Raw genomic sequence first — 57,671 nt, forward strand, 5'->3', positions numbered from 1 at the left:
GTCGGACCGTTGTTTGTCGCGGTATTCTGATGCGTCAGGGGTACCTGCCTGCTCGTCAAGCGGGGATTGCTGACACTGACACTAACGATGTGGGGCGGCCCCGGTGGCCCGGGGCCGCCCCTCTTCGCTCAAAGCGGAAAAAACCCGACTACTCGGAGGCCGAGTCCTCGGTGCTCTCGGCAGCCGAATCCTCGGCATCCGCGTCGTCGTTCTTGGTGCCGAACAGCTCGCTCGTGTCGACGGTCGCCCCGGTGGTGTCGGTGACGGTCACGCGATCGACCACCGAACCGAGGGCCTTGCCGCGACGCACGTCGGCGAAGACCGCGCCGAGCTGGTTGGCCTGGCTGATCTGCTGGATGAACTGCTCCGGCGGGATGCCGTAGCGCTGAGCCTGGAAGAAGATCCGCTCGGTGAGCTCCTGCTGCTCGACCGTGGTGCCCTCGGCCTCGGCGATCGCGTCCAGCAGCAGCTGGGTCTTCACGGAACGCTCGGCGGACTCGCGAGCCTCCTTGTCGAACTCCTCACGGCTCGAACCCTGAGCTTCGAGCAGCTTGTCGAGCTGGGCTTCGTCGTGGTCGAGCTCGTGGATCGCGTCGTGAACGGCGCTGTCGACCTCGGCCTGCACGACCGCGTCGGGCAGCGGGATCTCGACGGTGTCGAGGAGAACCTCGAGAACCTTGTCGCGGATCTGACCGGCCTGCTCGACCTTCTTGACGCGCTCGACACGCTCACGCAGGTCGGCGGTCAGCTCGTCGATGGTGTCGAACTCGCTCGCAAGCTGCGCGAAGTCGTCGTCGGCCTCGGGAAGCTCGCGCTCCTTGACCGAGTTGACCTTGACGGTGACGACGGCTTCCTTGCCGGCGAACTCGCCCGCGAGGAGCGTGGAGTTGAAGTCCTTCGACTCGCCGGCCGACGTGCCGATGATGGCGTCGTCGAGGCCGTCGATGAGCTGGCCGGAACCGACCTCGTGCGACAGTCCCTCGGTGGCCGCCTCGGTGACCTCGACGCCGTCGACGGTGGCCGACAGGTCGATGGAGACGAAGTCGCCGTTCTGCACGGGACGCTCGACGCCCGTGAGGGTGCCGAAACGCTGACGCAGCGAGAGCAGCTGCTCGTCGATGTCCTCGTCGGTGATCTCGACCGGATCGACGGTGACGGCGATCTCGGAGAAGTCCGGGAGGGTGATCTCGGGACGCACGTCGACCTCGGCGTTGAAGACGAGCTCCACGTTGTCCTCAAGCTTGGTGACGTCGATCTCGGGCTGGCCCAGGACCTTGACCTCGTTCGTGGTCACAGCCTCGTTGTAACGGGTCTGGATGGCCTCGTTGACGACCTGCTCGAGCACGGCGCCGCGACCGACACGGGCCTCGAGGATCTTGCGGGGTGCCTTGCCCGGACGGAAGCCCGGGATGCGCACCTGTCCTGCGAGGGACTGGAAGGCGCGGTCGAAATCAGGCTGGAGTTCCTCGAAGGGCACCTCAACGTTGATACGGACTCGCGTCGGGCTCAGCTGCTCGACGGTGCTCTTCACGGGACATGCTCCTTCTGTCGTGCTGTCTGGTCGGTCGTTCGTGTTCACTACTGAGCGCGCTGACGCCGTTCGATCTGGTCGGGATGACAGGATTCGAACCTGCGACCCTCCGCTCCCAAAGCGGATGCGCTACCAAGCTGCGCCACATCCCGTCACCGGCTACCCCTAGAGCATCCCTGGGGACCCGCAGCAGAATCCTACGGCCCCCCGATTATGAAATCCAAAGCGAGGTTCGGTACAGTCTCATCCTGCACGGAGCGGACACCGCGAAAACGGTGAAAGTTGCGGCAACGGGGATGTAGCTCAATGGTAGAGCCCCAGTCTTCCAAACTGGCTACGCGGGTTCGATTCCCGTCATCCCCTCCACAGCGGGACGCCCGCCGACCCCCAGGTCGGCGGGCGTTTCTCGTTCCGGCCACCGGCTTTACGGCCACCGGTCCCTGATCACCTTTTCGACTCGAATCCACAAAGTGCCGTCCAAGCCGGTCCCCCAGGTCGTTTCCTGTGAGAACGTCCCCCTTGTGACGGATGTACCCGAGCGCGGCGAAACCACCGGAAACGGAGTGCCGCGTTCTGTCGTGGTGGCGGTCGTCGCGCTCGATGCCGGACCCGACTGGGAGCGGGTGACCGGGATGCTGGCGCCGGGAAATCAGGAGTCGCCGGCCTTTCGCCACCGGAGCGTCGACGTGCCGTTCGGCCTGCAACCTCCCCGGTGGTCCGGAGACCCCGATTCGGATCCGCCGTGGCAACTCGATCGTGTGTCCTTACCCACACCGGCAACCTTCGCCGACGTGCTCGACTACGCGCGTACCGCTCCCCCGGCACCCGGTCTGCGGCACCCGCTGTGGCGGCTGACGCTGCTGACGGGTGGGCAGTCGGCACTGGTGATCCGGTTGCATCACCTCGCGCCTGCCGGCGACGGGCCGGGCGATCTCGTCCCCTCGTGGGCACGATCGACCACCCGCGGACTCACCCGGATCGCCACCTCGCTCGTGAATTCACTGCGCGGAGAACCCGACGGGGACGCAGAACCGGAGCATGCACCCGGGCGCTCCGCGTGCCGCCTCCACGTTCTCGACGTTCCCCTCACGGACTTTCGTGCCGCGGCCGACCGGGCAGGCTGTGGACTCGAGAGCGCGTTCGTCGCCGCGATGCTGCTCGGGGCGCCGACTACCGGCGCCGCCACGGCCGGAAGGTGGACGGACTGCGCGCCGCAATTCCGTCCGGACCGGCCGAGCCGCTCAGGGTTCCGCTGGCCGACGGCGCCGACGATCCGGACGAACTGATGAGACGGATCGAGACACATCGCACGGGCTCGACCGAATCTGCCGGGACACGACCGCCCGATCTACGGGCCCAGCGCGGAGAACCGGTGACCACGCTGGCGAACGACGACGCACTCTTCGGCCCGCAGGACGTGTTCACCACCACGCTCCCCGGATCGAACGCGCCGCTCTACATCGGTGGCGCGAAGGTCGAGCGCTACTACGGTTTCGGGCCCACCCACGGCGCCGCGTTCAACGCCACCCTGATGTCGTATCGGACGGGATGCTGGATCGGGGTCACCGTCGACGCCGATGCCGTGCCGGATCGAGACGTGTTCGACGCATGTCTGCGCAGCGGAATCGCCGCCGTCGTCGGGGTCACCGACGATCCCGGCGCCGACGAGATCGTCGTTCAGTCGGGCTGACAGGTCGGGCACCAGAACAGGTTCCGCGCGCCCATCACCTTGTGCAGCACCGGCGTTCCGCACACACGGCACGCTTCACCGGTGCGGCGGTACACGTAGGTGCGGGGCCGATCCTTTGCGTACGACGGCATCCCGAGGTCGTGTTCGGCACGCACGACGTGCATTCGCCCGCGCTGCGCTCCGATCTCCATGAGTTCGACGAGATCGGCCCACAGCGCGTCGAATTCGGCGCGCGTGAGGTTGCGCCCTGCCCGATTCGGGTGAATGTTGTGGCGGAACAACACTTCCGCGCGATAGACGTTGCCGACCCCGGCGATCACGGATTGGTCCATCAGCAACGACCCGATCGGGCTGCGGGAGCGGCTCATTCGCGCCCACGCGCGTTCGGGGTCCGCGTCGGGGCGCAGCGGATCGGGGCCGAGTCGCGATTCGACGGTCTCGACTTCACCTTCGGTGAACACCTCGCAGGCGGCGGGTCCGCGAAGGTCGCTGCCATGTCGCGCCCCGATCATCCGCATCCGGACCTGCCCGACCGGTTCACCGAGCGGCAGTTCCGTGTCGGTGAAGGCTCCGTAGATGCCGAGATGGACGTGCACGGCGAGACCGCCGTCGTAATGGTGGAACAGATGTTTCCCCAACGCGTCCGCGTGGACGAGAACCCGCCCGTCGACCGCTCGGGCACCGTCCTCGAAGCGCCCCTGGGGGCTGGACACCCGCACCGGCGCACCCGAGTACCGCTCGGTGTGCAACCGGGCGAGCCGGTGCAGGATGTGTCCTTCGGGCATCGGTCAGTTCTGTGCTCCCGGCACGGCAGGAGCCGTACCGGTCTTCTCGTACTCCGCGAGGATGTCGATCCGCCGCTGGTGACGCTCTTCGTTCGACCACTCGGCCGCCAGGAACGCGTCCACGATGGCGAGGGTTTCCTCGAGGCTGTGCATCCGGCCGCCGATGCCGATGAGCTGGGCGTTGTTGTGCTCACGGGCAAGCGTGGCGGTCTCGACGCTCCACGCCAGCGCGCAACGCGCGCCAGGAACCTTGTTCGCGGCGATCTGCTCGCCGTTTCCGCTGCCACCGAGGACGAGGCCGAGGCTTCCCTCGTCGGCGACGGTGCGGCGGGCCGCCTCGATGCAGAACGCCGGGTAGTCGTCCTGGGCGTCGTACTCGAAGGCGCCGCAGTCGATCGCCTCGTGGCCGTTCGCGGTCAGGTGTTCGATGATCTGATTCTTACGTTCGAAACCGGCATGGTCGGCTCCCAGGTACACGCGCATGAGCAGAGTCTAACGAGTGCGCATCGAGCCTCACGACGCCCGGCCCGGCGCCCCGGACTCCGCCGATGTCCGGGGCGCGGCCGTACCGGCGGCGTCAGTCGAAGGACGGGTCCTCGTTGCGGCTGCGCTTGAGTTCGAAGAAGTGCGGGTAGGACGCGAGTGCGACGACACCGTCCCACATCTTGCCGGCCTCTTCGCCGCGCGGAATCTTCGACAGCACAGGCCCGAAGAAGGCGACACCGTTGACGTGGATGGTCGGGGTGCCCACGTCGTCACCCACGGCATCCATGCCCGCGGAGTGGCTTGCGCGCAGCGCCGCGTCGTACTCGGTTGCGGTCGCGGCCTCGGCGAGCGACGGGTCCAGGTCGAGTTCGGCGAGCGCATCGACGATGACGGCGCCGAGGTCCTGGTTGCCCTCGTTGTGGATCCGGGTGCCCATCGCGGTGTAGAGCGGCGGGAGGATGTCGTCGCCGTACTTCTGCGACGCGGCGATGGCGACCCGAACCGGACCCCACGCCTGCTTCATCCGGTCGGCGTACTCCTCGGGGAGATCGCGACCCTCGTTGAGCACTGCCAGGCTCATCACGTGGAACCGCGCGTCGATGTCGCGCACCTTCGTGACCTCGAGGATCCAGCGGGAGGTGATCCAGCACCACGGGCACAGCGGGTCGAACCAGAAGTCTGCGGTGTCCTTGCCGGTGGGGTTGGTCGAGTCGCTCACGAAGCTCTCCTCAAAATGGTCCGAACTCGGCGGTCGCCGGGATACGGCGTGCAACAGTCTGTCGCTCCGGATTCTTCCCGAACCGGCTCACTGCCGGGCCCGAACACCATCGGGGCGGCCGGTCGCAGCGACGGTTCCGACGTCCCGACCGTGGGCATCCGACGATCATGGTGGGATGGATGCCTACCGGCATCCCGTCGTGAAAAGGAGCTTTTCTGTGGCACCACCGAATCTGACCCGCGAGCAGGCCGCCGAACGCGCAGCCGTGCTGTCCGTCGACAACTACAGCATCGAACTCGATCTGACGGACGGCGCCGGAGCGCCCGGCACCACGACGTTCCGCTCCCTCACCACCGTGCGCTTCGACGCCACCGAAGGAGCGTCGACGTTCATCGACCTGATCGCGAAGTCGATCACCTCCGCCACTCTCAACGGCGCTCCCGTGGACGTGTCCGGCTACACGGAGGACACCGGTCTCTCGCTGACCGGCCTGGCCGCGACGAACGAACTCGTCGTCGACGCCGAATGCTTGTACACCAACACCGGCGAGGGCCTGCACCGCTTCGTCGACCCCGCCGACGACTCGGTGTATCTGTACTCGCAGTTCGAAACCGCCGACGCCAAGCGGATGTTCGCGTGCTTCGACCAGCCCGACCTCAAGGCGACGTTCGACGTTTCCGTGACCGCGCCCGAGAGCTGGAAGGTGATTTCCAACGGCGCCGAGGTGCATACGGCCGCAGCGCAACCGGGGCAGCACATCTTCCGCACGACACCCCGCATGAGCACCTATCTCGTCGCACTGATCGCCGGTCCGTACGCACAGTGGACGGACGAGTACAGCGACGCGCACGGCACCATTCCGCTGGGCATCTACTGCCGTTCCTCGCTCGCCGAGCACATGGACGCCGACCGCCTCTTCACCGAGACCAAACAGGGTTTCGCGTTCTACCACGACAACTTCGGCGTGCCGTATGCGTTCGGTAAGTACGACCAGCTGTTCGTACCCGAGTTCAACGCCGGCGCAATGGAGAACGCGGGCGCGGTGACGTTCCTCGAGGACTACGTCTTCCGGTCCAAGGTCACCCGCTACTCGTACGAACGCCGCGCGGAAACGGTGCTGCACGAGATGGCGCACATGTGGTTCGGCGACCTCGTCACCATGCGGTGGTGGGACGACCTGTGGCTCAACGAGTCCTTCGCGACGTTCGCGTCGGTGCTGTGCCAGTCGTCCGCCACCGAGTACACCAACGCGTGGACGACGTTCGCGAACGTCGAGAAGTCGTGGGCGTACCGGCAGGATCAGCTGCCGTCCACGCACCCGATCGCGGCGGACATTCCCGATCTCGCCGCCGTCGAGGTCAACTTCGACGGCATCACGTACGCCAAGGGCGCGTCGGTGCTCAAGCAACTCGTCGCGTACGTGGGACAGGAGCCGTTCCTCGCGGGCCTGCGTGACTACTTCCGCGAGCACGCGTACGGCAATGCCACGTTCGACGACCTGCTCTCGGCGCTCGAGAAGTCCTCCGGACGCGACCTGTCCGACTGGGGAGCCCAGTGGCTCAAGACCACGGGCCTCAACATCCTGCGACCCGATTTCGAGGTGGCCGACGACGGCACCTTCACGCGCTTCGCGGTGGTCCAGGAAGGCGCCGCGCCGGGTGCCGGCGAGTTCCGCGTCCATCGCCTGGCGATCGGTGTGTACGACGACGACGGCTCCGGCAAGCTCGTCCGCACGCACCGCGTCGAAATCGACGTCGAAGCTGCCGAGCGCACCGAGGTCCCGGAGTTGGCCGGGGTGCCTCGCGGCAAGTTCGTGCTCGTCAACGACGACGATCTGACGTACTGCTCGGTGCGCCTCGACGACGAGTCGTTGTCGACGGTCCTCGAGCGCATCGGTGACATCACCGAGTCGCTGCCGCGCACGCTCGTGTGGTCGGCCGCGTGGGAGATGACCCGCCAGGCCGAACTGAAGGCCCGCGACTTCGTGGCGCTCGTGCAGCGCGGGATCGCCGCGGAAACCGAGGTCGGTGTCGTGCAGCGCCTGCTGATGCAGGCGGCCACCGCGCTGAGCAGTTACGCGGAGCCGTCCTGGGCGAACGAGCGGGGATGGCCGGACTTCGCGAACCGGTTGCTCGAGCTCGCCCGTGAGGCGGAGGGTGGATCGGATCACCAGCTCGCGTTCGTCAACGCGCTCGGCGGCGCGCAACTCTCGCCGTGGCACACCGAGGTGCTGGCGGAACTGCTCGACGCCGACCCGGCGTCGGTGGGGCTCGACGGTCTCGTCGTCGACACGGATCTGCGCTGGCGGATCGTCCATGCTCTCGCCGCAGCGGGTGAGGTCGACGCCGACGGCCTCGACTCGCCTTTCATCGACGCGGAGGCGCTCCGCGATCCCACCGCTGCCGGCGCCCGGCAGGCAGCGGCGGCACGTGCCGCGCGGCCTCAGGCTGCGGTGAAGGAGCAGGTCTGGGAGACCGTCGTGCACGACGACACGGTCCCCAACATCACCGCCCGGTCCGTGATCGGCGGCTTCGCGCCGCTGGGTCAGGGCGAGCTGCTCGAACCGTTTGTCGCGCGGTACTTCGCCGACGTTCCGCAGGTGTGGGAGCGCCGCTCGAGCGAGGTCGCCCAGACCGTCGTGATCGGGCTGTACCCGTCGTGGGCCGTCACGGAGGACGCCGTCGCCGCGGCCGACGAATTCCTCACGGGCGATCATCCGCCCGCGTTGCGCCGTCTCATCGTCGAGGGCCGCGCCGGGATCGTGCGGTCGTTGAAGGCACGCGCGTTCGACGCGTCGTGACCGTCTGAGACGCCGGTGGCCCGGTGCCGCGCTCGGTTCGAACCGAACGCGGCACCGGGCCACGGTGGCGGACTGCAGAGGCGGACCGCCGAACTACGAGACTGTCGAACTACGGGACCGCGCGGAAGTTACGGGAGCGCCGGACCTACGGGGCGGCGATCGCGTTGGCCATAACCCGGACGGCACTGGTGATGCCGTCGATCAGGTTGCCCTGGCCGAAGGACGGGATCGCGGCCGTCACGCCGAGCTGCACGACACGATCGGTGGCGCGGTCGGCGGCTTCGCGACCCGAACGGATCTCGATGGCCCGCTGGTTGGGGTACACGGCGAGCAGCACCGAGTTCGCCGCGTCGGGCGTCGTCGGGAACAGCGCATCGGTCTCGGCGGCCGGGTTCGCGGCATCACCGATGTACACCGAGAAGCGCACGTGGGTGGCCCGGATGGCGTCGGTCAGCGTGTCGTCGAGCCGGATGAGCTCGGCTTCCTTGAAGGGCGGACCGGCGAACGGATCGCCGAGCGGGCGGGTGCCCGAAATCCGGCCGCTCGCCGTGAGAGCCGCACCGTACGGAAGGGTCTCCGTCGAACGAACGGGGGTGTGGATCACGTCACCACTTGCCACTTGCGGTACCTCCGATCAGATCCGCCGGGTTACCGGCGACATGTCCGTGATGGGCGCTGTGCCCGGGGCGCGTGACTTCGTCCGTCGCGGTCCACAGCACCGGTCCGTGTTCCCACTTCTGGCCCAGCGTGTACGGGTTGTCGGACGGAACGGGACCCGGGTACCGCTGACCGCGCAGGGACAGACCTGCGAAGACCAAGATGATCAGCAGCGGGATGCCGACGAAGATCAGGGTTGTCTCGAGAATGCTCACACGCAAACGGTAGCCCAGTCACCTGCGAAAGGCCGCACACGCCCCGGATTCGGGCCGGTGCGGTCAGGCGGCGCCCTCTCCCAGGTACGGCAACCAGGTGGGGTGCAACTCCGGGAGCGTCGCGAGCAGGCGCCAGTGCCGGCCCTTCGGCGGGGTGAGCACGGCGCGCAGGGTCCAGCCGAGTTCGGCGAGCATCTTGTCGGCCTTCTTGTGGTTGCACGACGCGCAACATGCGACGCAGTTCTCCCACGTGTGCTCGCCGCCGCGACTGCGGGGCACCACGTGGTCGATCGTCTCGGCCTTCGCCCCGCAGTAGGCACAGCGGTTCCCGTCCCGGTGCATGAGCGCAGCACGGGTCATGGGAACTCGTGCGTGATAGGGCACGCGGACGTAGCTTCGCAGGCGGATCACCGACGGCAATTGCACCGACCATTCGGCCGACCGGACGAAGGGGGCGTGCGGGTCGTCGTGGACGGTGTCGGTCTTACCGCCGGCCATCAGGATGACGGCGCGCCGGGCCGGCAACGCCGTGAGAGGTTCGTAGGTGGCGTTGAGCAGCAGCACCCGTCGCTTGACCCAATCGGGCACGTCCGTGCTGTCGTGCACCACGCGCAGGTTGCCGGCCCCCGGCGCACCCCTCGGGGCGTCCGCGGGCGGAAGTTGTCGATGTGCGCTGCTGCGGTGCTTCATACGACCTCCGGAAGACTGGAAACAGTGCATCACGGATGGTCCCGAATCGCACCCCGAATCGGGCGACAGATCGAGGTCAGACGGGTGAACTTCGGTGCGGGCACGCCGGGTGGGCGGTCCGCTGGGGATGCACCATGGGAACGGGCACAATGGACATCCGAGAGGGATGGTGAGCAGAGACCGATGAGTGACGAGCAGACCTTCTACGACGCAGTCGGCGGCGCCGAGACGTTTCGCAAGATCACGGCGCGCTTCTACGAGGAGGTGGCCGCGGACGAGATCGTCCGGCCGCTGTATCCGGAGGAAGATCTCGGCCCGGCCGAGCGGCGCATGCGGATGTTCCTCGAGCAGTACTGGGGAGGCCCCCACACCTACTCCGACGAGCGCGGCCACCCCCGGTTGCGCATGCGGCACCACCCGTTCCGCATCGGGCCGCTCGAGCGGGACGCGTGGTTGCGCTGCATGCACACCGCGATTGCGTCGATCGATTCGGAGACGCTCGACGACGCTCACCGTCGCCAGTTGCTCGACTACATGAACATGGCGGCCGACTCGATGATGAATTCGGCTGTGTAACTCCTTCCGGCAGCGGGGTTACGGCCTGCGCAGCAGCGAGCGGAGCTTGCCGGTGACGCGGAGCGCGAAGACCAGAGGCGCCGGCATGACCCGGTGCAGGATCGCGTGTTTGCGGACGTACTCGGGCACCTCCCACAAGGCGCTGGTCCCGGCCCGGAACAGCGCCGCGTCCCCGGCACGCAGTATCCGCGGATCGGCGTCGTCCGAGCTGACGATGACCGAGCCTTCGACGATGTGGACGATTTCGTCGACCCCGAAGTACCACGTGAAGCGGCCCGCGGTGCAGTCCCACACGTGCGTGGTCGTCGTCAGATCGCTTCCCGTCGACCACTGACCGCTGCGGGCGACCGGGGTTCCGTCGTGGATCCATTCCGGGTCGATGGGGTCGGCGTGCAGCTCGACCTCGTCGAGCGAGACGGCGACCATCGATGTCCTATTCATGGGGATTGTCCTATCACGTGTGCCCGGTCACAGGAATTTCCTCGTGCGGTTCGGCCTGTCCCCCACACCGGCATCTGTCACGATGTGACCCGTGGCCCGCCCCAGCGATGCGCCGACCCCCGGCCCCGTCCCTGCGCGGGCGTGGTGGCGTGATGCGGTGTTCTACCAGGTGTATCCGCGGTCGTTCGCCGACTCGGACGGAGACGGGGTCGGCGATCTCGCCGGAATCCGCAGCCACCTCTGGTACCTCGAACTCCTCGGAGTCGACGCGCTCTGGCTCAATCCCGTGATGCGGTCGCCGATGGCGGATCACGGGTACGACGTGTCCGACCCCCGCGACATCGACCCTCTCTTCGGTGACGTCGCCGCCTTCGACGCGTTGGTCGGCGAAGCGCACGCGCGGGGCATTCGTGTCGTGATGGACCTCGTGCCGAACCATGTCAGCAGCGAACATCCCTGGTTCCACGAAGCACTCGCCTCGCCACCGGGAAGCGCGGAACGCAACCGTTTCCATTTCCGGGACGGCCGTGGCCCGGGCGGCGACGAGCCGCCGAACAACTGGCCCAGCATCTTCGGAGGTCCGGCCTGGACCCGGGTCACCGAACCCGACGGCACCCCGGGCCAGTGGTACCTCCACGTGTTCGCCTCGCAGCAACCCGATCTGAACTGGGCCGACCCGGATGTCGGCGAGGACCTCGAGAAGACTCTCCGGTTCTGGCTGCACGACCGGCACGTGGACGGGTTCCGCATCGACGTCGCGCACGGCATGGCCAAGCCCGCCGACCTGGCCGACCACGACGGCTGGGAGGAGAACGAACTCCTCGGACATGCCGCCTCCGATCCCCGCTTCGACAACCCCGAAGTCCATGCCATCCACCGGGCTATCCGGGAAGTGCTCGACGAGTATCCGCACGCGGTGACGATCGGTGAGATCTGGGTCAGCGATCACGAGCGGTTCTCCGCCTATCTGCGACCGGATGAGCTGCACCTCGGTTTCGAGTTCCACCTGACTCTCGCCGGCTGGGATGCGAACGAGATCAAGGAAGCGATCGGCAAGGGCTTCGCCGCTGTCGCCGGCACACCGGCGTCCCCGACCTGGACATTGTCGAACCACGACGTGGACCGGGAGGTGAGTCGCTACGGAGGCGGTGCGCGCGGCCTCGCCCGGGCCCGCGCCATGATCCTGGTGGAGTTGGCGCTACCGGGTGCGGCGTTCGTCTACAACGGGGCCGAACTCGGGCTACCGAACGTGGATCTCCCGGACGAGGTGCTGCAGGACCCGGTGTGGGAACGCTCGGGGCGCACCGACCGCGGCCGCGACGGATGCCGCGTGCCGATGCCGTGGGACGGCACGTCCCCACCGTTCGGATTCACCGCCGCGCCGCGGCCGTGGCTGCCGCAGCCCGAGAAGTGGGCCGGGCTCACCGTCGAAGCCGAACTCGCGGACGCGGACTCGATGCTGTCGCTGTACCGGCAGGCGATCGCATTGCGGCACGAACGTCCGGAGGTCAGCGGAGACGAGATCGGCTGGTACGAGAGCCCACCCGGATGCCTGGCGTTCCGGCGTACCGGAGGGTTGACGTGCGTGCTCAACGCCGGCACCGAACCGGTAACGCTTCCTGCGGGCACGGTGCTGCTGTCCAGCGCGCCGATCGTGGACGGGCATCTCGCGCCCGACAGTGCGGCCTGGCTCGTCTGACGGGCTACACCACGCGCAGACCGAGGCCTCCGCTGCGGCGCAGGTGGACCGATCCGTACCGCGCATCGAGCCGCACCCAGGTCGTCGAGGCGCGAACCCGCACCACCTCGGTGGGATCGATGCCCTCGAGGTCTCCGGTGTCCCTGCTCGTCGTGGGCACGAATCCCATTGCGCCGAGCGCGAATACCATGCGCATCGGCACTCCCACGGTGATGTCGTCGCCGCTGACTTCGAGCACTTCCTGTGCCAGCAACGACGCCGGTGGCCCCTGCGCACCGTGTTCGCGGCTCAGCGCGACCCCGCGGTGTGCGAGTTCGACGAGCACTCGGGCCGGTACGTCGTCGACGTGGGTGAAACCGTCCTCGGGCGGCAGCGCGCCGCGCCAGGCCGAGTCCATTGCCCATCCCGGATCGACTTCGGTGTCCGGTCCGGAGGCACCGACGAGTGCGGCCCGCAGGCCGTCGGCGGCAACACAGGTGTCGACGGGCGCGACGGTCCCGCGCACCAGACGCGACGCGAGGACGTCGAAACCGGTTGGCGTCCACACGCCGAGCAGGCCGTCACCGCGGCGCCGTAGCCGTACCACCGCCGCGTCGTCCAACCGCAGTGCGTGCGTGAGGAACGTCGCGAGATCGGTGCGGTCGGCGGGTGTGTCGAGACGGACCAGGCGTTCCCGGTGCCTGGCACCGTCTCGGCCTTCGACCGGTTCAGTCACGTCGCCACCGCAACAAGAATTCGCGTTCGTCGTCGCTGAGGCGCCGCAGGCGCTGGGTATCGATGTCGAACGCGGCGATCTGCGTGGAGGCCACCACCGCGGGAGCGGAGTCGGCCGGAGCGCCACCGGGACGCACCTCGTAGCCGATGGTGAAATCGACCGCGCGCACCTTCTCGGTCCACATCATGATGTCGAGCGGGCCGTCGGAGTGGCGCAACTGGTGGCGGTACCGCACGTGGAGGTCGGCGATCACGGCGCCGTCGCGCAGGCTCTGGGTGGGCCGGCCGTCCGCGAAGAGCCAGGGAATGCGCGCCTCTTCGAGCAACGTCACCATCCGGGCGTGGTTGATGTGCTGGAAGACATCCATGTCGGACCACCGCACCATCACCTCGGTGTGGAATCCGAACTGTTCCCCCACGCTGCCCACTGATTACCTCCGATCGGATGCGCCCGTGCGCACCATGCTTCTGATCTGGCGTGCCGCCACCGACAAGATGGCGAGGTCCAGGTTTCCAGACGCGAAGATCTCCTCGAGCGCCGCCCTGGCGCGCACGAGCCGTGACCCGTTGGACAGTTCCCAGTCCTCGATCATCTCCGCGGTCGACTCCCCCGGCTCCGCTCCGGCGAACACGTCGAGCACCAGGGCGATCAACGACGCGTACAGGTCGTCGCGTACTGCCAAGCGCGCCAGCGAGTGCCAACGGTCGCCCTTTTCGAGCGCGGACACCGCGCTGAGCAGACGATCGATACCGAGATGCGCGTCGAGTGCGTAGTACAGTTCCGCGACTTCCTCGTCGTCCCGCTCCACGATGTCCGCGGCGTCGATCACATCGAGAAGGGGGAACTGGACGAGGAGGTAGTACACCGCATCCGTCGGTTCGACGGGTGCGCCCCGTTCGAGTACCGGCGCCGTCCTGCGGGCGAGATCTTCGACGTGGTGCCCCCGCGCCCACTCCCTCACCCGTGGTGCGAGCCGCGCGAAACGGTCGCGGTACCGGCTGATCTCGGCGCCGACGGCGAGTGGCTGCGGACGCGTCGAGAGCAGTCGCCGCGACGCGCGGTCGAGAACGCGCCGCGACTCGAGGAGCAACTCGTCCTCCACGTCGGTGGGCAGACGTTCGCTGCGGACGCGGTCCCAGATCGCGGGGAGCCCGAAGATCGCGGTGACCGCCGCGTACGCGCGGATCGCATCGGTGCTCGACGCGCCGGTCTCCTCCGTCAACCGGAAGACGAAGGAGATACCGCCGTTGTCGACAGTCTCGTTCGCAAGAATGGTCGCGACGATCTGCCGCCGGAGCGGGTGCGCCTTGATCCCGGCGACGAACCGGTCCCGGAGTGCCGGGGGGAAGTAGCCCGGCAGACGCGACGCGAACGTGTCGCTGTCGGGCACGTCGGTCTCGAGCAACTCGTCGACGAGGGCGAGTTTGACGTGGGCGAGGAGTTGCGACAGTTCGGGTGAGGTGAGCCCCTCCCCCGCGGCGAGCCGACGTGCGATTTCGGTGTCGTCGGGCAGCGCGTCGAGGCGGCGGTCGAGGCCGTGTTCCGCTTCGAGTGTGCGGAGGAGTCGCTGATGCACGGCGAGCATCGCGGGCGCAGCGGCCCGCTCCAGGCCGAGGACGTTGTTCTGACCGATGTTGTCGGCGAGAACGAGTTCGGCGACATCGTCGGTCATGGAGGCGAGCAAGGGATTTCGGTCCTCGGCCCGGAGTTCGCCGGCCGTCACCATCGAGTCGAGCAGGATCTTGATGTTGACCTCGTGGTCGGAGCAATCCACACCGGCCGAGTTGTCGATCGCATCGGTGTTGATTTTTCCGCCGGTACGGGCGTACTCGATGCGGCCGCGTTGTGTGACCCCGAGGTTGCCGCCTTCGCCGACCACGCGCGCCCGCACGTCCGCGCCGTCGACCCGTACCGCGTCGTTGCCCTTGTCCCCCACGTCGGCGTGTGACTCGGTCGTCGCCTTGATGTAGGTGCCGATACCGCCGTTCCACAGCAGGTCGACGGGGGAACGCAGGATCGCCTGGATCAGTTCGGGCGGGGTGAGTTCGGTGACGTCGTCACCGAGGCCGAGAACGCGGCGGGCTTCCGCGCTGACCGGGATCGACTTGCGTGTCCGTTCCCATACCCCGCCGCCCTCGCCGATCAGTGCCGGGTCGTAGTCGGCCCAGGACGATCGGGGCAGTTCGAAGATCCGGCGCCGCTCGGCGAACGAACGGGCGGCATCCGGTTCCGGATCGAGGAAGATGTGGCGGTGGTCGAACGCGGCGACGAGCCGGATGTGTTCGCTGAGCAGCATCCCGTTGCCGAACACGTCGCCGCTCATGTCACCGATGCCGGCCACCGTGAAGTTCTCCGATTGGGTGTCGAGCCCCAGCTCACGGAAGTGCCGCTTCACGCTCTCCCATGCGCCGCGGGCGGTGATGCCCATCTCCTTGTGGTCGTATCCGGCCGACCCACCGGACGCGAATGCGTCCCCGAGCCAGAAATCGTATTCGCCCGCAACGGAATTCGCGAGGTCGGAGAACGAGGCGGTACCTTTGTCCGCAGCGACGACGAGGTACGTGTCGTCGCCGTCGTGACGCACGACCCGCTGCGGTGGAATCACGTCGGTGCGGGAGGTGTCGAGGTTGTCGGTCACGTCGAGCAGTCCGGAGATGAACCTGCGGTAACACAGTTCCCCGCGGGCACGTATCGCTTGCCGGTCGGCAGCCACGTCACCGGTGGGCTGCGGCGTGTGCTTGACGACGAATCCGCCCTTCGCTCCCACGGGCACGATCACGGCGTTCTTCACGGCCTGCGCTTTGACGAGCCCGAGCACCTCGGTGCGGTAATCCTCCCGGCGGTCGGACCACCGCAGACCACCGCGGGCGACGGCACCGTATCTCATGTGCACGCCCTCCACGTCGGGGGCGTAGACGAAGATTTCGAATTTCGGGCGCGGCTGCGGAAGTTCGGGGATGCCGGCAGGGTCGAGCTTCATCGACAGGACGCGGCCACGTGCTCCGTCGTCGTCGCCCGGGACGAAGTAGTTGGTGCGCAGAGTGGAGCGGATCAGAGAGAAGAGTGCGCGCAGGATCCGGTCGGCGACCAGTCCGGTGACAGCCTCGATCTTCGACGCGAGTTCGCCCCTGATCCGGTCTTCACGCTCGGACGACGCCACGTCCGGATCGAATCGCGCTTCGAAAAGACCGACGAGCAGGACCGTGATGTCCGGGTGGTCGAGCAGTACGCCTTCGATGTTGTGCTGGCTGTAGGGGAAGCCGCTCTGGCGAAGGTACTTCGTGTACGCCCGGAGCATCACCGCCTGGCGCCACGCCAGTCCCGCGCGCAGCACCAGTTCGTTGAACCTGTCGGTCTCGGAGTCACCGCCCCACGCGACGACGAACATGTCGGTGAACCGCTGCGCCAGCGTCGGGTCGGTATCGAGCAGGCCGGGGTCGAGATCGCTCGGCACCTCGAGGCCGAAATCGTAGATCCAGCAGACCATTCCGTCGGATCTGGGCACTCGGTAGGGACGTTCGTCGATGACCTGGACGCCGAGGCTCTGCAGCACGGGAAGCACCCGGCCGAGGTTGACGGCCTCGTCGCCCACGTACAGGGTGAAGCGCCATGTTCGGGGCTCCGAGGGGTCGGGCCGGTCGAGCCGCGTCTCGATCTCACCTGCCCCCAGCCTGTCGAGCAGGACCAGATCGGACAGCGCACGGTCGGACGGGAAATCCTCTTTGTAGGCCTCGGGGACGGCATCGGCGTATCGCTGCACCAGCGCCGCGTCCACTCGGGGATCATCGGCGGCCGCCTCGGAGAGGCGATCCGCCCAGTTGCGACTGGTCTCCGCGAGCAGCGCTTGGATCCGGGCCCGGTTCTCGTCGGACGTGTCGATCTCACGCCGGCCATGTCCGGGGAACCGGATGGTGACGTGCAGCAGCGCGAGTTCGCCTTCGGACACACGGGCGGTGTAATCGAGGACCCCGCCGCCGTATTCGCGCAGCAGGATCTCCTGCATCGCGATGCGCACCTTCGTCGTATACCGGTCGCGCGGCAGGTACACGAGGCACGAAACGTATCTGCCGTGCGTGTCGACCCGCACGAACAACCGGACCTGCCTGCGGATGTCGACCACCGACGAGACCGTCTCGTAGAGGGTCGCGGTGTCCATCGAGAACAGTTCGGCCCGCGGGATGGTCTGCATGATCTCGAGCATCGCCTGCCCGGAGTACGACGTGAGGTCGACGTCGGCACGGGCGATCACCGAGCGCGCTCTCCGCGAGATCAGCGGGATGTCGAGAATGTTGTCGTGGAGTGCCGTCACCGTGAGCACGCCGAGGAATCGGTGTTCGCCGACGACGCTGCCCTCGGCGTCGAGAACCGCGACCCCCACGAAGTACGGATACACCGTGCGGTGCACGGTCGTGGGCAGCGCTCCCTGGGTCAGCACGAGCAGTGGACGACGGTCGGGTCGTTTGCCGGGCGGCAGGTCGAGCAGGTCGATGTCGGAGTCCGCGGTGCGCAGCACCCCCAAGCCGCTGCCGGGCACGGGTCGCGACCGGAGAACACCCGAGCCTTCCGGGTCGACGAAGTCGTAACGCCGGTACCCGAGCATCGCGAAGTGCCCCCGCCCGAGCCAGCGCAACAGGTCCGCGGTCTCGGTGAGAACCGTCGCGGTGTACTGCGGCGGGGGCGCGAGCGCGAGCGCATCCAGTTCGGAGGCAAGGTCGTGTTGCAGGGCCAGCATGGGGTCCGTGTCGGAGACCACCTGCCGGACGTCGGCCAGCGCATGCCGGAGGCCGTCCTCGATCGTGTCGGCCGTGGGACCGTCCGCCCCTACGGCGAACTGCACATGCATCCAGGACTCGGCGACCCGGACCGCAGCGCTCTCGTCGTCGCGCGGCCGGTTTCCGAGGGACAGTTCGAGCAGCACGCCGGAGTCGTCGCGCAGCACCGAGAACTCGGGATGGACGACCGCGTCGACGGTCACTCCGAGCCGGGCGAAGAACGCGAGCACCGCTTCGACGAGGAGGGGCATGTCGTCGGTGACGATCTGGGCGGTCGAGCCGAGCGCCCCGTCACCCGGCGCATGGACACGGATGGCTGCGGTGCCGGGCACGCGGTCGCGGCCCAGTTCGAGCTGGGCGGCGGCGACCTCGGCGGGTTCGCCGATTTCCTCGCCGGACTGCTCGTAGGCATGCACGAGAATCGCCACGAACGACGAATCCAGTTGCGATGCAGTCGAATCCGTCATCAATACCGCTCCCTGCCTGCTAGTCGGATACACCGAGCGCCGCGGACGGGCTCGAGATCGAGCCTATCCGCGGCGCCACAGGATGGGGGGAACACGCGGCGGTCAGCGCGCCGCTGTGACCCGATACCGGTCAAGCACCTCACGTTCGGGGTCGGTCAGCGGCCTCGAACGATCGGTGTGGACGTCGAACCCGACGAGGACCGCGTCCCCGTGCGCACACACCACCCCGTTCCGGTCGAGGATCGTGTGCCGGAGCGTGAAGGACGTGGTGCCGATATGCAACACCACGATCTCCGCGCCGAGCGGCCCCGAGGCGTCCTTGATGGGGCGCAGGAACTCCACGTCCATCTTGCGGACCGCGACGGCGCCGCGTGCCGAGAGGCTGGCGAGCAGGAACTTGATCCGTGCTTCCTGCATGTACTCGACAACTTTGGTGTTGTTCACGTGACCGAGACGATCCGAATCGGCCCAGCGCACCTCGAGCGAACAGCGGAACGGCTCACCGCCGCCGCTCGTCCCGAGATCGTCCGGCGCGAACCCGTTCGCGCCGGTTCCGTTCGAATGCGTGTCGAGCCGATCAGTCACGGGTGAGCTTCCGGTGGGTGACGCGGTGCGGACGTGCCGCATCCGCACCGAGGCGCTCGACCTTGTTGGCTTCGTACGCCTCGAAGTTGCCCTCGAACCAGAACCACTTGCCCTCTTCGACGTTGCCCTCCCACGCGAGGATGTGGGTACAGGTGCGGTCGAGGAACCAGCGGTCGTGCGAGATCACGACGGCACAGCCCGGGAACTGCTGCAGTGCGTTCTCGAGCGAACTCAGGGTCTCGACGTCGAGGTCGTTGGTCGGTTCGTCGAGCAGGATCAGGTTGCCGCCCTCTTTGAGGGTCAGCGCGAGGTTCAGCCGGTTGCGCTCACCACCGGAGAGCACGCCGGCCTTCTTCTGCTGATCCGGTCCCTTGAAACCGAACGCACTGACGTACGCGCGCGACGGCATCTCGTTCTGCCCGACCTCGATGTAGTCCATGCCGCCCGACACGACCTCCCACACGTTCTTGGTGGGGTCGATGTTGGACCGGTTCTGGTCGACGTAGCTCAGTTTGACGGTGTCGCCCACCTTGACGGTGCCCGAATCCGGCTCCTCGAGACCGACGATGGTCTTGAACAGCGTGGTCTTACCGACACCGTTGGGGCCGATCACGCCGACGATGCCGTTTCGCGGCAACGTGAACGAGAGGTCCTTGATGAGCACGCGGCCGTCGAAACCCTTGTCGAGGTGCTCGACCTCCACGACGACGTTGCCCAGACGCGGAGGCGTCGGGATCTGGATCTCTTCGAAATCGAGCTTGCGGTGCTTCTCGGCTTCCGCCGCCATCTCCTCGTAACGGCCCAGGCGTGCCTTGGACTTCGTCTGCCGTGCCTTGGAGCCGGACCGAACCCACTCGAGCTCCTCCTTGAGGCGCTTCTGCAGCTTCTGGTCCTTCTTGCCCTGCACCTCGAGGCGCTCGGCCTTCTTCTCCAGGTACGTCGAGTAGTTGCCCTCGTACGGGTGCAGCTTGCCGCGGTCGACCTCACAGATCCACTGCGCGACGTGGTCGAGGAAGTACCGGTCGTGGGTCACGGCCAGGACGGCGCCGGGGTACGACGCCAGGAACTGCTCGAGCCACAGCACCGACTCGGCGTCGAGGTGGTTGGTGGGCTCGTCGAGGAGCAGCAGGTCCGGCTTGCTCAGCAGCAGCTTGCACAGCGCGACACGGCGGCGCTCACCACCGGAGAGGTGGGTGACGGGCTCGTCCGGCGGCGGGCAGCGCAGCGCGTCCATCGCCTGTTCGAGCTGCGAGTCGAGATCCCACGCGTTGGCGTGATCGAGCTCCTCCTGGAGGACGCCCATCTCTTCCATCAGTTCGTCCGAGTAATCGGTCGCCATCAACTCGGCGATCTCGTTGAACCGGTCGAGCTTGACCTTGATGTCGCCGAGGCCCTCCTCGACGTTCTGCTTGACCGTCTTCTCCTCGTTGAGCGGGGGCTCCTGCAAGAGGATGCCGACCGTCGCATCGGGATCGAGGAACGCCTCACCGTTGCTGGGCTGATCCAAGCCCGCCATGATCTTGAGGATCGACGACTTACCCGCGCCGTTGGGTCCCACGACGCCGATCTTCGCGCCCGGGTAGAAGCTCATGGTGACGTCATCGAGGATGACCTTGTCACCGTGCGCCTTGCGCACCTTCTTCATCGTGTATATGAACTCCGCCATGGCGACCAGCGTATCCGCCTGGGCGGGATAACCCACATCCTGCGCGTCCTACCCCCGAACCGGGGCGCCCGAGTCAGCGCGCAAACAACTCCGCGACGAACGGTGTGGTGTCCGGAAGCGACGCGGCCATCGTCTCCGAATGTCCCGTGGGATAGGTGGCGAAACGGGGCTGCGCTCCCCCGGCCCACAGGTCCGCGACGAGTTTGACACTCAGCGGCGCCGGCACGACCCGGTCGTTCAGACCTTGCGCGAGAAACAGCGGCCGGTCGTAACCGTTCACCGGAACGCCCAGGTAGTCGGCGAGAGCGGCCGGGAACTTGTCGTCGCCGAGCGGCCGGGCGAGCAGGTCCCCGATCCCCACGCCGGTGTAGCGCTCGAGCATCTCGTCGTAGCAGAGCGAGCCCGCGGTATCGACGACCTCGCGCCCGAGTTCGCTGAGGTACCCGTCGAGGTCCAGCCCGGGGTTCGCCTCGCGCAACCCGGCGAAGATGTAGGCGCCGAACGCCGTGAGCCCGTCGAGGGGCAGATCGGGAAACTCGGGGAAACCGATCGGGAAGACCAGTTCGAGATTCGACGGCGCACCTGTCGTGACCGTTCCGCGGAAGTCGAGTTCGGGCGCGCGGGCTGTGGCCGTGCGCGCGGTGTGCAGGGCCGCATGCCCGCCTTGCGACTGGCCGACGACCGTCCAGTGCTCCGACAGCGACGGGTCGACGGCACGCGCAGCGCGCACGAGATCGACGATGCTGTTCGCCGCACTCTGTCCGTCGAGGTACCGATGCAGGCCGTCGGACCCGAGGCCCGGATAGTCGGCCGCGACGACGGCATAGCCCTGGGAGAGCCAGTGCTCGAGATAGGCGGTGTCGCGCTCGCTGCGCGGGTTGCGCGACGGTGCGCAGTCGTCGGCGAGGCCCGTCGTGCCGTGTGCCCACGCGACGACGGGACGCCCGCCCTCCGGCGCTGCGCCGGAGGGAACGAACACCACCCCCGTGGCGGTCGTCGACTCACCCGAGCGCCACTGCGTCGTGTACGAGAGCGCACGGGCCGAGGCTGCGCCGGGCAGCGACAATCCGGCGGCGAGCGGTGCTTCCGACACCACAGAGCCGGGCGCCGGCTGGGCGTGCGCGGTGCCGGAGACGGCAACGGGCGCTCCGACGGCAAGAAGGCACGCGAGAAAACCCGCGACCACACTCCCCGTACGTCCGTGCGATGGCTTCTCGTCCGTCCCCCTGCGCGCAGTCACAGGCAGCACCATACGTGCAAACCGGGCATCCGGTATCGAAGATCGGATCCCGGCAGATCCCGATTGGGTGAGCGCCGCGCCGGGCAACCAGTGTGCATGACCTCACATTCCTTCTCACCTTCCACTCCTGCCGTCGGGGCCAGGACCGGACGGGATGTCGCGCGCGTCGTCACGGTGGCGGTGAGCGCGGTGATCGCCGTCGCGGGTTCGTTCCTCGGATCCGGCGCCGTCGCCGGGACCCCGGTCGCCGAAGCGGCAGGCGGAGCCCTCGCGTCGGATGCGACCGCCGTTGCCCCCGGCGGTGCCGCGTTCTCGATCTGGACGCTGATCTACGTCGGCCTGATCGCCCTCGCCGTATGGCAGTTGCTGCCCGCCCATCACACCGACCCGCGGCAACGCGCTCTCGGCTGGTGGATCGCCGCGCCCATGCTGCTCAACGCGCTGTGGATCGGGGCGATCCAGCTCGACCAGGTCGGCCTCAGCGTTGTGGTGATCGCCGCACTGCTGGTGGTCCTGGTGCGCGTATTCCTCGGACTCACGGCAACTGCTCCGTCGAGCCGTCTCGAGGCCGTCGTCGTCGACGGCACGATGTTCGTCTACCTGGGGTGGGTCGCGGTCGCGACGGTCGCCAACACCGCGGCAGCCCTGAACTCCGCGGACATCGATCCGTTCGGGTGGGGCGCCGACGTGTGGGCCGTGGTGATCCTCGCCGTGGTCGCTGCGGTGTCGGTGGTGGTCGCGTTCGCCGGGCACGGGCGACTCGCGGTTGCCGCGGCGATGGCCTGGGGTCTGGGCTGGATCGCGGTCGGCCGCACCGCCGACGACGGCTGGAACTCGACGCCTGCGGCGGTTGCGGCGACAGTCGCCGCGGTCGTTGCAGTCGTGGCCGCGATTGCGGTGCGACTCGCCACCGAGCGGACACGCACGCGAAACCGCGCGTGACCCCGAAGCGAGGGCGCTTCCGCTAGCGCGCTTCCTGGTCTCGGCGTGCCAACTCCGCGAACATCGCGTTGTGCGCGGCCAGATCGGCGTCCTCGTCCCGATCCGCGGCCCGGTCTACCCGGCGCGCAGTTCGCGTATCGCTGCGCGACCACTGCACGAGCAACGCGAGCATGACGAGCACGAGCGGGATCTCCCCGGCCGACCACGCGATACTTCCGCCGACCTTCTGGTCCTCGAACAAGTCGTAGTTCCACGGCAACCCGAGACCGCGGTAGTACGACTCGGCCATCACCGTGCCCATGCTCATGAGGGTGACGCCGAAGAACGCGTGGAACGGCAGCGAGCCGAAGACCATGCCGAGTTTCGTGACCGGCTGCAGGTCGCGTGGCGACGGATCGACACCGATCACGACCCAGTAGAAGAGATAGCCGCTCATCAGGAAGTGGAGATTCATCAGCACGTGCGCGGTGTGGCTGTCGGCGAACGTCTCGAAGATGCCACCGAGGTACAGGGCGTAGAAGCCGCCGACGAACATCACCGACGCGACGATCGGATGGGTGAAGAACCGTGACGGCGGGCTGTGCAGGAACTCGAGGATCCACTCGCGTGGTCCCGGAGGAGCATTGCGGCCGGCCGGCTTGAACGCGCGCAGCGCGAGGGTCATCGCACCGCCGAGTGCCAGGAGCACCGGCGCGAGCATCGACATGGCCATGTGCGCGCCCATGTGCACGCTGAACATCGCGGCGGAATACATGCCGACACCCGACGACGTGGCGACCAGGAGCACGAAGCAACCCGAGAACCACGCGATGCTCCGGCCCACCGGCCAGGCGTCACCGCGCTTGCGCAGCGTCCACAGACCGATGGCGTAGGCGACGGCCAGGACGATCGCGAGGGTGCCGAAGATGAGGTCGAATCGCCACTGCCCGAAGAACAGGTTGGCGAACGACGGCGGCACCTCGAGGTTGTAGCCGAGCGCCACTTCCTGGACCGTCGGCACAGCGTCCGGAGCGGGCGGCGGAGTGCGGCCCAGGCCCACGGCGAGTCCCACGGTTGCCGCCAGGACGAAGGCCTCGACGGCGGCAAAGCGGACGAGGGCACCCCTGCTGTTCGGGTCGGCTTCGAGCGCCGGGAGCGCGCGGCGCCGCTGCATCCACCCGAACACGCCGAGCAGGATCAGCGCCACGATCTTCGCGATCAGGACTCTGCCGTAGGTGGTCGTCGTCAGGTCGTCGAACGAGACCCGCACCGCCGCGTTGATGACGCCGGTCAGCGCCATGACCACGAACGCGAGACCGGCCACGAAGGAGAATCTGCGGGCCGCGACGTCGGTGTGCTCACCGCCGCGCCACGAGTGCGCGAGCAGTGCGAAGAGGCCACCGGCCCAGACCGAGGCGGCCACGAGGTGCAGCACGAGACTGTTGGTCGCGAGGTCGTGCGAACCACCCGACGACGAGTGGCCCGTCAGCGCGACCGGCATCAGCGCCACCAGGGAGAGCAGAAGCAGGTAGGGCACCCACGACCAGCGCACCGCCATGCGGATCAGCAACGCGGTGATCAGGGCGAGCACCGTCGTCCAGGCCCAGGCCAGCGCGGTCTCCACCTGCCCGAGCGCTCCGAACAGGTTCTCGGGGCGGAGGGCTTCGGCGAACGAAGCACCGGAGGTGTCCGACAACGTCAGCGGCACCATCAGCGCGGCCGTCGCGGCCCACACGACGGCTGCGATACCGGCCGTCCGAACCGCGCGGTATCCCCCGACCTCGAGCACACCGTTCTTCTGCGGCGGCACCAAGAACGCCGCGAAGAACAGCGAACCGATCGTGATCACCGTCGCGATCTCGGACACCGCGCGAACCGCGGGCAGACCGTAGGTGGTCAGGGCCCCCGGGTCCGGGATGCCGAGCAGCACCAGCGCCTGCGCGGCGGACGCGCCGACGATCAGTGCCGCGACGATGGCGGCGAGGATGCCGAAGAGGACGAACAAAACCGACGGGTTCCCGCGTCCGGACGCGGGCGCGGAGGGCTGCGCCGTGGACGCTAGCTCGGGTGCTGCCATGCGTACCAGGGTAGAACCTTCACGACCACACCTACGACGGCCCGTCGGAGATGACCGCGGCGACCCGTCGGAGACAACTGCGACAGCCCGCCGGGGGTCACCCCGGCGGGCACGTATCCGCAGTCCGGATCAGAGCGCCGAAATCCAGGCGAGCCGGTCCGTCGAGAGCGAAAAAGTGTCCTCGTACAGCACCACGTAGGTTCCGGGCGCAGCCTCCGAGCGGGCGTCGAAGCACACGTCGCCGGTCGCGGTCCCACCCGGCGCGAGACGGCCCGACTCGAGCATCGGGCGGTCGGCACCGAACGAGGAGTCACGGATCGCGCCACCGGCGTCCTGCACGTGCCAGTCCAGGAATCCGTTGAAGTCGTTCTCCGAAGTGCCGACGTTGACGATCGTCACCTCGCTGCACAGGTGGCTGCCGAGTACGGACTCGACGACCCGGACGGGCCCGACCGTATAGGCGAGACCGTCGTGGCTGATGGTCGCGCCCGCCGGCGCGGCAGTGTCGTTGTCGAGCTTGCCGGGGAATTCCGGCCCTCGGTCGGCGACTACCTCCTCACCGTTCGGTCCCGAGATCACGGTGGCCTCGTTGTCACCGCCGACGCTGGACACGACGGCCATCGAGCAGGCCCCGAACAGCAGAACCGGCACGCCGACGACGATCCAGGGCCATACCCGGCGCTTGGCACGCGGCGGGCGTCCGTGCTGGATCCGATTCGGGTCGGGGTACGAAATCGGGTGCGTCATCACACTTCTCCTCAGTGATCGGGTCTGGAGATGCGGTGTGGACGGTGCCGCTCCTCCGGTGTGAACAGCTCACCCGACCCGACCGGTCACGCGCCTCGTCCGATCGGACGGAGCACCTCCTCCTTTCGGACCGATCGCTGCGGACCGTTCGGACCATGTGGGTGTGCCACGCGATTGCGTAGCGTGCACCGAGTGATGGTTACTTCCGCTCAGGGTCTCCGGCGTCCGGTGTGGCGCCGGCGTGCCTGGACCACCGCTGCCGTGACACTGAGCCTGTTCTGCACGTTGCTGACCCTGGGACTGTCGTCGGACTCGAAGACGGTTCCCGAATGGAACTTCGCACTCGGGTTCGTGCTCGGCCTGGTCGCAGCGTTTGCTCTGGTGTGGCGCCACTCGAGCCCCTGGACGGTGCTCGCCGTCACGCTCCTCGGACCTCTGCTGTTCTCCACCGACGCCACCGCCGCGCTCATCGCGCTCTACGCCGTCGTCAAATCGGAACGCAGCGGACGGCTCGCCGGAGCCGCCGGTGCCGTCTTCTTCGCGTGCGGTATCTCACTCACGTACGACGCGCACCGCACCCGCGACAACTCGGTACTCACGATGGGCACGATGCGCCCGGAGGACACCGCACCCAAGCCGATGTGGGAGGTCGCCTGGTGGATCCCCTGGCTGGTCGCGGCGGCGCTCGTCACGGTCGTGGTGGTGCTCGCGCTGCTCGAGCAGACCCGCTCGCAACTGACCGTCGCCGAACACGTGCGGGACCGCGCGACGGCGAAGACGGAATCGATCCACGACGAGATGATCCGTACCGAGGAACGAACCCGGATCGCCCGCGACATGCACGACACGCTCGCCGCAGGGCTGAGCCGAATCTCCCTGTTCGCGGGAGCACTGCAGGTGGGTGGGGCCGACGATCCGCAGAAGACAGCCAATACGGCCGCGATGATCCGCAGCACCGCGCACGAATCTCTCGACGAGCTCAAGAGCATCGTCGGTGTGCTTCGCGGGACGGCCGGGGCGCCGCGGGCCAGCGGACATCAGGGGATCGATGCCGTGGCCGATCTCGTCCAGTCCGCGCGCGCGGCCGGGCTGCACACCGTCTTGTTCACCGATCTCCAGCCCGGTGACGTCGGCACCGTGTCCGGCCACGTGACGTACCGGGTGGTGCAGGAAGCCCTCACCAACGTCCAGAAGTACGCGTCGGATCAGACGGTGCGCATCACCATCACCGGCGCTGCCGACCAGGGCATCCGGATCGACGTGCGCAATCGGCTCAGTTCGTTGCCTCCGACCGTGCCCATCGGTTCGCGGGCGGGCCTGACCGGTCTCGCCGAGCAGGCACATCAGATCGGGGGCACGCTCCGGGCCGGGGTGGTGGGCTCCGAGTTCGTCGTGGACTGCTGGGTGCCCTGGTCGGCCTGACAGGCGATCCTGCAAGGGACGGAGCACGCCTCGTGTCGGGGGCGGGTCCTAGGCTCGATCCGTGCCCGCTGCTGCCGAGATGATCACCGTGCTCGTCGTCGACGACGACCCCTTCGTTCGCCGTGGCGTCACCGACATCTTCGCCGCGACCGACGACATCGTGGTCGTGGCCGATGTCGACGACGGCGACAGGGTCCCCCACGCCGTCCACCGGTTCTCGCCGCACGTGGTGCTGATGGATCTGAAGATGCGCCGAGTGGGCGGCCTCGAGGCGACCCGGCAACTCATGTCGATGCCCCATCCGCCCCGCGTGATCGCCATGACGGCGATGGATGTCGACGATCTCGTGGTGCAGGCCGTCGCTGCCGGCGCGCACAGTTTCCTGAGCAAGGACGAGCCGCCGCAGACGTTCCATCAGTCGGTGCGGGCGGTCGCTGCCGGGAACACCCTGTTCAGCGCCGACTCGTTGCGCCGCATCGTGGCGCACCACCAGGTGGCAACCCCGGCGCCCGCGGTGACGGACCTCACTCGACTGTCCGAGCGGGAGCGCGACGTGCTGCGGGTGCTGGCCACCGGGGCATCCAACGCTGATATCGCGGGCCGCTTGTTCCTGAGCGAAACCACTGTCAAGACGCACCTTTCGGCGGTCTTCACCAAACTCGGAACCCGCAATCGAGTGGAGGCGGCTCTGGCCGCGTTCCGGGCCGGACTGGTCGCCTGAGTCCACCGGGGCGTCGCGTTCCCACTTCCGCCCCGACCGCATACCGTGGGGTGAGCACGTGCGCGATACCGACGGGAGCACACCACCAGCCCATGGATGTGATCAACGAATTCATCACCGGTCAGGCGGCTGCGCTGTGGGTCTACCCGCTGCTTTTCGTGGTGTGCACCGTCGACGGGTTCTTCCCGCCGGTACCGAGCGAGACGGTGCTCGTCACTCTGGCGTCGCTGTCGGGTTCGACGGGTCGGCCGTACCTCGCCGCGATCATCGTCATCGCAGCGGTCGGGGCGATCCTCGGAGACAACATCGCGTACACGATCGGACGACGGGTCGGCACGGAGCGGTTCCGCTGGATGCGCACCACCAAGGGCAAAGCCGCGTTCGCGTGGGCCCGCCGCGGGCTGGACAAACGGGGCGCGGCGGTCATTCTCACTGCGCGCTACATCCCGATCGGCCGTATCGCCGTGAACATGACGGCCGGCGCCACCCGATACCCTCGCAAGAAGTTCGTGCCGCTGACCATCCTCGGCGGCATCACCTGGGCCCTGTACTCGTCGCTGATGGGCAGGCTCGTGGGAGGTTGGTTCGAATCCCAGCCGTTGCTCGGCGCCGCCATCTCCGTCTGTGTCGCCGTCGTCCTGGGGATCGGGATCGACCATGTGCTGCAGCGGGTCAAGGGCGGCGAGGTGGACATTCCGCGCGTCTCCCCGCCGGGGAACGGCACCGCACCGGAGGCCCAGGAGGACAACCCCGGCTCCGCGCGCAACGCGTAGAGGGGTACCCGCACACGGCTGCCCGCCGAGCCGTTAAGATTCTGGCCGCGCCTCCGTAGCTCAGTTGGATAGAGCAAGAGCCTTCTAATCTCTAGGTCGCAGGTTCGATTCCTGCCGGGGGCACCAAAGGATTCACTCGCGACCTCGTCCCCGGACGAAGTTTCTTCCACGGACCGGACCGGTGCAGGCAAGCACCCGGAGGTCGAGTCCCGGGACGTGGTGTGTGACGTCGTCGCGTGATTCCTCGTCGGGTCAGGCGGTCAACGCCGGTGTCACCACCTCGGCGGGTTCGGTGACGGTCTCAGCAGGCTGGCTGTTGCCGCGGGATCGGACCAGGACGTCGAGTCCGAGATAGCGACGCCCTTCGATCCACTCGTCGTGCTGCTCGGCCAGCACCGCTCCGACGAGCCTGATGAGAAATAGTCAAATCCTGTGGATCGAGGGGGCCGTCACGCGTCGTAGTCCCAGGTTGCCGAAGTTGGCGCTCAGGACTCTTGGCGGAGCAGGAACTCGAGTGCGACGCGCTCGAACGCTTCCTTGGCTTCAACCATCACCCAGTGGCCGCAGTTCGGGAATATATGGAGCTCGGCATTGGGTGCCAATCGAAGTGGAACGAGCGGCATGTCGGGCGGGCACTGCCGGTCATCGAGCCCCCAGGTGAACAGTGTCGGGCACTGAACCTTCCGCATCATCGACCAATACGGCGGATCGTCGGAGGTCTCGAGCGCTCGCTGCTGCGCGGCAGCTGCTTCGGATCCGTACATCGCGGCAAGTGTCTTATGGGAGGCGGGATCCTTCGCGGTCTCCCACCGCTCTTCAATACGCTCTTCCGTGACGACGGCAGGGTCGTAGACCATGGCATTGAGCCAACGCACCAGGTTCTCGCGACTGGGTTCGTCGGCGAAGTCCCGCAGCAGCCGAGTGCCTTCACTGGGCTGCTGACTGAAGATGTTCGGACCGACACCGCCGATCGTGATGAGCTTCGAGACTCGGTTGGGGTGCCGCATCGCGACATGGACGCCAACGACACCGCCCATCGAATTGCCGATGATCGCAGCAGATTCGATACCGACGGCATCCATGAACCGCGTCACCGCGGCGGCGGCCGTGGCGATCGGGTGGCCGTCCACCGGATCACTGATGCCGAACCCCGGAAACTCCAGCACGTAGCAGTGGAACTGCTTCGCTAACGTGGCGAGGTTTTCCCGGTAGTTGCGCCATCCACTGACGCCGATCCCCGAGCCGTGCAGCAGCAGCAGAGGCGGACCGTCTCCAGCCTCGTGATACCGCAGCACCCCTTCACTGGTGACGACTTCCCTCTTGCTCTCCTCGTAGGAAATTTCCTCTGTCTGGGATTCGATCGTCATGGACATATAGCTCCTCTACCTCTGTTGCGACGGGGGAGTCGTCGTGGCGCACCCAAGCCCCGCGGCGCGGGCAACCTCTGGATTCGTCCTCGTCGAGGGACAAGGCGACTGTAGCAACTATCTGTCAACTATCAAGTACCTTCTTTGTGGCCTCATACGGATACTGCTCGGCTCGCGACGCCGCATGGCCAAGAGTTCATGCTTCGGGCCAGGGTTGGCCGGATGGGGACTGTCGAGGGCCGGTCCCTGGAACGTGCTGTCGGCGCAGTGGAAGAATTGGCTCGAGCCGACAGAAGGCAATATCCTGCTACATCGAAGTATGCGCAGGCAGATAGAGGAGAAGTGCTCAGTGACCAATGAGGCTGGCAACAACTCGCTATCCGAGGTGCTCGACGACCGCCTCGGTACCCACATTCGGCGAATCGCACGGCTGATCATCGATGCGAAGGCGGTAGCGCTGCGTCCACTCGATCTCACCGTGCCGCAGTATGCGACCCTCCTGTCGGTCAGGCACCTCGAGCCGACCTCTGCAGCTCAGCTCGCACGAACTGGGCAGGGCACCCCGCAAGCGACCGCCACGATGTTGTCTACTCTCGAGAGCAAGGGCCTCATCAGCCGTCGACCGTCCCCGATGCATCAGAAGCTTGTAGAGGTGCGGCTGACGACGCTTGGCGCGAAGGCCATCGAGGAGGCCGACGACCTCGCTGCAGACATCGAGGCCAAGCTGCGCGCCAGCATCGGCGAAGACCTGTTCGACAGCGTCCTCAGAATCGAACAGATTGCGAAGGACCTACTTCAGTAGCTCCTCGTGATAGCTCCCTCAGTGCACATAGGATGGATATTGCTGAGATGCAGCATCTCGCGAAAGCGCGAGGCTAATCGTCCTGCTCACCAGCGCCGCCGGCGCGGTCTGCTGGTGGGTTCGCTACCGGCGTCGACTTCGCCGACTCGACCGTGAAGTCCTGCGGGTTGAGGGTCGTCAGGCGACCTCGGACACCGGTGTATCCGGGGACGGTTCGGGGGTGATGTCGACGGGCCGTTCGAGGAGCTTGCCCTTGTGGAACAGTGCGCCGGCGCGCACCAACGCGACCAGGTGCGGGGCGTTGACCGCCCGCCACCGGGACTGAGCGGCCTCGATCAGCTTGAAGGCCATCGCCATCCCCGCCGCCCGCGACCCCGGACCCTTCGTGACCTTGGTCCGCAAACGCACTGTCGCAAAAGTACTTTCGATCGGGTTCGTGGTGCGCAGGTGCACCCAATGCTCGGCCGGGTAACGGAAGTACTCAAGCAGCACGTCGGCGTCGTCGGCGATCTTCGCGACCGCCTTCGGGTACTTGCCGCCGTAGTCCCGTTCGAACGCGGCGATCGCGAGCTGCGCCTTGTCGATGTCTTCGGCGTTGTAGATCTCCTTCATCCCCGCCAGCGCACCCGGATGTGCCGACTTCGGGAGCGCAGCAAGCACATTCGCCTGTTTGTGGAGCCAGCAGCGCTGCTCCCGGGTCTCGGGGAACACCTCCCGCAGTGCCCGCCAGAACCCCAACGCACCGTCACCGACCGCGAGCGCCGGGGCCCGCATCCCACGCCGGCGGCAGTCCCGCAGCAGGTCCGCCCACGATTCGGTCGACTCGCGGTATCCGTCGGTGATAGCGACGAGCTCCTTGCGGCCGTCGGCGCGCACCCCGAGCATCACCAGCAGGCAGAGCTTCTCTTGCTCGAGCCGGACCTTCAGGTGGATGCCGTCGACCCACAGGTAGACGTAGTCGACCTGGGATAGATCCCGCTCGGCGAAAGCCTTCGCCTCGTCCTGCCATTGCGCGGTGAGTCGGGTGATCGAGGAGGCCGACAGTCCGGCGCCGGTGCCGAGGAACTGCTCCAAGGCCGGGCCGAAGTCGCTGGTCGAGAGCCCATGCAGATACAGCAGCGGCAGCACCTCGGACACCTGCGAGGACTTGCGGGCCCACGCCGGCAGAATCGCCGACGAGAAGCGTTTGCGCTCGCCGGTGTCCGCGTCGGTGCGCTTGTCGTTGATGCGCGGCGCCTTCACCGAGACTGCTCCGGCGGCGGTGATCACCTCGCGTTCGGCGTGGTAGCCGTTACGGACAACCAGTCGGTGCCCGTTCTCGTCGACCTCACCGGCATGCCGAGCGATGTAGTCGGCGACCTCCGCCTGCAGGGCCGCGGCCAGCATCTTCCGGGCGCCGTCGCGGACGATCTCGTCGAGCAGTGACCGTCCCGCACCGCCCGCGGTGCCGGCCTCGGTGGAGTCGTCGTCGTTGTTGTCCACTACCGTGAGCACGGGCGTGCCTTCCCGCCAGCGCGCCAACGCTGGTCTTGATCAGAATTGGGTTCCTTGCAGATCATCTTGCGGGAAGGTGCGTCCTCCCGGGATCCACAGGTTCTGATCATTTCTCGAGCCTGATCAACGCGGTCCGATCGGGAATGATCCCGACAACATCGGTGCGGCGGCGGATCTCTTTGTTCAGCCGCTCCTGCGGGTTGTTGGACCAGATCTGCCGCCAGATCTGCTTCGGGAACGCAGTGAATGCCAGCAGATCCGCTCGCGCTGCGGCGAGATGCCCGGCCACCTTCGGCAGCTTCGACTCGAGCGCGTCGATCACCCGATCGTATTGCGCGTGCACCGAATCGGCGTCGGGTTGGTCGTAGACCGAATGCAGCAATGTCTTCACCCAAGGCCACGATGCCTTCGGGGTCACCGCCATGAGATTGGTCGAATAGTGCGTCCGGCATCTCTGCCAGGACGCGCCCGGCAGAGTGCCGCCGACCGCGGATACCGGGCCGGCACGCGCATCGAAGGTCACCAACTGCACCCCGGACAGGCCCCGGGCGACCAGTCCGCGGAAAAAGCTCAGCCAGCCGGCGCCGTCCTCGGCGGAGGTGACATCGACAGGTCGCGCAGCAGGTCGGGGCTGGCACCGGTGAGTCGGTCTTCGCCAAGGCGACGTAGGTCGATATCGTGGGCAGTCATCGCGTGGTCCTGTCTCGAGTGACTTTGGTCGGTCTCTTCGAGAATCACGAGGTGGCCGTCTTTCGTCCGGTTACGACACGCCCACAAACTCATTCGGCTGCGGCTCGCACACCATCTTCATGGACGCAACCCACCCGGACACGTCTTCCCGAGATGCCCAATGCGTCCGATCCTCGGGTGGGAACACATCGACTCCGATACCGTTGATTCCACTTACTCCGCATCGGACACCGATGGGCTCGTGAGAGTTTTCGTCCCACGCGCGCGTCGACCCGAGCCGAGTTGAACGGGTGTCTCCTCGACTTCGTCACGACATCGGGGTGGACCGCGAGAGTTCGGAGGTAGTCATATGTGCACAGCCGCCAACTACGTCGCCGAGGATCACTACTTCGGCCGCAACCTCGACCTTGAATACTCCTACCACGAAGCGGTCACCGTCACGCCGCGAAACTTCCCGTTCGAGTTCCGGAACGTGCCCGCGCAGAATACGCACCACGCCCTGATCGGGATGGCGACGGTCGCCGACGACTATCCGCTGTATTACGACGCGACCAACGAAAAGGGTTTGAGCATGGCGGGACTGAATTTTCCCGGCAATTCCGACTACAAGCCCGTCTCCGAGGACGGGACAAATATCGCCTCCTTCGAATTCATCCCGTGGGTCCTCGGGCAGTTCGAGACCGTCGCCGAGGTGCGAGATGCACTGGCCGATGTGCGAATCGTGGACACCGCGTTCAGCGCCGAGTTTCCGCCGTCGCCGCTGCACTGGATCATCTCCGACCGAACCGAGTCCATCTCGGTGGAGTCCGTTGCCGAAGGCCTGAAGGTGCACGACAATCCGATCCAGGTCCTCACCAACAATCCGACCTTCGATATCCAGTTGTTCAACATCAACAACTATATGAATTTGTCGATCGACCCGCCGGAACCGCATTTCTCGAAGGAAATAGATTTCGACGTGTACAGCCGCGGACTCGGAGCCGTCGGATTGCCGGGCGACCTGTCCTCGATGTCGCGCTTCGTCAAAGCTGCATTCACGAAGGTGAATTCAGTGTCCGGCCAGTCGGAATCCGAGGCGATCAGCCAGTTCTTCCACATCCTGGGTTCCGTGGAACAGCAGCGGGGATGCGTCCGTCTCGGGGACAAGTACGAGATCACCATCTACTCGTCGTGCTGCAATACCGACAAAGGCGTCTACTACTACCGGACGTACGAGAACAGCCAGATCACCGGCGTGGACATGCACAAGGAAGAGCTGGAAGGAACCGACCTGGCGTCGTACCCGTTGGTGACGGAGCAGCAGATCCTCATGAAGAACTGACTCCGTACGGCGGCCCGGTACGTCCGACGTGCCGGGTGGCTGTGGAGGACGGCCCATGGGCCCCTGACTACACCCCGTTGTCGACCGCAGCCCGGCCGACTGCACCCCGCTGTCGACTGCCCTCCGCCCCGGCGTCCCGGACCCGGTCGTGGCGTGCCGGTACGCACCCGAGCACGGTGGTCGTGCTCGGCACTGCGCCGCGGTCCGCACCGGGATCGCGCTCGGCGGGCGAGGGTGGGATGCGCACCCTCTACCCCACTGCCTGCGATTTTCCGGCCGAGAAGGCTCCCAACACCCTGTGTTTTCGCTCCCACCGCGGCCCGGGCTAACAGCGCTCCCCTGTTACGTCCTATAGTTCTGGTGGTAAATGCCGTGTTACAGAATCCTCACAGTCAGGTAGGTAGCGTGTCGACTTCGGACCGCATCGCAGAGATTTACGAGCAGGTCAAGGCCCGGAACGCGGGCGAGCCTGAATTCCATCAGGCTGCGGCCGAAGTGTTCGAGTCCCTGCATGTCGTGCTCGAGCGCCACCCCGGCTACTTCGAATCCGGCCTCATCGAGCGCCTGTGCGAGCCCGAACGTCAGATCATCTTCCGTGTGCCGTGGATCGACGACCACGGTCAGGTGCACGTCAACCGCGGGTTCCGCGTGCAGTACAGCAGCGTGCTCGGCCCCTACAAGGGCGGCCTGCGTTTCCATCCCAGCGTGAACCTCGGCATCGTCAAGTTCCTGGGGTTCGAGCAGATCTTCAAGAATGCGCTCACCGGCCTTCCCATCGGCGGCGGCAAGGGCGGTTCGGACTTCGACCCCAAAGGTCGCTCCGAGCAGGAGATCATGCGCTTCTGCCAGTCCTTCATGACCGAACTGCATCGCCACATCGGTGAGTACACCGACGTCCCGGCCGGCGACATCGGAGTCGGCGGCCGCGAGATCGGCTACCTGTTCGGCCAGTACAAGCGCCTCACGAACTCGTACGAGTCGGGCGTGCTGACGGGCAAGGGCATCACCTGGGGCGGTTCGCAGGTGCGCCGGGAGGCCACCGGTTACGGTGCCGCGTACTTTGTCGCCGAGATGGCCAAGCACGCGGGCAGCTCCGTCGAAGGCCGCACCGCAGTCGTGTCCGGCTCCGGAAACGTCGCGATCTATGCAATCGAGAAGATCCACCAGCTCGGCGGCACCGTGGTCGCGTGCTCCGACTCCTCGGGCTACATCCACGATCCCAAGGGCATCGACGTCGAACTGCTCAAGGAGATCAAGGAAGTCCGGCGCGGACGCATCTCCGAGTACGTCGACGAGCGCGGCGACGCCGACTTCTACCCCGGTGGAAACATCTGGAACGTCCCCTGCGACATCGCGCTCCCCTCTGCCACGCAGAACGAATTGGACGAGGAATCCGCGAAGACCCTCGTCAAGAACGGCGTCAAGGTCGTCGCCGAGGGCGCCAACATGCCGACCACCCCCGGCGGCATCGCGGTGTTCCGCGACGCCGGTGTCGGCTTCGCCCCGGGCAAGGCTGCCAACGCCGGTGGCGTCGCCACCTCCGCGCTGGAGATGCAGCAGAACGCCTCGCGCGACTCGTGGCACTTCGACTACACCGACGAGCGCCTCGCCCGCATCATGCGCGACATCCACACCCGGTGTGTCGAGACGGCGGCCGACTACGGCAAGCCGGGCGACTACATCCACGGCGCCAACATCGCGGGCTTCGTGAAGGTCGCGGACGCGATGTTCGCACTCGGCGTCATCTGACGTTTCTCCACACCGACGACGAACGGCGGGCCCCGGATTTCCGGGGCCCGCCGTTCGTGGCTGACTATTCTGCTGTGTGGATTTCCGGCCGGGTGCGCAGCGCGCTACTCCGTCGTCGAGACCGTCGGGCTGCCCTCGGCAGCCCCGCGCTCCTCGTCGCTGCGCGCCTTGCGGGCAGCTTCGCGCATCTCGATTCCATCGGTGATCCACCCGCCGACCTCGCGGGTGACGTCACGGACAGCTCCGGTGATGATTCCCGCAATGGCGCCGACGCGTGTCGCCGCCGATTCGGTCATCTCCTGGATGGTGTCCTTGTTGCGTTCGAACTTTCCGACCATGGCAGTCCCCCTCAGACGTTCTCCCGTGCGAGGGTACCCGGAGCATCGTCGGCCTGCTCGTGGGGCGAACGCTCGAGAAGCACCGAGATGTCCGGGGTCTGCGACACCCAGTTCGGCGGCAGCGCGAACGTGAAGATCTTCTTCCACACCGAACCGACCTGAGCGGTGAGTCCCCGGCTGTTATAGGGCAGCCCGTACTCCTCACACAGCTCGCGGACGCGCGGTGCGAGCTCCGGATAGCGATGCGCCGGAAGGTCTGGGAACAGGTGGTGCTCGATCTGGTGCGACAGGTTGCCCGACATGATGTGGAACAGCGGTGAGCCGGAGATGTTCGCGCTGCCGAGCAGCTGCCGGACATACCACTCGCCCCGCGTCTCCTCGGCGGTCTCGTCCTCGCTGAACGACTGCACGCCCGACGGGAAGTGCCCGCAGAAGATGATCGAATAGGCCCAGACGTTTCGGATCACGTTCGCGGTCGCATTGCCGACCAGAGTGGGCACGAACAATGGGCCGGTGAGCAGCGGGAATGCCACATAGTCCTTGACGACCTGGCGACGCACCTTCCGCCACCAGCCCTTCGCAAGCGGCAGGACGTCCTGCCACGACCGGGTGCCGGCGACGATGTTCTCCGCCTCCGCGTCGTGCATCATCACTCCCCACTCGAACAGCAGCATCAGTGCGGCCGCGTAGACGGGGTTGCCGAGGTAGTACGGGTGCCATTTCTGGTTGGGGTCCATCCGCAGGATCCCGTACCCGATGTCACGGTCCTTGCCGACGATGTTCGTGAACGTGTGGTGCATGTAGTTGTGGGAGTGCCGCCATTGGTCCGAGGGGCAGACGGTGTCCCACTCGAACGTGCGCGAGTTCAGCGACGGCTCCCGCATCCAGTCGTACTGGCCGTGCATCACGTTGTGCCCGATCTCCATGTTGTCGAGGATCTTCGACACGCTCAGCGCCGCGACCCCCGCAACCCAAGCGGGCGGGAAGAAGCCGAGGAACATCAGGCCGCGGCCGGTGACCTCGAATCCGCGCTGCGCCTTGATGATGCGATAGATGTATTCGCGATCCTCGTCACCGAGCGACGCCACGGTCTGCTCGCGCAGCGCGTCGAGTTCTCGTCCCAGTTCGTCGATGTGCTCGCGGGTGAGCACCAGCGGTTCGGTCTCGGCGGGCGTGGATGAGCCGGAGAGAAACGGGATAAAGGGAATGGTGGGCAGGGACAGTCCGAACATGGTGTCCTCCAGTGGTATTCAGGAATCGTAGATGCTGTGGAGTCGTGGGTCAGAGATCGACGGCGACGTCGCCGACCGGCGCGTTGATACAGATCTGAATCCGGGTTCCGGGTTCCGCATCGAGTTCACCGGTCCGCACATCTCGCGTGCATCCGGAAATCCGGACAGCGGTACACGAATGGCAGATTCCCATCCGGCATCCGTGCTCCGGTGTGAGACCGGCGCTCTCCGCGTGCTCGAGAATTGTGACACCGGTGTTGTCGGCGGCGACACCCGACGAGGCGAAGGAGATCACCCCTGTGGCGTCGTCCGGATCGACGGTGTACGTGGGCGGGGTGAATTCCTCGACGTGCACAAGGTTTTCCGCACCGTTGCTGGCGTAGACGTCCCTGACCCGGGAGATGAGCCCGGCCGGTCCGCAGACGTACGCCGGCGTATCGGCGAACCAGGGGGCGACAGCCCGGAGGTGCGCCGGGTCGAACCGTCCTTCGAGAGCACCGCCACCGGACCGGGTGTAGGCGAGGATCACTTCGATGTTGGGCAGCGCGCCGAGCGCGTCCAGGTCCTCTCGCCGCGGTACGTGAGCCGGCGTCCGGGCGTAGTACAGGAATGTCACGCCGCCGGTGTGCCCCTCCGCGACGAGTCCCTCGAGCATCGACAGCACCGGGGTGATCCCCGAACCGCCGCCGATGAGGATCAGTCGCTCGGACCGCGGTTCCGGAAGCACGAACTCGCCCGCCGGTTCGCCGAGTTCGACGACGAGCCCCGGCTGTGCGTGCTCGTGCAGGAAGCGGGAGACGACCCCGTCCGGGTGGAGTCCGACGGTGAACACGATCGGCCCACTCCCGTCGCGCGCCGTGCCGGGCGCGTACGCCGGCGAATAGGTGCGGGTGTGCCGCACTCCGTCGACCGTGATCGACAGGGGAATGTGATTGCCCGGTTCGAACGGGACGGGACGCGCCGGGGTGACGGTGAAGGTCACCGAGCCCGTCGCGGTTCGGTCCACGTGTGTAACCCGGGCCCGGGTGACGGCAGTTGCGAGAAGGGGATCGACCAGTTCGAGATAGCGGTCGGGGTGGTGGGGGCTCGAGAGGGTCCCCAAGGCGCCGACGAGCACTTTTCGTGCGAGCATCCGCGCGTTGTCGATCTGGGGGAGGTGGCGCGCAATCATAGGTGCCTGCCTTCCGAAGGGATCGGATTCCAGTGCACATCCGTGCACTGAACCAAGTGTGGCAGGTCGCTCCTCCCCTGTGTCAACCAATTTGTGACCGCGGTTACACCCGATGCCCGCTCCAGCCGCCCCGCCGCCTACACTCGACACGTGTCCGCAGCACCCGCCCCGTCGTCGACGACCCGAGCACAACGCAAAGAGCGCACCCGCCAGGCGCTTCTCGATGCGGCGCTCGAACTGTCCTCCGACCGGGGACTGGCCGGAGTGAGCCTGCGCGAGGTCGCACGACAGGCGGGGATCGTGCCGACCGCGTTCTACCGGCACTTCGCGTCCATGGAGGAACTCGGCGTCACCCTCACCGCCGATACGATGCGCGTACTGCGACGCCTGCTGCGCGACGCCCGCCGCTCCCCCGGTCCCGCGACGGCTCGCGAGTCGCTCCGCATCCTGGTGCGCGAAGTGCGGGAGCACGAACCCGCCTTCCGCTTCATTGCGCGCGAGCGTCACGGCGGCCAACCGGAAGTCGCGCGGACCGTCACGACCGAACTGCGCCTGCTCGCCGGCGAACTGGCCGCCGACCTTGCCCGCACACCCGGGCTCGAACGATGGCCGTTCGACGACCTCGAGATGGCGGCCGACCTGCTGGTCACCGCGATGCTCGACGTCGTGCTGGAACTGCTGTCGGTGCCACGGCCCGGCAGCCCCGAGGAAGCAGAAGTGATCACCCGCGCGGAGAAACAGATGCGGCTGATTCTGCTCGGCATGGCCACCTGGAAGCCGACGCACGACTGACACGATCTCCGTACGGTGGACGTCATGAGCGGAAACGCCGAAACGACACTGGGCGATCTGACCTTCGATGTCCGCGTGGCGGGCCCGGCCGACGGCCCACCGGTCGTGCTGCTGCACGGATTTCCCGAAACCGCCCGGAGTTGGACGTCCGTGGCACGCCTGCTCGTGCGCGACGGATTCCGGGTGATCGCACCCGATCAGCGCGGCTACTCTCCCGGAGCACGGCCCGAGGGTGTCCAGCACTACCAACTACCCGCCCTCGCCGGGGACGTCGTCGGACTGCTCGACGATTTCGGGATCGAGCAGGCACACCTGGTGGGACACGACTGGGGCGCTGCGGTGGCCTGGCAGACCGCGGCGCACCACCCCGACCGCGTCTCCACCCTCACCGGGTTCTCGATGCCCCATCCGGCGGCGTACGGCTGGGCACTCCACGAGGACGACGACCAGCGCGAGCGCTCGTCGTACATCCGGCTGCTGCGCATGGAGGGCAAGGCCGAATCCGTGCTGCTCGAAGACGATGCCCGGCGGCTGCGGGCGATGTTCGATCCGAGCGTCGACCCCGAGTCGATCGACGACTACGTTCGGACCCTGTCCCGTCCGGGCGCACTCACCGCCGCCCTGAACTGGTATCGCGCCATGACACGCGACCTGGAGTCGACTTCCGCGGCGCAGGTACCCACCACGTTCGTCTGGAGCACCGGCGACTCCGCGATCGGATCCGCCGCCGCGGAACGGTGTGGCGACTTCGTGGACGCGGATTACGAGTTCGTCGTCCTCCCCGATGTCTCGCACTGGATTCCGGAACAGGCCCCCGATGCCGCCGCAGAGGCCATCCGGCGGCGTGCAACCGCCGCTCCCGGGAGTTGAGCGCCCGACCGGACCCCTCAGCCGAACCGATCAGCGATAGTTGGGGTTGTTGAACTCCGGGATCTCGATGCTGATGGGCCGCAATTCGGACATGTAGAGCAGCACGAACTGGCGCAGCAACTCGTCGAACGTCCAATATACCTCCGGTGCGAGGGGCAGCGGGAGAAGCCCTTCGCGCACCGCGACGAACGGCCCCCACGCGACGTCGAGGAGGGTGCCCCACACCGGTTCACGGGGAATGCGGAGCCACTCGGCGATTTCGTCACCGAGCATGAAACGCGTGAGAGCACCCAGAATCGGCCGGCTGAGCAGCGTGAAGTCGAGACCCGCACCGAGGTCCAGAAGGATGTCGGCGAGCTTGATGCCCTCGGGCGTCGGAGCGAGAATCGGATCGAGCACTTCCACGGCCTGGCTCTCGGCCTGATCCCACGTGGCCGGGATGTACTGGTCTTCGACCCCGAGCATGTGCGCGCTGATCTGCCACGAGTGCAGGAATCCCTCCGATTCGGCCGCGTCGATCGGCACCTTCCACGCCTTCAATGTCCGCATCACGGTGGTGGGCAGGCTGTGCCAGGTCACCATCAGGTCGTGCTGACTGATGGGGACGTCCTCCGGCGCGGCGTGCTCCCAGTGCGGGGACTGCGGAAGCAGATGACGCACCGCCGCGTGGACGAGCCTGGTCTTGACGGCTGTCACGGTCATCTCGCCGTCGGGCTGGTAGGCGTTCCGGGAACCGATGTCGTAGCCCAGCTTTGCCGTTTTGGAGATGCGGCGCTTCATGTTCGCGCCGCCTTTGGAGTAGTAGACCGCCAGCGCTTCCTTGGGGATGACCGTGCTCATCATGCCGCTCGCGAAGCCGTAGAGAACTCCCAGGTAGAGTCCACGTTTCTCGTTGAAGCGCACCGCCGTCTGCAATTTGGCCGGATCGGCCCAGTCGGGTAGCTGCCGCGCCTTTTCCATGAAGTCGCGAAGGTCTGCCGGAAGGCCGTCGGGCAGCGGCTGACCGTTCTTCGTCCAGGTCCTGAGCAGTTCGTTGACCCGCGGCACATCGCCCCGGTCGAGCAACGACGCCACCAGCTGATCCGCCTCGGCGTCCCACACCGTCCTCGGATCGGCACCGCTTCCCGTGCCGGGTATGGACCCGGCCGGCGACCACTTCCACGGCCGCGCCTGCGCGGGCGCTGCAAGCGCGAACGCTCCCAGCGCGCCCAGCGCTCCCCCCAGTTCCAGCACCCTCCGTCTGCTGAGTTCTTCCATCGATATCCTCCGCCACCATGGGATGATGCAATGAAACAAATATTGTGTCTCTGTATCATCAGAGCACACTCTCGCTGCTCGGGCGGCGTTTTCCCGCGCTTCCCGTCACGTGTGTGACACGTGACGAGAGCAGTGCGGCACAGGGGCACGCAGTAGACTCGGCATCCCAGGAGGACACGTGGACCAAGCGCCGCTCGTCAGCAGTACGACGCCGGAATCGGCGTCGCTGCTCGATCGCGCCTATCACGACGCGATCGAGCAACCCGGTGACGACGACCGCACCCGGACCCGCCTCCTCGACGCCGCATACGAGCAGTTCTGCCGGCTCGGGATCCAGCGCTCCTCGATGGAGGACATCGCGCGACGCGCCCAGTTGTCACGGATCACGCTGTACCGGAAGTTCGAGTCGAAAGACGCCCTGGTCGATCAGGTCGTCCTTCGCGAGATCCGCCGCTATTTCACGCAGTTCCTCGACGACATCGCCCGCGCCGACACCGTGGCGGACCGCGTCGTGGCCGGATTCGTCAGTTCCCTCCGCACCGTGCGGACCAATCCCCTGATCGGCGGTCTCCTCGACGCGGAACCCACGGTGCTCGCCGGTTCCGTGGTGGGCAACGGCGAGGAGATGCTCGCCACCGTGCGAGCATTCGTCGCGGGTCAGCTCCGGCGCGAGCAGCAGGCCGGCAACGTGTCACATGACCTGGAGACCGACCTGGTCGCCGAGATGATGGTGCGGGTCTCCGCGTCGTTCCTCACGTTCCCGAGCCGTCTCGTCGACCTCGACGACGACACCCAACTCGCCGCGATCGCACGACGATTCCTCGTGCCGATGCTCGACCCACACCGCTAGGCCGCACCGATCGGGTGCGGGTTTTCGCTACCGGGTTTCGGGAGCGCGGACCGCGAGAAGCGCAGCGAGACCCACTGCAAGCACGAGCAATAGCCCGACGATGCCGGCACGGTCGGCGGCGAACCACCACGCGAAGAACCCGAACAGGGTCGGCGCGAGGAACGAGACCGCACGGCCGGTGGTCGCGTAGAGGCCGAACATCTGCCCTTCCCTCCCGGGCGGGGTGAGCCGGACCAGGAACGTACGGGCCGACGACTGCGCCGGACCGACGAACAGGCACAGTACGAGCCCGAAGATCCAGAACATGGTCGGGCCCGACACCATCAGCAGCACCGTTCCGGTCACGATCATCGCGACCAGCGAGCCCACGATCACCGTTTTGGGACCCCATCGGTCGTCGACACGGCCCGCTGCGAGAGCACCGAGCGCCGAGACGACGTTGGCCGCGACACCGAAGAGCAACACGTCCGCCGCGCTGATGCCGTACACGTTGACGGCCAGCACCGCGCCGAAGGTGAACACACCCGCAAGACCGTCGCGAAACAGCGCGGACGCCCCCAGGTACCAGATCGTGCGGCGGTCGACCTGCCACAGTTCACGCAGATCCCGCCAGAGCACGCGATAGGACTCGACGACGCCGACACGACGCACCTCGTCGCCACGTTCGACGGGCTTCTCCGGCACCGCGAACAGCACCGGTAATGCGAACAGCGCGAACCACACTGCCGCCAGCAACGCCACGAGCCGGATGTTGGCGCCCCCGTCTGTCGAGACACCGAACAGACCACGTACGTCTCCGTCACCGGCGATGAAGCCGGCATAACACACCAGCAACAACACGATGCCGCCGAAATACCCCATGGCCCAACCGAACCCGGACACACGTCCGAGGTTGTCCTCCGTGGAGACCTGCCGGAGCATCGCGTTGTACGGCACCTGCGCAAGCTCGGCAGCCACGGATGCGGCGCCGAGCAGCACGAGACCGAGCCAGAGATAGGTGTAGTCGTCGCGCACGAAGTACATGCCTGCCATCGCCACGACCGTCAGCGCAGTCAGTATCGCCAGCGAGCGTTTCCGCCGTCCCGCCGCGTCCGACCTCTGACCGAAGATCGGTGCGGTGACGGCGATCAGCGCACCCGAGATCCCCAGTGCCCATCCGAGCCACGAGGTCGCCGACACGCTGCCGGGCAGGTCGTCGCCCACTGCGTCGGTCAGGTAGACCGAGAAGACGAAGGTGAGGATCACCGCGTGGAACGCCGACGATCCCCAGTCCCACAGACCCCACGCGAAGACCTGCTTGTTCGTCGCGGCACCCCCGGCTCCGGCCGGGACGTGCGTGTGTGCGCTCATGGTCCGCAGCCTAAGCCGCGGGGCGTCCGGCATGCCCGCACCGGCGCCGCGAGTCGTGCGGGCCGACGCCGCAGTCCTGCCCGGCCCGAACCCCGCTAGGCTGACCCACCGTGACTCTGCCGAATCCCCATCCCGATGCCCGCGCCGTCGTCACCGGAGCCTCTTCCGGTATCGGCGAAGCACTCGCCACCGAACTCGCCTCCCGGGGACATTCCCTCATCCTGGTCGCACGACGCGGCGAGGTCATGGAATCGCTCGCCGAGACGCTGCGCACGAAGCACGGCGTCGCCGTGGAGGTGCGGGCGTGCGATCTGTCCGACCGCGACGCGCGCGCAGTCCTCGTCGACGAACTCGGTGCCCGGCGCATCAGCATCCTGTGCAACAACGCCGGCATCGCCACGTTCGGCGCCGTTGCCGAACTCGACCCCGCCTACGAGCGCGCGCAGGTCGAACTGAACGCCGTCGCCGTCCACGACCTCACTCTCGCGGTGCTCCCGCAGATGGTCGAGCGCAACTCCGGCGCGATTCTGATGGTCGGTTCTGCCGCCGGCAACATGCCGATCCCGCACAACGCGACCTACGCCGCGACGAAGGCGTTCGTCAACACGTTCTCCGAGTCGCTGCGCGGCGAACTCAAGGGCACCGGCGTGCACATCACGCTGCTCGCTCCCGGTCCGGTGCGCACCGAGGAACCGGACCCGGCGGAAGCATCGATCGTCGACAAACTGGTGCCGGACTTCCTGTGGATCTCGAGCGCCCACACCGCCAAGGTGTCGCTCGATGCGCTGGCCGCCAACCGGATGCGCATCGTGCCCGGGGTGATCAGCAAGGCGATGTCGGCGGCAGGACAGTTCGCCCCGCGGTCGGTGTCGGCGCCCATCGCCGGTGCCTTCTACCGCAAACTCGGCTCCGACTAGCGTCGGCGGCGGCGTCCGGTTCCGAAGATGCTGCGGCCGATCTCCCGGCCCGCCGCGGACGCCGCCGACCGCAGGAAGCTGTTGACCGCCGGGCTCCCGAGTGCCCGTTCGACGATCGACGGGTCGTCGTCGCGTTCGGGCTCCGGCAGGACTTCTTTCGCCCCGCTCGGCAAGGGCGAAGTCTCGAACTCCGGATCGACGTCGGGTGCCCCGCCCACCGATGCAGACAGCTTCTCGTATGCCGACTCGCGGTCGATCGTGCGTCCGTACTTGCCGTAGAGCGGCCCGGACTGCGCGGCTGCCATGATCGCGTTCTCCCCGACCGACCCCATCAGGGAACGAGGCGGCCGCATGCGTGTCCACGCGACCGGAGTGGGTGCGCCCGTCTCCGACAGGACCGTCACGACGGCTTCGCCGATCCCGAGCGACGTCAACGCTTCACCGAGGTCGTACACGTCGGTCGCCGGATACGTGCGGACGATCTTGTCGAGTGCTGTCCGGTCCTCGGCGGTGAACGCGCGCACCGCATGCTGGATGCGTGCGCCGAGTTGCGACAGCACCGGTTGGGGCACATCACCGGGCAACTGGGTGCAGAAGATCACACCCACGCCCTTGGAGCGGATCAGCTTGACGGTCTGTTCTACCTGCCGCAGGAACGCCTTGGAGGCATCGGTGAACAGCAGATGCGCTTCGTCGAAGACGAACACCAACTTCGGCTTGTCGAGGTCGCCCACTTCCGGCAGCGCCTGGAACAGGTCGGCGAGCAGCCACATCAAAAACGTCGAGAACAGTGCGGGCTGGGTCGCGCTTCGCCCGAACTCGAAGAGGTTGATCACACCCTGCCCGTCGACGAGCCGGAGCAGATCCTCGGTCTCGAGTTCCGGCTCCCCGAAGAACGTGTCGCCACCGGCATGCTCGAGATTGACGAGCGCGCGCAGGATCACCCCGGCCGTCGCCTTCGACACACCCCCGATGCTCTGCAGGTCGGCTTTCCCCTCGGCACTCGTCAGATGCCTGATGACCTCGCTCAAATCCTTCAGATCGAGGAGAGCGAGCCCCCGCTGGTCGGCCCAGTGGAAGATCAGGCCGAGGGTGGATTCCTGAGTTGCGTTGAGCTCGAGGACCTTGCTCAGCAGGATGGGGCCGAACGAGGTGACGGTCGCGCGCACCGGAATGGCCGGGCCATCGGTGCCCAGCGAATAGAACTGCACCGGAAAGCCGTGTGGCTCCCACGACTCGTCGCCCGTGTCGATCGCACGGGCCACGATCTTCTCCGCGACCTCACCTTCCCCGGCCAGACCCGAAAGATCACCTTTGACATCGGCCATCACCACGGGCACACCGGCGGACGACAACTGTTCGGCAATCAGTTGCAGTGTCGCGGTCTTGCCGGTGCCGGTGGCACCTGCGACGAGTCCGTGCCGGTTCATCGTGGCGAGAGGGATGCGCACCTGTGCCGACGGATGGACCACGCCGTCGACCACGACGGCGCCGAGTTCGAGTGCGGGACCGGTCACCGCGTAGCCGGCCGCGATCTGCGCGGCGGCGTCCGCCGACCGGGACGCGGGATCCTCGGAGAGCTCTGCTCGATCCGGCATACGGATGCTCCTTCGGCTGTGCACGTGGTGACTGCCTTGCCACAGCCGACCTTAATCGGTCCGGCGTCTGACTACGCTGTATCTCGTGCAGGACAAACTCGTATGGATCGATTGTGAAATGACCGGGCTACGGCTCGACAGCGACAAGCTGATCGAGATCGCGGCGCTGGTAACGGACAGTGAACTCAACGTGCTCGGCGAAGGTGTGGACATCGTCATCCATGCCGACGACGAGGCACTCGCGGCGATGCCCGAGGTCGTGCAGCAGATGCACGCGCGCTCGGGGCTCACCGAGGAAGTCCGCCGCTCGACGGTGGGGCTCGCGGAAGCCGAGAAACTGGTCCTCGACTACATCCGCGAACACGTCGGTGAGGCGGGCACGGCACCGCTGGCAGGCAACTCCATCGGCACCGACCGGCGGTTCATCACCCGCGACATGCCCGAACTCGACAAGTACCTCCACTACCGGATGGTGGATGTCAGCTCGATCAAGGAGTTGTGCCGCCGCTGGTATCCGCGGATCTACTTCGGTCAGCCGGAGAAGGGCCTGTCGCATCGCGCGCTCGCCGACATCAAAGAATCGATCCGCGAGCTGCGCTACTACCGGCGCACCGCCTTCGTGCCCGAGCCCGGCCCGTCCCCGGAGGACATCGCCGCCGTCGTAGAGGACTTGGGACCGGCCTGACCTGCCGATTCGTCGTTTTCGGCAAAGTCACGCTAGTATCTCTACCGCAGGCGCAAGCGGCCCCGGCCACATGCGAATGCGATGGTGAGTGTAGTTCAGTTGGTAGAGCACCAGGTTGTGATCCTGGCTGTCGCGGGTTCGAGTCCCGTCACTCACCCAAAAGAAGGCCCCCGACCGGCGATCCCGGTCGGGGGCCTTTTCCGTTGTCGTCGTGATCCGCTGTCTTCGTAATGCGTCTCCCTGCGTTACCCATCCGCACCCGGAGCAGGGCGTCGCCCCGGGTGCGGCCGAGACTCTCAGGTTTCGGCGTTACCTGCCTTCCAGGTCGACCACGGGATATTCCAGTCGCCGAGTCCTTCGACGCCCTCCAGGATTCCGCCGACGGTGTTACGGACGATGACGATGTCGCCGCGCTTGGTGTTGTCGAAGATCCACTTGGCGTTCGCGGGACTCAGGTTCAGACATCCATGACTGACGTTGCGCACGCCCTGATCACCGATCGACCACGGCGCCGAATGGAAGAAGATGCCGCTGTAGGACATGCGGGTCGCCCAGTCCACCGGCGTGCGGTACCCCTCCGGCGCATCCGCCGGGACACCGTAGGTAGAAGAGTCCATCACCAGGTGCTCGAAGCGGTCACCGATCGTGTACACCCCGTTGGGGGTGGGAGTGGCGTCCTTGCCGAACGAAGTCGGCATCGTCATGACGTCCGCGCCGTTACGATTGACCGTGACCTGCTTGGTGTTGTCGTCGGCCGTGATGACCACAGCATCACCGATCGTGAACGTGGAACGGACGTCGTCCTGACCGAACAGACCGTCGCCGAGGTCCTTGCCGTAGACGTCCACGTCCACCGTGACGGTCGTGCCCGGCGTCCAGTACTGCTCGGGACGCCAGCGCACCTCCCGGTTGCTGAGCCAGTAGAACGCGCCCTCGACCGGCGGGTCGGTGACCACCTTGATCGCTTCCTCGGCCGCGCGGCGGTCGGGGATGTTCTCGTCGAACTGCACGGCGACCGGCTGCCCGATACCGACCACGGCGCCGTCTCCCGGCATCACGTACGGCTGGGTGAGATTGCCGGGCGCAGATGTCGTGAAGGTCACGGTGGACGTAGCCGACCCGCCGAGGCCGTAGGCGACGGCCTCGAGTGTGTACTCCCGGTTGTAACCGAGCAGTTCGGTGTTGACCCAGCCGAGACCGTCGGACGCCACTTCACCCTTCACAGCTTCCCCCGCGGGGTTGACGAGGGCGACGGATTCGAGCTTTCCGTTGACCACGGAGACCGTCACAGGATCGACCGGGGAGAACCCGATGCCACCGTCGGCGACGCTGGAGGAGACCGTCGGCTTGATGAGGGCGGCAAGGGGATTCGAGTCGATCGGCACCTCATCCGCGCCGGTCCCCGTCCCACCCGAGCATGCGGCGACGAATGCCATGACAGCGACGAGCAACACCCCGAGCATCGCCCCGGCACTTCGCCGCCGAGGATGCGTCACACTTCCAGCCTTCACTGCCATTCTCCGATTCCGCCCCTCCCCACAAGGCACCGAAATTGCACGTCATACGTTGTATTCAGATGATGCCAGGAGGCGATCCGTCCGGATGGAGGACTCCCCCCGTAGCGATAACGTTCCGATGACAATCGCGCCCCAGGCCGCCCTCGTTACAAGCCCCATCGCCGGAAATCGCTCTGACCAGCCGATTTGGTGCGATAGTCGAAGGTGTGTAATCTTCTTTTCGTCGCCGGGACAACGGAACGGAGACACCAGCCAAGCGCCATTAGCTCAATTGGCAGAGCAGCTGACTCTTAATCAGCGGGTTCGGGGTTCGAGTCCCTGATGGCGCACCACAGAAGTCCCCTTCCAGCATCCGCTGGGAGGGGACTTCTTCGTTTCGGCGACGCGAGTCTGTGATCCGTCCCCAACGTCCCCTCGCCGAAAGCTCTTCACCACTCTTCTCGGAGCACCACTCCCCGAAACGCCCTGTGCCCGCGCCGGTCGGCGCGGGCACAGGGTGCAGACGGGTTGTGTCAGCGCAGAATCTTGCGCAGCACCAGCAGCCCGACCACGGCGCCGGCTGCCACCAGCGCGTACTTCTTCACCGCCGGCTGATTGAGCTTCGCGGCGACGGTCTGCTTCGTGTGCGCCACCAGATTCCTCGGGTTGGCACGAACGGTCAGTTCGTCCAGTGTGCTCGCGAGCTGGTTCCGGGCCTTTTCGATCTCCCGCTCGATGTCCTCGGTGTCCCTACCCACGTGATCCTCCAGAAGGTCGCTGCAGTGTGCTGCGACCACGGTAATGGACGATCGGTCTACTACTGTCGCGGACATGACCGAAAACAACAGACTCGTCCCCGGCGACCCCGCTCCCGACTTCACTCTCCCGGACGCCGACGGCACCGAGGTCTCGCTGTCCGACTACCGCGGACGCAAGGTGATCGTCTACTTCTACCCCGCCGCGAGCACGCCGGGCTGCACGAAGCAGGCTTGCGACTTCCGTGACAGTCTCGCCGAACTCGGCGATGCCGGGCTGGACGTGATCGGGATCTCGCCCGACAAGCCGGCCAAGCTCGCCAAGTTCCGGGACAACGAGGGACTCACCTTCCCGCTGCTGTCCGACCCCGACAAGGCAGTGCTCACCGCGTGGGGCGCGTTCGGCGAGAAGAAGATGTACGGCAAGACCGTGACCGGGGTGATCCGATCGACGTTCGTGGTCGATCCGGACGGCAAGATCGAGGTCGCCCAGTACAACGTGCGTGCGACCGGCCACGTCGCGAAGCTGCGGCGCGACCTCTCCGTCTAGCCGGACGCCCGAGCCGACGAGACTCCAGAGCTAGCCGGACGCGAGAGTACGCAGCACGAGCGCTTCGGCGACCGCAAGATTCTCGATCTCCGACGGGTCGACGCTCTCGTTCGGCGCGTGGATGACGCAGCGCGGTTCCTCGACGCCGATGAGAGCGATCTCCGCCCCCGGGACCGCACGTTGCAGCGCAGTGCACAGCGGGATCGAGCCGCCTTGCCCTGCCGTGCCGACCTCGCGGCCGTATGCGGTCTCCAGGGCGCCGCGCAGGGCGGCGTAACCCGGTCCTTCGGTCGCGGCAGAAAACGGTTCGCCGACGACTTCGCGTTCGACTCGCATATGGGCACCCCACGGTACGTGCGCTTCCAGGTGGGCGACGAGTGCGTCCTGCGCGGTCACCGCGTCGACTCCCGGCGGTACCCGGAGATTCAGGCGCGCCGACGCGCGTGGCACGATCGCAGCCGCCGATCCGACAACGGGCGGTGCGTCGATACCGAGAACGGTGAGCGCGGGCCGCGCCCAGACGGCGTCGGCCACGGTTGCGGAAGTCGGCAGCGATACACCGTCGAGCACTCCGGCGTCGGCCCGGAAGCGCTCCTCCGGGTACGGCACGCCGTCCCACGTGGCGGTGGCGTCGAGTCCGTCGACCACGGTGTTCCCGTCCTCGTCGCGCAGGGTGCCGAGCAGTCGCACCAGCGCGGCCAGCGCATCCGGGGCGCCTCCGCCGTACATCCCGGAGTGGACCGGCCCCGCGAGGGTTTCGAGGTGCACGACGACATTCGCCGTTCCGCGCAACGTGGTGGTGAGAGTGGGCCGGCCCACCTCCGTATTGCCGCTGTCGGCGATCACGATGAGATCGGCGGCGAACAGTTCGGGTCGCTCGGCGACAAGGCGTTCGAGGCCCTCACCGCCCATCTCCTCCGACCCCTCGATCACGATCCGCACGCCGACGGGCAGTGAACCGTCCGCCCGCAATGCGCGCAGGGCGAGCAGATGCATCACGATGTTGCCCTTGCAGTCCGCGGCGCCCCGCCCGTACCAGCGGCCGTCGCGTTCGGTGAGGACGAAAGGCGGGCTTTCCCATTTCGATTCGTCGCCGGGGGGCTGGACGTCGTAGTGGCTGTACAGCAGGACGGTGGGAGCACCCGGCGGTGCGGGGGTGTGGCCGACCACGGCAAGTGACCCGTCGACGGTCTCGACAAGCTCGATCTGCTCGATGCCGGCATCGGCGAATGCATCTCGTACCCATCGGGCTGCCGCGACACATTCTTCGGCAGGGTACTGCCGCGGGTCGGCAACCGAACGGAACGCGACGAGCGTTTCGAGTTCACCTCGGGCTACGGACATCGATCCCCGCACCCGGTCGCGTATCTGCTGGACGGTGTCTTCGTTGCTCATCGCTTCTCCTCGGTTGGCCGGATGTGGACCGTCGATGTCGTCGGCAACCCGATCCGAGCCGATGACCGGAGTCGTAACTCTCGATCCGGCGAGCTCACACGGGAACGTGCCCGGCTCGTCAGGCGAGCGGAACACTCGGAGCCACAAGCACTTTCACTCCTTCATCTCTGCACGGATCACCGTCGTCGACCGGCCGCGGCTGCGGCATCGCCGGCCGAGGCTACGGCAGGGCATCGTCTCGGTCCCCGGTCCGGATCGATCGGTCGCCTGCCGCAATCCTAGGACGACGCGCCCGGTGCACGTGGGTGTACGTCCGAGCCGTGAGCTGAGCGGACCTGGTTTACAGGCCCGGAGCATCCGGGCAGCGCAACCCGAGTTATCGGCACTCACGTACACAGCAAGTACTCGGCATTCCAGTGCGCTACGGCTAGCCTGGGCGAGTGGAGTCAGCATCGAACAGCCGCCGTACCCCGCGCCGGATCGATCCGGCGCTCGAGGTTCAGACGGAACCGCAGGAGCTGGTACCTCGTCGACGCCCCACCCAGGAACGGAGCCGCCGCAAGTTCGACGCGCTGCTCGCCGCGTCCCGGGAACTGCTCACCGAGGTGGGGTTCGAGTCGTTCACCTGCGAAGAGGTCGCTGCCCGCGCCGATGTCCCGATCGGCACGCTGTACCAGTTCTTCGCCAACAAGTACGTGATCGTGTGCGAGCTCAACCGTCAGGATCTCGTCGGCGTCCAGGAGGAACTCGCCAAGTTCAACGGCGAGATCCCGTCCGTCGACTGGTTGCGCTTTCTCAACAGCTTCGTCGACCACATGGCCGGGTTGTGGGCCACCGATCCCTCACGGCGCGAGGTCTGGCTCGCGATGCAGTCCACGCCGTCGACCCGGGCCACCGGCGCGATCCACGAGAGGGAATTCGCCGAGCAGGTTGCGCGGATGCTCGCGCCCCTCACGCCCGACACTCCCCGCCCGCGCCGCAAACTCATGGCCGAGGTGCTCGTCCACGTCGTGTACTCGATGCTGAACTTCTCCGTGCAGGACGACCAGACCCACGCCGAGGCGGTGGCCGAACTCAAACGCATCATGGTCGCGTATCTGCAGGTAGCCGAGCGTGATTCACGAACCCAAGCGGCGAAGCGCAAACGACGTGAGGAGTCCGAACGCTCCCGGGATCCCCAGCATGCCGGCGCGCACCGCGCGGAGCCCACCTCTCCCCGGCAGCCCTGACCCGCGAACCTCACAGCTTTTCGCCGTCCACCGAATCGAGCACCACGAACGCGCCGGCCATGTCGCCGTCGTGGGTCAGCGATACGTGGATCCGCATTCCCCCCAGGTGCTCTGCCACCTCCCGATGCAAGCGGATGCTCGGCCGGCCCCAGGCATCGGAGATCACCTCGATCTGCTGATGGATGGTCTCGGGCAGCACCGGCGGGCGGCCGAACAGTGCGGCCGACCACGCCTTGATCACCGCTTCTTTCGCCGCCCACCGGGCCGCGAAATGCCGGGCCGGATCGGAGCTGCGGGTATTCGCATCACGGCGCTCCCCCGGTGTGAAGCTCGCCAGCATCGTCGTGCCGCAACGGCCCAACTGCTCCGCGAACTCGGGAACCGACACGAGGTCGAACCCGATACCCGCAACTCCCATCCTGCTGTACCCGTCCCTCCGGTTGCCTGACGCTACTTGCAGCCGGGCAGGCCCGAGCGGTACACGTCGTCGTCGCCGAGCCGTGCATTCGCGTCGAGCAGCACGTCCGCCTCGAGCTGCCGGGCAGAGCCCGCCGGCACCGCGTCGCCACCGAACCGGCGATCGGCCGGCCGCTGGTACAGGGCTGCGCCGCCGGTCATGGCCGCGGCCAGACGCCGCTTACCCGTCACCGTCCGGGCGGTTGCCGCGGCCCGGTACTCCTCGCGCCGCTCCGCGGGGATCGCTTCGACGAACGCCTGCGGGTGCACCACCGCGATCAGCCCGGACACGTGCCCGAACCCGAGGCTGGTCAGCAGACCGGCCTTGAGCGCGTACTGCTCACCGAAACGCAGCGGGGTGCGCGCCCACACGAGGTGCTCGAACTCGGCCATCTTGTCGTCCACACAATCCAGGCTGCGATTGGGCGGAACGACGCCTTGGGTCAGCACCTGGCACAGCCCGACGAGCTGGAACGCCGCCGCGCCGCCCTTCGCGTGCCCGGTCAGCGACTTCTGCGACACCACGAACATCGGATTGCCGTCGCTGCGGCCGAGCGCCGCCGCGAGCCGCTCGTGCAATTCCGCCTCGTTCGGGTCGTTCGCGGCAGTCGACGTGTCGTGCTTGGAGATGACGGCGATGTCGTCGGCGGTCACGCCGAGCTTGCGCAGTTCCTTTGCCAATCCCGATTCCAGGCCACCGCGACCTGCGCCGAGCGCACCGATTCCCGGAGCCGGGATCGAGGTGTGCACGCCGTCGGCGAACGAACCGGCCCACGCGACGACGCCGAGTACGGGCAGTCCCATATCGAGTGCGACATCACCGGAGGCGAGGAGGACGGTGCCACCGCCGGCCGACTCGACGAACCCACCGCGACGACGGTCGTTGGCCCGCGAGAAGCGGCGGTCGTCGATGCCCTTCGCACGCATGTCGTCCGACTTCGCGGTCGCCGACATGTCACCGAAGCCGATGATGCCCTCGATGCCGAGGTCGTCGAAGCCACCCGCGACCACCAGCTTCGCCTTGCCCAGCTTGATCTTGTCGACACCCTCCTCGACGGACACCGCGGCAGTCGCACAGGCGGCGACCGGGTGCACCATCGCGCCGTACCCGCCCACATAGGACTGCACGACGTGCGCGGCGATGACGTTCGGCAGGGCTTCCTGCAGGATGTCGTTCGCGCGGGACTCCCCGAGCAGCGTGTCGATGTAGAGCGAGCGCATCGACGTCATGCCACCCATACCGGTTCCCTGCGTGTTGGCGACCAGCGAGGGATGCACCCACCGGAGCAGCTCCGACGGGGTGAAACCGCCGGTGAGAAACGCATCGACCGTCGTGACGATGTTCCACAGACCCACCCGGTCCACCGAGTCCGCCATGTCCGCCGGGATGCCCCACTTGGTGACGTCGAAGCCGGTGGGGATCTGGCCGCCGACCGTACGGGTCAGCTTCGCCTTCCGCGGCACCCGGATCTCGGTTCCGGCCTTGCGGGTGACGGTCCAGTCGCCCGACTCGGAATCCACCGACGCAGTCGTGTTCTCCGGATCGGAATCGACGAAGGCGCGAGCCTCCGCTTCCGAGCCCACCACGAAGGAGAGATCCTTGTCGAGGAACACCGAGGTCAGCAGCGGTGCGGTGTTGTCGGTCATCGCGCCGTCGTCGACATAGCGCCGGATACCGGAGCGTTCGACGACGGTGTCGTGGTAGCGGTCGGCGATCTCCGATTCCGGCACCAGCTCGCCGGTTTCGGCGTCGTAGAAGCCGGGCTCGGGCTCGTTCTCCCACACGACGAGGCCGGTGACCCACGCCAGCTCGAGTACGCCGGCTGCCGACAGTTCCTCGTCGACCTCCATCTCGAAGCGGGTGCGTGCCGAACCGTACGGGCCGAGCTCACCGGCACCGACGATGACGACCATGTCGGCGGGGTCGATGTCGAGGGCGCTCCACTCGGGGGTGGGGACGTCCTCGGCGCGCGGCGCTGCGGGCAGAGCCGCGATCGTCGCATCCCGGTCCTCGTCCGCGTCGTCGGAGGTATCCGCCGCTGCGTCCTGTGCCTGCTTCGCGAGTGCCGGCAGATCGAGATCCGCCTCGGCGAGCCCACCGGTGAGGTCGGCGACGAGCGGTGCCTCCTGTGCGAGCCGCTTGGCCTCGGGCCCGACGAGCTTGCAGAGCTCAGCGGCCATCTCCGTCGGCGACCACGTGCGCACACCCGCGGCCTCGACTGCCTCGACCAGCGGGTCGTTGCCGCCCATCAGGCCCGTCCCGCGAACCCAGCCGATCAGGGCATGGGCCAGGGTGACGCGCTCGGCCCAGGTGCGCTCGGCGCTCCAGCGAGTGACGATCGCATCCAGAGCCGCCTTCGACTCGCCGTAGGCGCCGTCGCCGCCGAACATGCCGCGATTCGGAGAACCCGGAAGCACGACGTGCAGATGTGTGTCGACATCGGTGTCGGATCCGATGGCGGACAGTCCGGCGATCAACCGCTCCACCGACCACAGCAGGACCCGCATCTCCATCTCGGCGCGCGCTCCGGCGTCGGCGAGCGACCCGGCGACACGCGGTGCGGCGAACGGGAACAGCAGCGTCGGGGTGAGGGCGTCCTTGATCAGCTTCTTGGCGCCACCCGCGTTCTCGACGGTTTCGGTGCCGATCCATTCGATGAGAGCGTCAACGTCGGAGTACGACGCCATGTTCGCGGTCACCACCCACAGGGCGGCACCGGTACGGGCGTGCCGGGCGTAGAGGTCCTTGTAGAACCCGAGCCGGGACGAGTCGAGGCGGGAGGTCGTGACGATCACCGTCGCGCCTCCGGCGAGAAGCTGTGCGGCGACGGCGGCACCGATACCGCCCTTGCTCGCCCCGGTGACGACCGCGACCTCGTCGCCGTACTCGGCATCCACTGCTTCCTGGGCGGCCGCAGCGATGCGGCCGTACGTCTCCGCCAGGACGACGCGACCGGCTTCGATGGCCTTGGCTCGCCAGAACGTCGCGTGCGCAGCGACCGTCCTGCCCGACGCCGCGAAGCGCTCGACGTCGATCGGGTCGCCGAGCCAGATGCGGGCGAGATCCTCGCGGGCCGTGGCCCAGCGGTCGTCGATGAGTACAGCCTTACGTGCGTCGAACGCGGGCGCGACCTGCCGCGGCCAGTCCGAACCGAGCTCGGCGGAGACCAGCTCCACGAGTTCGTCGTCGGCCTTGTCCGCAAGTCCGTCCACGTGCTCGGTGAGACCGAGCTGGTCGAGTACCAGTCGAGCGGCGCTCGCCAGGACTCCGTCGCGACCGGTGATCTGCTCGGTGAACTCGCCGAGCGCCGCAGCGTCGACCGTGCCACCGCCACCGCCGCCGGCGGACGGAAGCGAGACCGAGACACCACGTCGCGACCCGACGGACTGAACCGCGGCGTCGATCAGCGCGTCGACGGCACCGGTGTCGGCGAGCGCACCCTGCGCCAGCCCACCGAGGTCCCCGCCCCGAACGGACGTTCCGTCACGACTGCCGAGTGCGACCTCCGCAGTCACGTGCTGGGTCCAGCCTTCCCCGAGGCCCCACACCTTCGTGACGCGATCGGCGACGTATCCCGGACGCTTCCCCGACGGCCCGAAGACCTTTCGCAGATGATCGTTGATCGAATCGGACAGCACGGGCCCGAACGGACGGTACGTGCGGGCGAGCCGGTTCACTGTTCCGGCGAGTGCGCCCATGTCCGCGTCGGCGGCACCGTCGATGGCGCCGAGCGAGAGCTCGGATCCGAGGTCGACGAGCAGCTGATTGCGACGCGAGGACACACCGTCACACAGCGCCTCGATCGTGTCGGCGGGACCGATCTGATCGGGACGCAGCTTCGTCCACAGTGCGATGAGCACCCGGGTGGCATCGGCAGCGCTGAACGCGATGTCGTCGGGCCGTGGGCCACCCGCCGGAGCGGCCGGGGCTGCCGGCGCCGCAGCCGGCGCAGCAGCGGTGGTGGGCGCCTCGGAGACGACGGGCTCGTCGTCCTCGACCGGCGCCGGATCGACATCGGTGGAGTACACGACCGACGCCTCCCGCTCGATGTTGAGCACCTCGACGGGTTCGCCGAAGCGGCCCGGGAGCTTGAGCGTCTGCGACGCGAGATTCGCGACGGTCGGGACCGCGCCGAGGCCGACCTCGACGAATCGCTCCACACCGAGACCACCCTCGGATTCCGGTGTGAACAGCAGATCCTGGGTTTCGATCCAGCGCACCGGCGACGCGAACTGCCATGCCAGCAATTCCGCCAGCACGACGCGGCAGAGCTTGGACCGATCGGCCGACCACGTGTCGAAGTCCGCGAGGATCTCGGCCAGGGGTTCGGACGGGACCAGGTCCGCGATCTCCTGCACGAAGTCGCGACCCAGGTCGAACGGCTTGGGCACCAGGTTCGGGATGTAGCGGCCGAGGAGGATGTCCGGATCGATCTGCTCGGGCAGCAGATGCAGCAGACGCTCACGGAAATCGTCCACGCCGCCGCGCAGCACGGTCGAGTGGAACGGCACATCGATCCCGGGAACCAGGATGAAGGCGCGTTTGCCACCGAACTCGGCGACCTTCCGCTCGATCACCTTTTCGAGAGCATCGAGCCCTGCGACCGTGCCCGCGATCGCGTACTGCGATCCGCGCAGATTGAGATTGACGATCTCGAGGAACTCTCCGGCCTGCTCTGCGACCTCGGCGACGAACGCGTCCAGATCCTCGTCCGCGACACCGAACTGCGACGGACGGATTGCCGCCATGCGATAGTCCGAGCGGCCCTGTGCGTCGCGCGGCACGAGAGCGTGCATCGCCGAGCCGCGCTGGAAGACCACCTCGAGTACTGCCTCGAGGGGCAGTACGCCGGCGACTGCCGCGAGGGCGTTGTATTCGCCGACCGAATGCCCGGCGAGCAGAGCATCCTCGA

48 protein-coding genes, 5 tRNA genes and 2 pseudogenes (1 of these 55 running past the window's edge) are annotated in these 57,671 nt (G+C 67.1%); 23 read left to right on the forward strand and 32 right to left on the reverse strand.

Features of this window, described 5'->3' with window-relative positions:
- Positions 1-148: 148 nt before the first annotated feature.
- Positions 149-1,531 carry a trigger factor gene (tig, locus tag AC0B44_RS17370; RefSeq protein WP_471904072.1) on the reverse strand — a complete coding sequence of 461 codons (1,383 nt, stop codon included), beginning with the start codon at positions 1,529-1,531 and terminating at the stop codon, positions 149-151.
- 75 nt (positions 1,532-1,606) lie between these two features.
- A tRNA-Pro gene (locus AC0B44_RS17375) sits at positions 1,607-1,683 on the reverse strand.
- Between the two features lie 140 nt (positions 1,684-1,823).
- Here AC0B44_RS17375 and AC0B44_RS17380 point away from each other — a divergent pair.
- The 3 genes from AC0B44_RS17380 (at position 1,824) to AC0B44_RS17390 (ending at position 3,221) form a co-directional block, all read left to right on the forward strand.
- Positions 1,824-1,897: transfer RNA gene (locus AC0B44_RS17380), tRNA-Gly, on the forward strand.
- Positions 1,898-2,052: 155 nt separating this feature from the next.
- Positions 2,053-2,817 carry a wax ester/triacylglycerol synthase domain-containing protein gene (locus AC0B44_RS17385; protein ID WP_471904073.1) on the forward strand — a complete coding sequence of 255 codons (765 nt, stop codon included), beginning with the start codon at positions 2,053-2,055 and terminating at the stop codon, positions 2,815-2,817.
- Positions 2,818-2,903: 86 nt separating this feature from the next.
- A complete protein-coding gene (locus AC0B44_RS17390; protein WP_471904074.1) occupies positions 2,904-3,221 on the forward strand; it encodes a WS/DGAT domain-containing protein in 318 nt (105 codons plus the stop codon).
- Here the strand turns inward: AC0B44_RS17390 and AC0B44_RS17395 are convergent.
- The 3 genes from AC0B44_RS17395 to AC0B44_RS17405 all read right to left on the reverse strand — a co-directional run bounded on the left by AC0B44_RS17395 (position 3,209) and on the right by AC0B44_RS17405 (position 5,210).
- Positions 3,209-4,006 carry an Fpg/Nei family DNA glycosylase gene (locus AC0B44_RS17395; protein ID WP_471904075.1) on the reverse strand — a complete coding sequence of 266 codons (798 nt, stop codon included), beginning with the start codon at positions 4,004-4,006 and terminating at the stop codon, positions 3,209-3,211. The genes AC0B44_RS17390 and AC0B44_RS17395 overlap by 13 nt on opposite strands.
- Positions 4,007-4,009: 3 nt before the next feature.
- Positions 4,010-4,489 (reverse strand): ribose-5-phosphate isomerase, encoded by a 480-nt coding sequence (locus tag AC0B44_RS17400; protein ID WP_471904076.1) that lies wholly within the window; start codon positions 4,487-4,489, stop codon positions 4,010-4,012.
- Positions 4,490-4,583: 94 nt separating this feature from the next.
- A complete protein-coding gene (locus tag AC0B44_RS17405) occupies positions 4,584-5,210 on the reverse strand; it encodes a mycothiol-dependent nitroreductase Rv2466c family protein (RefSeq protein WP_471904077.1) in 627 nt (208 codons plus the stop codon).
- Between the two features lie 217 nt (positions 5,211-5,427).
- Between AC0B44_RS17405 and pepN the strand changes: the two genes are divergently transcribed.
- Positions 5,428-8,010 carry an aminopeptidase N gene (pepN, locus tag AC0B44_RS17410; protein ID WP_471904078.1) on the forward strand — a complete coding sequence of 861 codons (2,583 nt, stop codon included), beginning with the start codon at positions 5,428-5,430 and terminating at the stop codon, positions 8,008-8,010.
- 145 nt (positions 8,011-8,155) lie between these two features.
- Here pepN and AC0B44_RS17415 read toward each other — a convergent pair whose 3' ends face one another.
- The 3 genes from AC0B44_RS17415 to AC0B44_RS17425 all read right to left on the reverse strand — a co-directional run bounded on the left by AC0B44_RS17415 (position 8,156) and on the right by AC0B44_RS17425 (position 9,572).
- On the reverse strand, positions 8,156-8,629 hold the full coding sequence (locus AC0B44_RS17415; RefSeq protein ID WP_471904079.1) for a DUF5130 family protein: 474 nt from the start codon (positions 8,627-8,629) through the stop codon (positions 8,156-8,158).
- Positions 8,616-8,882: an aa3-type cytochrome oxidase subunit CtaJ gene (gene ctaJ / locus AC0B44_RS17420; protein ID WP_471904080.1), complete on the reverse strand. Its 267-nt coding sequence runs from the start codon at positions 8,880-8,882 to the stop codon at positions 8,616-8,618. The genes AC0B44_RS17415 and ctaJ overlap by 14 nt, the downstream gene beginning before the upstream one ends.
- Before the next feature lie 63 nt (positions 8,883-8,945).
- Complete coding sequence (locus AC0B44_RS17425; protein WP_471904081.1) at positions 8,946-9,572, reverse strand: HNH endonuclease; 627 nt, start codon at positions 9,570-9,572, stop codon at positions 8,946-8,948.
- Positions 9,573-9,755: 183 nt separating this feature from the next.
- On the opposite strand from AC0B44_RS17425, the gene AC0B44_RS17430 reads away from it, so the two are divergent.
- Positions 9,756-10,148: a globin gene (locus tag AC0B44_RS17430; protein ID WP_363740373.1), complete on the forward strand. Its 393-nt coding sequence runs from the start codon at positions 9,756-9,758 to the stop codon at positions 10,146-10,148.
- An 18-nt stretch (positions 10,149-10,166) separates the two neighbouring features.
- On the opposite strand, the gene AC0B44_RS17435 is transcribed toward AC0B44_RS17430, so the two are convergent.
- A complete protein-coding gene (locus AC0B44_RS17435; RefSeq protein WP_471904082.1) occupies positions 10,167-10,589 on the reverse strand; it encodes a cupin domain-containing protein in 423 nt (140 codons plus the stop codon).
- A 91-nt stretch (positions 10,590-10,680) separates the two neighbouring features.
- On the opposite strand from AC0B44_RS17435, the gene AC0B44_RS17440 reads away from it, so the two are divergent.
- A complete protein-coding gene (locus AC0B44_RS17440; protein ID WP_471904083.1) occupies positions 10,681-12,288 on the forward strand; it encodes a glycoside hydrolase family 13 protein in 1,608 nt (535 codons plus the stop codon).
- Between the two features lie 4 nt (positions 12,289-12,292).
- Here the strand turns inward: AC0B44_RS17440 and AC0B44_RS17445 are convergent, their stop codons facing one another.
- The 6 genes from AC0B44_RS17445 to AC0B44_RS17470 form a co-directional block, all read right to left on the reverse strand.
- Positions 12,293-12,955: a DUF8185 domain-containing protein gene (locus tag AC0B44_RS17445; RefSeq protein WP_471904142.1), complete on the reverse strand. Its 663-nt coding sequence runs from the start codon at positions 12,953-12,955 to the stop codon at positions 12,293-12,295.
- A gap of 40 nt (positions 12,956-12,995) precedes the next feature.
- Positions 12,996-13,388 carry an acyl-CoA thioesterase gene (locus AC0B44_RS17450; RefSeq protein WP_471904143.1) on the reverse strand — a complete coding sequence of 131 codons (393 nt, stop codon included), beginning with the start codon at positions 13,386-13,388 and terminating at the stop codon, positions 12,996-12,998.
- A 45-nt stretch (positions 13,389-13,433) separates the two neighbouring features.
- A complete protein-coding gene (locus AC0B44_RS17455) occupies positions 13,434-18,242 on the reverse strand; it encodes an NAD-glutamate dehydrogenase (RefSeq protein ID WP_471904084.1) in 4,809 nt (1,602 codons plus the stop codon).
- Positions 18,243-18,344: 102 nt separating this feature from the next.
- Positions 18,345-18,719, reverse strand: coding sequence for an acyl-CoA thioesterase (locus tag AC0B44_RS17460; protein WP_471904144.1), 375 nt, complete (start codon positions 18,717-18,719; stop codon positions 18,345-18,347).
- A 100-nt stretch (positions 18,720-18,819) separates the two neighbouring features.
- A complete protein-coding gene (ettA, locus tag AC0B44_RS17465) occupies positions 18,820-20,493 on the reverse strand; it encodes an energy-dependent translational throttle protein EttA (protein WP_169620458.1) in 1,674 nt (557 codons plus the stop codon).
- A 73-nt stretch (positions 20,494-20,566) separates the two neighbouring features.
- Positions 20,567-21,679 carry an alpha/beta hydrolase family protein gene (locus AC0B44_RS17470; RefSeq protein WP_471904145.1) on the reverse strand — a complete coding sequence of 371 codons (1,113 nt, stop codon included), beginning with the start codon at positions 21,677-21,679 and terminating at the stop codon, positions 20,567-20,569.
- A gap of 150 nt (positions 21,680-21,829) precedes the next feature.
- Between AC0B44_RS17470 and AC0B44_RS17475 the strand changes: the two genes are divergently transcribed.
- Positions 21,830-22,675 (forward strand): tryptophan-rich sensory protein, encoded by an 846-nt coding sequence (locus tag AC0B44_RS17475; RefSeq protein ID WP_471904085.1) that lies wholly within the window; start codon positions 21,830-21,832, stop codon positions 22,673-22,675.
- A 22-nt stretch (positions 22,676-22,697) separates the two neighbouring features.
- On the opposite strand, the gene AC0B44_RS17480 is transcribed toward AC0B44_RS17475, so the two are convergent.
- Both AC0B44_RS17480 and AC0B44_RS17485 read right to left on the reverse strand, forming a co-directional pair.
- Positions 22,698-24,731, reverse strand: coding sequence for a bifunctional copper resistance protein CopD/cytochrome c oxidase assembly protein (locus AC0B44_RS17480; RefSeq protein ID WP_471904086.1), 2,034 nt, complete (start codon positions 24,729-24,731; stop codon positions 22,698-22,700).
- 129 nt (positions 24,732-24,860) lie between these two features.
- Positions 24,861-25,478 carry a DUF4352 domain-containing protein gene (locus AC0B44_RS17485; protein WP_471904087.1) on the reverse strand — a complete coding sequence of 206 codons (618 nt, stop codon included), beginning with the start codon at positions 25,476-25,478 and terminating at the stop codon, positions 24,861-24,863.
- A 195-nt stretch (positions 25,479-25,673) separates the two neighbouring features.
- Here AC0B44_RS17485 and AC0B44_RS17490 point away from each other — a divergent pair, with 195 nt between their 5' ends.
- From AC0B44_RS17490 to AC0B44_RS17505, 4 genes are all read left to right on the forward strand, one after another.
- On the forward strand, positions 25,674-26,900 hold the full coding sequence (locus AC0B44_RS17490; RefSeq protein WP_471904146.1) for a sensor histidine kinase: 1,227 nt from the start codon (positions 25,674-25,676) through the stop codon (positions 26,898-26,900).
- Positions 26,901-26,979: 79 nt separating this feature from the next.
- Positions 26,980-27,621 carry a response regulator gene (locus tag AC0B44_RS17495; protein ID WP_471904147.1) on the forward strand — a complete coding sequence of 214 codons (642 nt, stop codon included), beginning with the start codon at positions 26,980-26,982 and terminating at the stop codon, positions 27,619-27,621.
- A gap of 92 nt (positions 27,622-27,713) precedes the next feature.
- Positions 27,714-28,394 (forward strand): DedA family protein, encoded by a 681-nt coding sequence (locus AC0B44_RS17500; protein WP_471904088.1) that lies wholly within the window; start codon positions 27,714-27,716, stop codon positions 28,392-28,394.
- Between the two features lie 49 nt (positions 28,395-28,443).
- Positions 28,444-28,520: transfer RNA gene (locus AC0B44_RS17505), tRNA-Arg, on the forward strand.
- A gap of 126 nt (positions 28,521-28,646) precedes the next feature.
- Here AC0B44_RS17505 and AC0B44_RS17510 read toward each other — a convergent pair.
- Positions 28,647-28,811 (reverse strand): annotated as a pseudogene (locus tag AC0B44_RS17510) (IS256 family transposase); the annotation flags it as partial.
- Positions 28,812-28,879: 68 nt separating this feature from the next.
- Positions 28,880-29,767, reverse strand: coding sequence for an alpha/beta fold hydrolase (locus AC0B44_RS17515; RefSeq protein ID WP_471904089.1), 888 nt, complete (start codon positions 29,765-29,767; stop codon positions 28,880-28,882).
- A gap of 178 nt (positions 29,768-29,945) precedes the next feature.
- Here AC0B44_RS17515 and AC0B44_RS17520 point away from each other — a divergent pair, with 178 nt between their 5' ends.
- Positions 29,946-30,563, forward strand: coding sequence for a MarR family winged helix-turn-helix transcriptional regulator (locus AC0B44_RS17520; protein WP_471904090.1), 618 nt, complete (start codon positions 29,946-29,948; stop codon positions 30,561-30,563).
- Between the two features lie 177 nt (positions 30,564-30,740).
- Here AC0B44_RS17520 and AC0B44_RS17525 read toward each other — a convergent pair whose 3' ends face one another.
- Together AC0B44_RS17525 and AC0B44_RS17530 are read right to left on the reverse strand one after the other, a co-directional pair.
- The gene (locus AC0B44_RS17525) at positions 30,741-32,057 is read right to left on the reverse strand and encodes an IS256 family transposase (protein ID WP_471904091.1); all 1,317 of its coding nucleotides are present in this window, start codon (positions 32,055-32,057) and stop codon (positions 30,741-30,743) included.
- 115 nt (positions 32,058-32,172) lie between these two features.
- Positions 32,173-32,667: pseudogene (locus AC0B44_RS17530) on the reverse strand (transposase); the annotation flags it as partial.
- Between the two features lie 429 nt (positions 32,668-33,096).
- On the opposite strand from AC0B44_RS17530, the gene bsh reads away from it, so the two are divergent.
- Together bsh and gdhA are read left to right on the forward strand one after the other, a co-directional pair.
- Positions 33,097-34,068 (forward strand): choloylglycine hydrolase, encoded by a 972-nt coding sequence (bsh, locus tag AC0B44_RS17535; protein ID WP_471904092.1) that lies wholly within the window; start codon positions 33,097-33,099, stop codon positions 34,066-34,068.
- Positions 34,069-34,473: 405 nt separating this feature from the next.
- A complete protein-coding gene (gdhA, locus tag AC0B44_RS17540) occupies positions 34,474-35,817 on the forward strand; it encodes an NADP-specific glutamate dehydrogenase (protein WP_471904093.1) in 1,344 nt (447 codons plus the stop codon).
- Positions 35,818-35,921: 104 nt separating this feature from the next.
- Here gdhA and AC0B44_RS17545 read toward each other — a convergent pair whose 3' ends face one another.
- Genes AC0B44_RS17545 through AC0B44_RS17555 form a run of 3 tightly spaced genes read right to left on the reverse strand, consistent with a single transcriptional unit; the run spans position 35,922 to position 38,558 of the window.
- A complete protein-coding gene (locus tag AC0B44_RS17545) occupies positions 35,922-36,155 on the reverse strand; it encodes a hypothetical protein (RefSeq protein ID WP_471904094.1) in 234 nt (77 codons plus the stop codon).
- Between the two features lie 11 nt (positions 36,156-36,166).
- A complete protein-coding gene (locus tag AC0B44_RS17550; protein ID WP_471904095.1) occupies positions 36,167-37,387 on the reverse strand; it encodes a fatty acid desaturase family protein in 1,221 nt (406 codons plus the stop codon).
- Positions 37,388-37,436: 49 nt separating this feature from the next.
- Positions 37,437-38,558, reverse strand: a complete 1,122-nt coding sequence (locus AC0B44_RS17555; protein WP_471904096.1) for a ferredoxin reductase — start codon at positions 38,556-38,558, stop codon at positions 37,437-37,439.
- Between the two features lie 150 nt (positions 38,559-38,708).
- On the opposite strand from AC0B44_RS17555, the gene AC0B44_RS17560 reads away from it, so the two are divergent.
- Positions 38,709-39,350: a TetR family transcriptional regulator gene (locus AC0B44_RS17560; protein ID WP_471904097.1), complete on the forward strand. Its 642-nt coding sequence runs from the start codon at positions 38,709-38,711 to the stop codon at positions 39,348-39,350.
- A 24-nt stretch (positions 39,351-39,374) separates the two neighbouring features.
- Positions 39,375-40,220 carry an alpha/beta fold hydrolase gene (locus AC0B44_RS17565; RefSeq protein WP_471904098.1) on the forward strand — a complete coding sequence of 282 codons (846 nt, stop codon included), beginning with the start codon at positions 39,375-39,377 and terminating at the stop codon, positions 40,218-40,220.
- Positions 40,221-40,250: 30 nt separating this feature from the next.
- On the opposite strand, the gene AC0B44_RS17570 is transcribed toward AC0B44_RS17565, so the two are convergent.
- Entirely contained in the window at positions 40,251-41,477 is a 1,227-nt protein-coding gene (locus tag AC0B44_RS17570) for an oxygenase MpaB family protein (RefSeq protein WP_471904099.1), read from the reverse strand.
- A 178-nt stretch (positions 41,478-41,655) separates the two neighbouring features.
- On the opposite strand from AC0B44_RS17570, the gene AC0B44_RS17575 reads away from it, so the two are divergent.
- On the forward strand, positions 41,656-42,327 hold the full coding sequence (locus AC0B44_RS17575) for a TetR/AcrR family transcriptional regulator (RefSeq protein ID WP_471904100.1): 672 nt from the start codon (positions 41,656-41,658) through the stop codon (positions 42,325-42,327).
- 27 nt (positions 42,328-42,354) lie between these two features.
- On the opposite strand, the gene AC0B44_RS17580 is transcribed toward AC0B44_RS17575, so the two are convergent.
- A complete protein-coding gene (locus tag AC0B44_RS17580) occupies positions 42,355-43,677 on the reverse strand; it encodes an MFS transporter (RefSeq protein ID WP_471904101.1) in 1,323 nt (440 codons plus the stop codon).
- Positions 43,678-43,787: 110 nt separating this feature from the next.
- Between AC0B44_RS17580 and cmrA the strand changes: the two genes are divergently transcribed.
- Entirely contained in the window at positions 43,788-44,594 is an 807-nt protein-coding gene (gene cmrA / locus AC0B44_RS17585; RefSeq protein ID WP_471904102.1) for a mycolate reductase, read from the forward strand.
- On the opposite strand, the gene AC0B44_RS17590 is transcribed toward cmrA, so the two are convergent.
- Entirely contained in the window at positions 44,591-46,192 is a 1,602-nt protein-coding gene (locus AC0B44_RS17590) for a helicase HerA-like domain-containing protein (RefSeq protein ID WP_471904103.1), read from the reverse strand. The two genes, cmrA and AC0B44_RS17590, sit on opposite strands and share 4 nt — an antisense overlap.
- A gap of 85 nt (positions 46,193-46,277) precedes the next feature.
- Between AC0B44_RS17590 and orn the strand changes: the two genes are divergently transcribed.
- Both orn and AC0B44_RS17600 read left to right on the forward strand, forming a co-directional pair.
- Entirely contained in the window at positions 46,278-46,877 is a 600-nt protein-coding gene (gene orn / locus AC0B44_RS17595) for an oligoribonuclease (RefSeq protein ID WP_471904104.1), read from the forward strand.
- Positions 46,878-46,961: 84 nt separating this feature from the next.
- A tRNA-His gene (locus AC0B44_RS17600) sits at positions 46,962-47,034 on the forward strand.
- Positions 47,035-47,173: 139 nt separating this feature from the next.
- Here AC0B44_RS17600 and AC0B44_RS17605 read toward each other — a convergent pair.
- Positions 47,174-48,340: a L,D-transpeptidase gene (locus AC0B44_RS17605; RefSeq protein ID WP_471904148.1), complete on the reverse strand. Its 1,167-nt coding sequence runs from the start codon at positions 48,338-48,340 to the stop codon at positions 47,174-47,176.
- A gap of 310 nt (positions 48,341-48,650) precedes the next feature.
- Here AC0B44_RS17605 and AC0B44_RS17610 point away from each other — a divergent pair.
- Positions 48,651-48,726 (forward strand) — tRNA-Lys (locus AC0B44_RS17610).
- Positions 48,727-48,906: 180 nt separating this feature from the next.
- Here AC0B44_RS17610 and AC0B44_RS17615 read toward each other — a convergent pair.
- Positions 48,907-49,131, reverse strand: a complete 225-nt coding sequence (locus AC0B44_RS17615) for a DUF3618 domain-containing protein (RefSeq protein WP_471904105.1) — start codon at positions 49,129-49,131, stop codon at positions 48,907-48,909.
- Between the two features lie 73 nt (positions 49,132-49,204).
- Here AC0B44_RS17615 and bcp point away from each other — a divergent pair, with 73 nt between their 5' ends.
- The gene (gene bcp, locus AC0B44_RS17620) at positions 49,205-49,678 is read left to right on the forward strand and encodes a thioredoxin-dependent thiol peroxidase (protein WP_471904106.1); all 474 of its coding nucleotides are present in this window, start codon (positions 49,205-49,207) and stop codon (positions 49,676-49,678) included.
- Positions 49,679-49,708: 30 nt separating this feature from the next.
- Here the strand turns inward: bcp and AC0B44_RS17625 are convergent, their stop codons facing one another.
- The gene (locus AC0B44_RS17625) at positions 49,709-51,073 is read right to left on the reverse strand and encodes a M20/M25/M40 family metallo-hydrolase (protein ID WP_471904107.1); all 1,365 of its coding nucleotides are present in this window, start codon (positions 51,071-51,073) and stop codon (positions 49,709-49,711) included.
- Positions 51,074-51,513: 440 nt separating this feature from the next.
- Between AC0B44_RS17625 and AC0B44_RS17630 the strand changes: the two genes are divergently transcribed.
- Entirely contained in the window at positions 51,514-52,302 is a 789-nt protein-coding gene (locus AC0B44_RS17630; protein ID WP_471904108.1) for a TetR family transcriptional regulator, read from the forward strand.
- A gap of 10 nt (positions 52,303-52,312) precedes the next feature.
- Here AC0B44_RS17630 and acpS read toward each other — a convergent pair whose 3' ends face one another.
- Positions 52,313-52,720 carry a holo-ACP synthase AcpS gene (gene acpS / locus AC0B44_RS17635; protein ID WP_471904109.1) on the reverse strand — a complete coding sequence of 136 codons (408 nt, stop codon included), beginning with the start codon at positions 52,718-52,720 and terminating at the stop codon, positions 52,313-52,315.
- A gap of 32 nt (positions 52,721-52,752) precedes the next feature.
- Positions 52,753-57,671 carry the 3' portion of a fatty acid synthase subunit beta domain-containing protein gene (locus AC0B44_RS17640; protein WP_471904110.1) on the reverse strand. Its footprint extends 4,363 nt past the window's final position, so only the last 4,919 of its 9,282 coding nucleotides appear in the window; its start codon lies beyond the right edge, outside the window — the gene reads right to left on this strand; its stop codon occupies positions 52,753-52,755.

The sequence above is a fragment of the Rhodococcus sp. NPDC019050 genome, assembly GCF_055664235.1.

What these genes read in the sequence shown, in the direction of transcription:
- AC0B44_RS17395 (WP_471904075.1), bottom strand. Translation starts at nt 4,006, where the DNA reads ATGCCCGAAGGACACATCCTGCACCGGCTCGCCCGGTTGCACACCGAG.
- AC0B44_RS17400 (WP_471904076.1), bottom strand. Translation starts at nt 4,489, where the DNA reads ATGCGCGTGTACCTGGGAGCCGACCATGCCGGTTTCGAACGTAAGAAT.
- AC0B44_RS17425 (WP_471904081.1), bottom strand. Translation starts at nt 9,572, where the DNA reads ATGAAGCACCGCAGCAGCGCACATCGACAACTTCCGCCCGCGGACGCC.
- AC0B44_RS17430 (WP_363740373.1), top strand. Translation starts at nt 9,756, where the DNA reads ATGAGTGACGAGCAGACCTTCTACGACGCAGTCGGCGGCGCCGAGACG.
- AC0B44_RS17435 (WP_471904082.1), bottom strand. Translation starts at nt 10,589, where the DNA reads ATGAATAGGACATCGATGGTCGCCGTCTCGCTCGACGAGGTCGAGCTG.
- AC0B44_RS17450 (WP_471904143.1), bottom strand. Translation starts at nt 13,388, where the DNA reads ATGGTGCGGTGGTCCGACATGGATGTCTTCCAGCACATCAACCACGCC.
- AC0B44_RS17455 (WP_471904084.1), bottom strand. Translation starts at nt 18,242, where the DNA reads ATGACGGATTCGACTGCATCGCAACTGGATTCGTCGTTCGTGGCGATT.
- ettA (WP_169620458.1), bottom strand. Translation starts at nt 20,493, where the DNA reads ATGGCGGAGTTCATATACACGATGAAGAAGGTGCGCAAGGCGCACGGT.
- AC0B44_RS17475 (WP_471904085.1), top strand. Translation starts at nt 21,830, where the DNA reads ATGACCTCACATTCCTTCTCACCTTCCACTCCTGCCGTCGGGGCCAGG.
- AC0B44_RS17480 (WP_471904086.1), bottom strand. Translation starts at nt 24,731, where the DNA reads ATGGCAGCACCCGAGCTAGCGTCCACGGCGCAGCCCTCCGCGCCCGCG.
- AC0B44_RS17485 (WP_471904087.1), bottom strand. Translation starts at nt 25,478, where the DNA reads ATGACGCACCCGATTTCGTACCCCGACCCGAATCGGATCCAGCACGGA.
- AC0B44_RS17490 (WP_471904146.1), top strand. Translation starts at nt 25,674, where the DNA reads ATGGTTACTTCCGCTCAGGGTCTCCGGCGTCCGGTGTGGCGCCGGCGT.
- AC0B44_RS17495 (WP_471904147.1), top strand. Translation starts at nt 26,980, where the DNA reads ATGATCACCGTGCTCGTCGTCGACGACGACCCCTTCGTTCGCCGTGGC.
- AC0B44_RS17500 (WP_471904088.1), top strand. Translation starts at nt 27,714, where the DNA reads ATGGATGTGATCAACGAATTCATCACCGGTCAGGCGGCTGCGCTGTGG.
- AC0B44_RS17515 (WP_471904089.1), bottom strand. Translation starts at nt 29,767, where the DNA reads ATGTCCATGACGATCGAATCCCAGACAGAGGAAATTTCCTACGAGGAG.
- AC0B44_RS17520 (WP_471904090.1), top strand. Translation starts at nt 29,946, where the DNA reads ATGGCCAAGAGTTCATGCTTCGGGCCAGGGTTGGCCGGATGGGGACTG.
- bsh (WP_471904092.1), top strand. Translation starts at nt 33,097, where the DNA reads ATGTGCACAGCCGCCAACTACGTCGCCGAGGATCACTACTTCGGCCGC.
- AC0B44_RS17545 (WP_471904094.1), bottom strand. Translation starts at nt 36,155, where the DNA reads ATGGTCGGAAAGTTCGAACGCAACAAGGACACCATCCAGGAGATGACC.
- AC0B44_RS17550 (WP_471904095.1), bottom strand. Translation starts at nt 37,387, where the DNA reads ATGTTCGGACTGTCCCTGCCCACCATTCCCTTTATCCCGTTTCTCTCC.
- AC0B44_RS17555 (WP_471904096.1), bottom strand. Translation starts at nt 38,558, where the DNA reads ATGATTGCGCGCCACCTCCCCCAGATCGACAACGCGCGGATGCTCGCA.
- AC0B44_RS17565 (WP_471904098.1), top strand. Translation starts at nt 39,375, where the DNA reads ATGAGCGGAAACGCCGAAACGACACTGGGCGATCTGACCTTCGATGTC.
- AC0B44_RS17570 (WP_471904099.1), bottom strand. Translation starts at nt 41,477, where the DNA reads ATGGAAGAACTCAGCAGACGGAGGGTGCTGGAACTGGGGGGAGCGCTG.
- AC0B44_RS17580 (WP_471904101.1), bottom strand. Translation starts at nt 43,677, where the DNA reads ATGAGCGCACACACGCACGTCCCGGCCGGAGCCGGGGGTGCCGCGACG.
- AC0B44_RS17590 (WP_471904103.1), bottom strand. Translation starts at nt 46,192, where the DNA reads ATGCCGGATCGAGCAGAGCTCTCCGAGGATCCCGCGTCCCGGTCGGCG.
- AC0B44_RS17605 (WP_471904148.1), bottom strand. Translation starts at nt 48,340, where the DNA reads ATGCTCGGGGTGTTGCTCGTCGCTGTCATGGCATTCGTCGCCGCATGC.
- bcp (WP_471904106.1), top strand. Translation starts at nt 49,205, where the DNA reads ATGACCGAAAACAACAGACTCGTCCCCGGCGACCCCGCTCCCGACTTC.
- AC0B44_RS17625 (WP_471904107.1), bottom strand. Translation starts at nt 51,073, where the DNA reads ATGAGCAACGAAGACACCGTCCAGCAGATACGCGACCGGGTGCGGGGA.
- acpS (WP_471904109.1), bottom strand. Translation starts at nt 52,720, where the DNA reads ATGGGAGTTGCGGGTATCGGGTTCGACCTCGTGTCGGTTCCCGAGTTC.